Annotated in this window: 54 protein-coding genes (2 of these 54 running past the window's edge); 34 read left to right on the forward strand and 20 right to left on the reverse strand. The window is 64.7% G+C overall.

Going from position 1 to position 55,966, the window contains the following annotated elements:
- From QX034_RS24880 to pcaD, 6 genes are all read right to left on the reverse strand, one after another.
- On the reverse strand, positions 1–734 hold the 5' portion of the coding sequence (locus tag QX034_RS24880; protein ID WP_315706004.1) for a Ni/Fe hydrogenase subunit alpha. Its footprint begins 556 nt before the window's first position; 734 of the gene's 1,290 nt are visible here — the first part of the coding sequence; the start codon lies at positions 732–734; its stop codon lies beyond the left edge, outside the window.
- Positions 724–1,512 carry an oxidoreductase gene (locus tag QX034_RS24885; RefSeq protein WP_315706003.1) on the reverse strand — a complete coding sequence of 263 codons (789 nt, stop codon included), beginning with the start codon at positions 1,510–1,512 and terminating at the stop codon, positions 724–726. The genes QX034_RS24880 and QX034_RS24885 overlap by 11 nt, the downstream gene beginning before the upstream one ends.
- A gap of 1 nt (position 1,513) precedes the next feature.
- Positions 1,514–2,362, reverse strand: a complete 849-nt coding sequence (locus QX034_RS24890; RefSeq protein ID WP_315741418.1) for an FAD/NAD(P)-binding protein — start codon at positions 2,360–2,362, stop codon at positions 1,514–1,516.
- Between the two features lies 1 nt (position 2,363).
- Positions 2,364–2,822, reverse strand: coding sequence for a cyclic nucleotide-binding domain-containing protein (locus QX034_RS24895; RefSeq protein ID WP_315706001.1), 459 nt, complete (start codon positions 2,820–2,822; stop codon positions 2,364–2,366).
- Positions 2,809–4,038, reverse strand: coding sequence for a 4Fe-4S dicluster domain-containing protein (locus QX034_RS24900; protein ID WP_315741417.1), 1,230 nt, complete (start codon positions 4,036–4,038; stop codon positions 2,809–2,811). Before QX034_RS24900 ends, QX034_RS24895 begins: the two co-directional genes overlap by 14 nt.
- Positions 4,039–4,488: 450 nt before the next feature.
- Positions 4,489–5,271, reverse strand: a complete 783-nt coding sequence (gene pcaD / locus QX034_RS24905) for a 3-oxoadipate enol-lactonase (protein ID WP_315741416.1) — start codon at positions 5,269–5,271, stop codon at positions 4,489–4,491.
- A gap of 176 nt (positions 5,272–5,447) precedes the next feature.
- Between pcaD and QX034_RS24910 the strand changes: the two genes are divergently transcribed.
- The 12 genes from QX034_RS24910 (at position 5,448) to QX034_RS24965 (ending at position 15,978) form a co-directional block, all read left to right on the forward strand.
- Positions 5,448–5,894 carry a carbon monoxide dehydrogenase subunit G gene (locus tag QX034_RS24910; protein WP_315705998.1) on the forward strand — a complete coding sequence of 149 codons (447 nt, stop codon included), beginning with the start codon at positions 5,448–5,450 and terminating at the stop codon, positions 5,892–5,894.
- A 138-nt stretch (positions 5,895–6,032) separates the two neighbouring features.
- Positions 6,033–6,518, forward strand: coding sequence for a (2Fe-2S)-binding protein (locus QX034_RS24915; protein ID WP_315705997.1), 486 nt, complete (start codon positions 6,033–6,035; stop codon positions 6,516–6,518).
- Between the two features lie 32 nt (positions 6,519–6,550).
- The gene (locus QX034_RS24920) at positions 6,551–7,390 is read left to right on the forward strand and encodes a xanthine dehydrogenase family protein subunit M (protein WP_315705996.1); all 840 of its coding nucleotides are present in this window, start codon (positions 6,551–6,553) and stop codon (positions 7,388–7,390) included.
- A 34-nt stretch (positions 7,391–7,424) separates the two neighbouring features.
- On the forward strand, positions 7,425–8,333 hold the full coding sequence (locus QX034_RS24925; protein WP_315705995.1) for a MoxR family ATPase: 909 nt from the start codon (positions 7,425–7,427) through the stop codon (positions 8,331–8,333).
- 92 nt (positions 8,334–8,425) lie between these two features.
- Positions 8,426–9,643, forward strand: a complete 1,218-nt coding sequence (locus QX034_RS24930; RefSeq protein WP_315705994.1) for a VWA domain-containing protein — start codon at positions 8,426–8,428, stop codon at positions 9,641–9,643.
- Between the two features lie 18 nt (positions 9,644–9,661).
- Positions 9,662–9,985, forward strand: coding sequence for an XdhC family protein (locus QX034_RS24935; protein WP_315705993.1), 324 nt, complete (start codon positions 9,662–9,664; stop codon positions 9,983–9,985).
- Positions 9,986–9,987: 2 nt separating this feature from the next.
- The gene (locus QX034_RS24940) at positions 9,988–10,689 is read left to right on the forward strand and encodes an XdhC family protein (protein ID WP_315705992.1); all 702 of its coding nucleotides are present in this window, start codon (positions 9,988–9,990) and stop codon (positions 10,687–10,689) included.
- The gene (locus QX034_RS24945) at positions 10,686–12,290 is read left to right on the forward strand and encodes a molybdopterin-binding/glycosyltransferase family 2 protein (RefSeq protein WP_315705991.1); all 1,605 of its coding nucleotides are present in this window, start codon (positions 10,686–10,688) and stop codon (positions 12,288–12,290) included. The genes QX034_RS24940 and QX034_RS24945 overlap by 4 nt, the downstream gene beginning before the upstream one ends.
- A 212-nt stretch (positions 12,291–12,502) precedes the next feature.
- On the forward strand, positions 12,503–12,859 hold the full coding sequence (locus QX034_RS24950; protein ID WP_315706336.1) for a DUF4189 domain-containing protein: 357 nt from the start codon (positions 12,503–12,505) through the stop codon (positions 12,857–12,859).
- Between the two features lie 149 nt (positions 12,860–13,008).
- Positions 13,009–13,422, forward strand: coding sequence for a DUF2000 family protein (locus QX034_RS24955; RefSeq protein WP_315768663.1), 414 nt, complete (start codon positions 13,009–13,011; stop codon positions 13,420–13,422).
- 142 nt (positions 13,423–13,564) lie between these two features.
- Positions 13,565–14,590, forward strand: coding sequence for an alcohol dehydrogenase AdhP (gene adhP, locus QX034_RS24960; protein ID WP_315768662.1), 1,026 nt, complete (start codon positions 13,565–13,567; stop codon positions 14,588–14,590).
- A 107-nt stretch (positions 14,591–14,697) separates the two neighbouring features.
- Complete coding sequence (locus QX034_RS24965; protein ID WP_315806188.1) at positions 14,698–15,978, forward strand: alpha-glucosidase/alpha-galactosidase; 1,281 nt, start codon at positions 14,698–14,700, stop codon at positions 15,976–15,978.
- Positions 15,979–15,993: 15 nt separating this feature from the next.
- On the opposite strand, the gene QX034_RS24970 is transcribed toward QX034_RS24965, so the two are convergent.
- Complete coding sequence (locus QX034_RS24970) at positions 15,994–18,381, reverse strand: HAD-IC family P-type ATPase (protein ID WP_316195900.1); 2,388 nt, start codon at positions 18,379–18,381, stop codon at positions 15,994–15,996.
- A gap of 234 nt (positions 18,382–18,615) precedes the next feature.
- On the opposite strand from QX034_RS24970, the gene QX034_RS24975 reads away from it, so the two are divergent.
- From QX034_RS24975 to QX034_RS24995, 5 genes are read left to right on the forward strand one after another with little or no spacing between them, the layout of a single operon-like run.
- Positions 18,616–19,308, forward strand: coding sequence for a TetR/AcrR family transcriptional regulator (locus QX034_RS24975; RefSeq protein WP_315705987.1), 693 nt, complete (start codon positions 18,616–18,618; stop codon positions 19,306–19,308).
- Positions 19,305–20,084, forward strand: a complete 780-nt coding sequence (locus QX034_RS24980) for an efflux RND transporter periplasmic adaptor subunit (protein ID WP_315806186.1) — start codon at positions 19,305–19,307, stop codon at positions 20,082–20,084. Before QX034_RS24975 ends, QX034_RS24980 begins: the two co-directional genes overlap by 4 nt.
- On the forward strand, positions 20,081–21,019 hold the full coding sequence (locus tag QX034_RS24985; protein ID WP_315705985.1) for an ABC transporter ATP-binding protein: 939 nt from the start codon (positions 20,081–20,083) through the stop codon (positions 21,017–21,019). The genes QX034_RS24980 and QX034_RS24985 overlap by 4 nt, the downstream gene beginning before the upstream one ends.
- The gene (locus QX034_RS24990) at positions 21,016–22,176 is read left to right on the forward strand and encodes an ABC transporter permease (RefSeq protein WP_315705984.1); all 1,161 of its coding nucleotides are present in this window, start codon (positions 21,016–21,018) and stop codon (positions 22,174–22,176) included. Before QX034_RS24985 ends, QX034_RS24990 begins: the two co-directional genes overlap by 4 nt.
- Before the next feature lie 42 nt (positions 22,177–22,218).
- The gene (locus tag QX034_RS24995; protein ID WP_315728594.1) at positions 22,219–23,532 is read left to right on the forward strand and encodes an adenylate/guanylate cyclase domain-containing protein; all 1,314 of its coding nucleotides are present in this window, start codon (positions 22,219–22,221) and stop codon (positions 23,530–23,532) included.
- 9 nt (positions 23,533–23,541) lie between these two features.
- Here QX034_RS24995 and QX034_RS25000 read toward each other — a convergent pair whose 3' ends face one another.
- Positions 23,542–24,003 (reverse strand): DUF488 domain-containing protein, encoded by a 462-nt coding sequence (locus QX034_RS25000; protein ID WP_315705982.1) that lies wholly within the window; start codon positions 24,001–24,003, stop codon positions 23,542–23,544.
- A gap of 11 nt (positions 24,004–24,014) precedes the next feature.
- Positions 24,015–24,839, reverse strand: a complete 825-nt coding sequence (locus QX034_RS25005) for a DUF72 domain-containing protein (RefSeq protein ID WP_315728596.1) — start codon at positions 24,837–24,839, stop codon at positions 24,015–24,017.
- 162 nt (positions 24,840–25,001) lie between these two features.
- Between QX034_RS25005 and QX034_RS25010 the strand changes: the two genes are divergently transcribed.
- The 6 genes from QX034_RS25010 (at position 25,002) to lepB (ending at position 31,390) form a co-directional block, all read left to right on the forward strand.
- Positions 25,002–25,193 (forward strand): hypothetical protein, encoded by a 192-nt coding sequence (locus QX034_RS25010; RefSeq protein WP_315728598.1) that lies wholly within the window; start codon positions 25,002–25,004, stop codon positions 25,191–25,193.
- A 256-nt stretch (positions 25,194–25,449) separates the two neighbouring features.
- Positions 25,450–26,583 (forward strand): glycosyltransferase family 2 protein, encoded by a 1,134-nt coding sequence (locus tag QX034_RS25015; protein WP_315705979.1) that lies wholly within the window; start codon positions 25,450–25,452, stop codon positions 26,581–26,583.
- Positions 26,580–28,097 (forward strand): glycosyltransferase family 39 protein, encoded by a 1,518-nt coding sequence (locus tag QX034_RS25020; protein ID WP_315728600.1) that lies wholly within the window; start codon positions 26,580–26,582, stop codon positions 28,095–28,097. The genes QX034_RS25015 and QX034_RS25020 overlap by 4 nt, the downstream gene beginning before the upstream one ends.
- Positions 28,098–28,398: 301 nt before the next feature.
- Complete coding sequence (locus QX034_RS25025) at positions 28,399–29,565, forward strand: DUF2778 domain-containing protein (RefSeq protein WP_315705977.1); 1,167 nt, start codon at positions 28,399–28,401, stop codon at positions 29,563–29,565.
- 652 nt (positions 29,566–30,217) lie between these two features.
- Positions 30,218–30,535: a hypothetical protein gene (locus QX034_RS25030; protein WP_315705976.1), complete on the forward strand. Its 318-nt coding sequence runs from the start codon at positions 30,218–30,220 to the stop codon at positions 30,533–30,535.
- Between the two features lie 87 nt (positions 30,536–30,622).
- The gene (lepB, locus tag QX034_RS25035) at positions 30,623–31,390 is read left to right on the forward strand and encodes a signal peptidase I (protein WP_315728602.1); all 768 of its coding nucleotides are present in this window, start codon (positions 30,623–30,625) and stop codon (positions 31,388–31,390) included.
- A gap of 362 nt (positions 31,391–31,752) precedes the next feature.
- Here the strand turns inward: lepB and groL are convergent, their stop codons facing one another.
- Positions 31,753–33,393, reverse strand: a complete 1,641-nt coding sequence (gene groL / locus QX034_RS25040) for a chaperonin GroEL (RefSeq protein ID WP_315728604.1) — start codon at positions 33,391–33,393, stop codon at positions 31,753–31,755.
- 89 nt (positions 33,394–33,482) lie between these two features.
- Entirely contained in the window at positions 33,483–33,797 is a 315-nt protein-coding gene (gene groES, locus QX034_RS25045; protein ID WP_011925902.1) for a co-chaperone GroES, read from the reverse strand.
- 382 nt (positions 33,798–34,179) lie between these two features.
- On the opposite strand from groES, the gene QX034_RS25050 reads away from it, so the two are divergent.
- The 3 genes from QX034_RS25050 to QX034_RS25060 all read left to right on the forward strand — a co-directional run bounded on the left by QX034_RS25050 (position 34,180) and on the right by QX034_RS25060 (position 37,291).
- Positions 34,180–34,464, forward strand: coding sequence for an usg protein (locus QX034_RS25050; RefSeq protein ID WP_315705973.1), 285 nt, complete (start codon positions 34,180–34,182; stop codon positions 34,462–34,464).
- 206 nt (positions 34,465–34,670) lie between these two features.
- Positions 34,671–35,231, forward strand: coding sequence for a cupin domain-containing protein (locus QX034_RS25055; protein WP_315705972.1), 561 nt, complete (start codon positions 34,671–34,673; stop codon positions 35,229–35,231).
- Positions 35,232–35,380: 149 nt separating this feature from the next.
- Positions 35,381–37,291 (forward strand): acyltransferase family protein, encoded by a 1,911-nt coding sequence (locus QX034_RS25060; protein WP_316195902.1) that lies wholly within the window; start codon positions 35,381–35,383, stop codon positions 37,289–37,291.
- Between the two features lie 13 nt (positions 37,292–37,304).
- Here QX034_RS25060 and QX034_RS25065 read toward each other — a convergent pair whose 3' ends face one another.
- Entirely contained in the window at positions 37,305–38,555 is a 1,251-nt protein-coding gene (locus QX034_RS25065; protein ID WP_315741405.1) for a NupC/NupG family nucleoside CNT transporter, read from the reverse strand.
- Between the two features lie 113 nt (positions 38,556–38,668).
- Between QX034_RS25065 and QX034_RS25070 the strand changes: the two genes are divergently transcribed.
- Positions 38,669–39,895, forward strand: coding sequence for an MFS transporter (locus QX034_RS25070; protein WP_315741404.1), 1,227 nt, complete (start codon positions 38,669–38,671; stop codon positions 39,893–39,895).
- Here QX034_RS25070 and QX034_RS25075 read toward each other — a convergent pair whose 3' ends face one another.
- Positions 39,896–41,179 (reverse strand): glycosyltransferase family 87 protein, encoded by a 1,284-nt coding sequence (locus QX034_RS25075; protein ID WP_316195904.1) that lies wholly within the window; start codon positions 41,177–41,179, stop codon positions 39,896–39,898.
- 185 nt (positions 41,180–41,364) lie between these two features.
- On the opposite strand from QX034_RS25075, the gene QX034_RS25080 reads away from it, so the two are divergent.
- The gene (locus QX034_RS25080) at positions 41,365–42,408 is read left to right on the forward strand and encodes a glycosyltransferase family 2 protein (RefSeq protein WP_316195906.1); all 1,044 of its coding nucleotides are present in this window, start codon (positions 41,365–41,367) and stop codon (positions 42,406–42,408) included.
- A 21-nt stretch (positions 42,409–42,429) separates the two neighbouring features.
- Here the strand turns inward: QX034_RS25080 and QX034_RS25085 are convergent, their stop codons facing one another.
- The 5 genes from QX034_RS25085 to QX034_RS25105 form a co-directional block, all read right to left on the reverse strand.
- Entirely contained in the window at positions 42,430–43,185 is a 756-nt protein-coding gene (locus QX034_RS25085; RefSeq protein WP_315705966.1) for an SDR family oxidoreductase, read from the reverse strand.
- Between the two features lie 27 nt (positions 43,186–43,212).
- A complete protein-coding gene (locus tag QX034_RS25090) occupies positions 43,213–43,971 on the reverse strand; it encodes a peptidase (RefSeq protein WP_315705965.1) in 759 nt (252 codons plus the stop codon).
- Between the two features lie 409 nt (positions 43,972–44,380).
- On the reverse strand, positions 44,381–45,232 hold the full coding sequence (locus QX034_RS25095; RefSeq protein ID WP_315705964.1) for a transglutaminase family protein: 852 nt from the start codon (positions 45,230–45,232) through the stop codon (positions 44,381–44,383).
- A 157-nt stretch (positions 45,233–45,389) separates the two neighbouring features.
- Positions 45,390–46,334 (reverse strand): alpha-E domain-containing protein, encoded by a 945-nt coding sequence (locus QX034_RS25100; RefSeq protein WP_315705963.1) that lies wholly within the window; start codon positions 46,332–46,334, stop codon positions 45,390–45,392.
- 358 nt (positions 46,335–46,692) lie between these two features.
- Positions 46,693–48,111 (reverse strand): circularly permuted type 2 ATP-grasp protein, encoded by a 1,419-nt coding sequence (locus QX034_RS25105; protein WP_315705962.1) that lies wholly within the window; start codon positions 48,109–48,111, stop codon positions 46,693–46,695.
- Between the two features lie 267 nt (positions 48,112–48,378).
- Here QX034_RS25105 and QX034_RS25110 point away from each other — a divergent pair, with 267 nt between their 5' ends.
- From QX034_RS25110 to QX034_RS25120, 3 genes are all read left to right on the forward strand, one after another.
- A complete protein-coding gene (locus QX034_RS25110) occupies positions 48,379–49,116 on the forward strand; it encodes a competence/damage-inducible protein A (protein ID WP_315705961.1) in 738 nt (245 codons plus the stop codon).
- A gap of 44 nt (positions 49,117–49,160) precedes the next feature.
- A complete protein-coding gene (gene gpt, locus QX034_RS25115; RefSeq protein WP_315705960.1) occupies positions 49,161–49,682 on the forward strand; it encodes a xanthine phosphoribosyltransferase in 522 nt (173 codons plus the stop codon).
- Between the two features lie 135 nt (positions 49,683–49,817).
- On the forward strand, positions 49,818–50,450 hold the full coding sequence (locus tag QX034_RS25120; protein ID WP_315705460.1) for a hypothetical protein: 633 nt from the start codon (positions 49,818–49,820) through the stop codon (positions 50,448–50,450).
- Between the two features lie 139 nt (positions 50,451–50,589).
- On the opposite strand, the gene QX034_RS25125 is transcribed toward QX034_RS25120, so the two are convergent.
- Positions 50,590–51,612 (reverse strand): methionine synthase, encoded by a 1,023-nt coding sequence (locus QX034_RS25125; RefSeq protein WP_315705461.1) that lies wholly within the window; start codon positions 51,610–51,612, stop codon positions 50,590–50,592.
- A gap of 140 nt (positions 51,613–51,752) precedes the next feature.
- Between QX034_RS25125 and QX034_RS25130 the strand changes: the two genes are divergently transcribed.
- The 3 genes from QX034_RS25130 (at position 51,753) to QX034_RS25140 (ending at position 55,473) form a co-directional block, all read left to right on the forward strand.
- The gene (locus tag QX034_RS25130; protein WP_315704980.1) at positions 51,753–52,364 is read left to right on the forward strand and encodes a 2-hydroxychromene-2-carboxylate isomerase; all 612 of its coding nucleotides are present in this window, start codon (positions 51,753–51,755) and stop codon (positions 52,362–52,364) included.
- A complete protein-coding gene (locus QX034_RS25135; protein WP_315704981.1) occupies positions 52,364–53,341 on the forward strand; it encodes an NADPH:quinone oxidoreductase family protein in 978 nt (325 codons plus the stop codon). The genes QX034_RS25130 and QX034_RS25135 overlap by 1 nt, the downstream gene beginning before the upstream one ends.
- A 92-nt stretch (positions 53,342–53,433) precedes the next feature.
- Positions 53,434–55,473: a methyl-accepting chemotaxis protein gene (locus tag QX034_RS25140; protein WP_316195908.1), complete on the forward strand. Its 2,040-nt coding sequence runs from the start codon at positions 53,434–53,436 to the stop codon at positions 55,471–55,473.
- 180 nt (positions 55,474–55,653) lie between these two features.
- Here the strand turns inward: QX034_RS25140 and QX034_RS25145 are convergent, their stop codons facing one another.
- Positions 55,654–55,966: the 3' end of a crotonase/enoyl-CoA hydratase family protein gene (locus tag QX034_RS25145; protein WP_316195910.1), read on the reverse strand. The gene runs 578 nt beyond the window's last position; only the last 313 of its 891 coding nucleotides appear in the window; its start codon lies beyond the right edge, outside the window; the stop codon is at positions 55,654–55,656.

The following is a 55,966-nucleotide window of genomic DNA, read 5'->3' on the forward strand; positions in this document are numbered from 1 at the left end:
TCGAACTCCGATTCGTAATCGGCGATGTCGATATCGATGTCGCGGCTGGAGACGAGCCGCCCTTCGTTGAAGGGATATTCGTCGGAGTGGCGCAGCGCCACGAATTCGTAGTCCTGCTCGTAATCCGGAAAGGGGAAGGTTGCGACCCAGCGCACCAGCTGAACGGCGATGTCGCGCGCATTCTCCAGCCGAGCGGCGAGCGGCTGCAACTCGGCGCGGCTCGGCACGCGATGGAAGCCGCCGGGCTTGACATTGACCGGATGGATCTCGCGTCCGCCGAGCACACGCATGATCTCGTTGCCGGCCTTCTTCAGCGTGAGCGCATTGCGGACTACCTCGCCATGCTGCTGCGCCATCCGGATCGCGTCGGGAAAGCCCAGGAAGTCGGGCGCATGCAGCATCACGACATGCAGGGCATGGCTCTCGATCCATTCTCCGCAATAGATCAGCCGGCGCAAGGCGCGGAGCTGGCCCTCGACCTTGGCCCCAAACGCGTTCTCGATCGCATGGACCACGCTCATCTGATAGGCGATCGGGCAGATGCCGCAGATCCGCGCGACGATGTCGGGCGTCTCGGCGTATCCGCGCCCGCGCAGGAACGCCTCGAAGAAGCGCGGCGGCTCGAAGATGCGTAGCTGCGCCGAGGCGACTTTGCCGTCAACGATCGCGATGTCCAGCGCGCCTTCGCCCTCGACCCGGGCGAGATAGTCGACCTTGATTGACTTAGTCGGCATGGGCCTCGCTTTCCTTTCGGAACGGTTCGGCTGCGGCGTTGAAGGTCTGCAGGGCGCGGCTGACATCGCGTGCGCTGGCGCCCAGCGCGCGCCACTCGCGCGCCAAGGCCGCCATGTTGGGTGTCTCCATCGGGCCGTAGCAGCCGTAGCAGCCGCGCCGGTAGGCCGGACAGATCGCGCCACAGCCCGCATGGGTCACCGGTCCGAGGCACGGCTGGCCTTGAACCATCACGCAGACCGTGCCGCGCTGCTTGCACTCGATGCAGACGCTATGGGAGGGGATCGCGGGCTTACGTCCGGCAAGGAAGGCCGAGATCACCTCGATGAGCTGATGCTTGTTGATCGGGCAGCCATGCAGTTCGTAGTCGACGGTGACATGCGCCGAGATCGGCGTCGAAGTGGCGAGCGTGGAGATGTAGTGCGGGGAGGCATAGACCGCGGCGACGAAATCGTTCACGTCGGCGAAATTGCGCAACGCCTGGATGCCGCCGGCCGTAGCACAGGCGCCGATCGTCACCAGATGCCTGGATTGCTGTCTCACCATCATGATGCGTTCCGCGTCGTGCGCGGTGGTGATCGACCCTTCGACCAGCGAGAGATCGTAAGGGCCGTCGAGAACGGCGCTCGAAGCTTCCGGAAAATTGGCGATCTCGACCGCGCCGGCCAGTGTCAGGAGTTCGTCCTCGCAATCCAGCAGCGACAGCTGGCAACCGTCGCAGGAGGCGAATTTCCAGACCGCGAGCCGCGGGCGCCTGTCTCGGTCGATCACCTGCTCCATCTCAAATCTCCCGGACAGCGAAGATGCGTTCGATCCGGTCGAATCGCATCACGGGACCGTCCTTGCAGATGAAGGCCGGTCCGAACTGGCAGTGGCCGCAAAGGCCGATGGCGCACTTCATGTTGCGCTCCATCGACAGATAGATGCGGTCCGACGCGACGCCGGCATCGCGCAGCGCATTGGCGGTGAACCGCATCATGATCTCCGGGCCGCAGACCAGCGCGACGGCGTTATGCGGGTCGAACGGAATGCGCGGGATCAGGGCAGGCACTACACCGACATGGCCGCGCCAGGTCTTGTCGGCATGATCGACGGTGACCTCGACGCTGATGTCGAGTTGCCGGCGCCATGACGCGAGCTCGTCTCGGAACAGAATATCCGCAGGGTTTCGGCAGCCGACCAGGATCGCGACGCGGCCATAACGAGCGCGATTGGCGAGCACATGGGTGATGGCCGGACGCAGCGGGGCGAGACCAAGGCCGCCGGCCACGATGAGGATGTCGGAGCCTTCCGCCTCGGTGACCGGCCACGCCGTGCCGAACGGGCCACGAACGCCAAGCGTGGCGCCGACCTCGAGCGCAGCGATCGCCTGGCTCACGGCGCCGACATCCCGCACCGTATGCATGAAGCCTGTGGTGTCCGCGCAGTCGCCGCTGATGCTGATCGCGGCTTCGCCGACGGCAAACGCATAGAGCATGTTGAACTGGCCCGGCGCGTAGCTGGGCCGAGACCCTTGGGACGGTGCGATCTGTAGCGTCACGACGTCCGGCAATTCGCGGCGGAGATGCGTGACGCGATAAAGCTGTGGCACGAAGGGATCGCTCCGGGGTGGTGCGATCGGCACGGTCATCTCAGCGCTTTCCATAGACGTTGAGGATCTGCAGCCGCGTGTCGTGGAGGCGTTGCACCAGGATGGGAGCAAAGCGCTTCATCATTTCATAGCCCAGATGATGGTCGGCATCGCATTTGCCGCGCAGGCATTTTGCGTCGATGCCGATTGCACGCACCAGCTCGACAGCGCGGGCATCGAAGGTCCACCGATAGGGCGGTAGCAGCCACGAAGCGCCGACGATCTCGCCTTCGCCGAGCGTCGACATGACGATCGGCGGCTGGCCGGGCGCAGCAATTTCCAGCGCGACCTTGCCGTGTCGGATCAGGAAAAACTCGTCTGCCGCATCGCCTTCGTGGAACAGATATTGGCCAGGGTCGAAGCGATGATTGCGGGCGCAGCCGGACACCAGCGCGATCTGGTCTGCAGGGCATCCGGCGAAGAAGGCATGTTCCTTCAGGATCTGCTCAAGTCCCACCATGCTGTTCTCCGCTGGTCGGGTTGGCGCGGATAGCGGCCGCTTCCTCGGTGATGTCGATGCCGACCGGGCACCAGGTGATGCAGCGTCCGCAGCCGACGCAGCCGGACGTGCCGAACTGGTCGATCCAGCTCGCAAGCTTGTGGGTGATCCATTGCCGATAGCGCGCGCCGCCGCTCCGCCGCACGCTGCCGCCGTGCAGATAGGAGAAATCCAGCGTGAAGCAGGAATCCCATTTGCGGACGCGCTCGGCCGTGTCACCGGTGAGATCGCTATGGTCTTCGACCGTCGTGCAGAAGCAGGTCGGACAAACCATGGTGCAGTTGCCGCAGGTGAGACATCGCTCGGCGACCGTGTCCCAGCGTGGATGGTTCGGGCTGGCTTGCAGCAGATCCTTGATGCCATCGGTGTCGAGCGTCCGGCCCATCTGGCTTCGCGTACGCGCCACCACCGCGGCCGCTGCCGCGAGATCTGCGTCATCCGCAGCGCCATGGGGCAGGCGGCCGAGCAGCGCGGCCCCCTGGTCGCTGCCGGCCTCGACTAGGAAATCGTGACGCAGTTCGTCATGCAACTCGGTCAGCGCGAGATCGAAGCCGCTCTCCACCTGCGGTCCCGTGCCCATCGAGGCGCAGAAGCACGTGCCTCCGGCCTCAGCACAATTCACCGCGACGATGAACGCGTCCTGGCGCCGCGACGTATAGCCGACGTCTGCGTAAGGGCCGGTTGAAAACACCTTGTCCTGGATGGCGATGGCGTGAATTTCGCAGGCCCTGACGCCGACGAAGGCGAATTTGCGCGGAGCCGGAGGAGGCGGTTCGATTGCAAATCCATCCTCGCCGCGGTGTGCGGTCCACAGCGTCGCGACCGGCGGATGGAGGAACCGCTTCCAGGATTGCGGCCCGACGGCAAAGCCGAACAGCGCGTCATCGGTCCGCCGCTCCAGGCGATATTTGCCGGCGTCCTGGCGGTCGGTCCACCCGGCGGGAAGTTGTGAGAGCTTGGCGATCTCGTCATAGGCGATCGCGCCATCACGCACGGTCGGCCCCAGCACGCAGTGATCCGAGGCCAGCGCGTCGATCAGCGCCTGCAGGGCATCGCGCGACATGATCGCCTTTGTTCCTTTGGCCAGCGGTGCGGACGTGGCAGACGGATCGGAGCCCGTCGCCGCCGGTTCGGTGACGCTCTGCGAGATCTCTCGATTCCGGCGATCTTCGGACATGCGGCCTCGATGGCCTTCTCAAACGGCCTTGCTCGGGTCGGCGGAGACTTAACAGTCCCGCCCGCTGTGGCCGTTGACCTTGATCAAGCCCGGCGTGCCGTCGTTGGAGGGGCAGGGCTATCGCATATGGCTGGAAATAGCTTCGAGCAGTCTTCTTTGCGGCCATCCTTCGAGACGCCCGCCGGCGGCGGGCTCCTCAGGATGATGACGTTTTCCACGGCGAAGTCGTAGACCCTCATGGTGAGGGCACGGCAAAGCCGCGCGTCTCGAACCATGAGGCCCCGCGCCTGCTTGACGCCATATGCGATAGCCCTGGTTGGAGGGGCGAATCGAAATCGCATGGAGTCAGGGCACGCGCTGGCACCATGATCGGCGGCGAAGCCGCGAGGCTTTCACGTTGGCTGTGCGCGGCTGCGGCAGACGCGACGAAGATCGATCGGCAAAGATCGATCAGCGTTGCGTCAGGAAACCCAGCACCGCGTCATTGAAGGCGAGCGTCGCCTCGATGTTCGAGATGTGCGCCGCGTCGAGGATGGTCATGCTGGCACCTGGGATCTGGCTGCGGATCGCTTCCGCCATCGTGATCGGCGTCGAGCGGTCGTAGCGGCCCGCAATCACCAGCGTCGGGCTCTTGATCTTCGGCAACGCCTCGCGCAGGTCGAGCGTCCGCAGCGCCTCGCAGGAGGCAAGATAGCCCTCGACCGGGGTGGCCAGCAGCATCGCTTTCATCCGCTGGGCGATTTCGGGATTGCGGCCGCGGAACTCCTCCGTCAGCCAGCCCGCGATCACGGTGTCGGCGACCGCGGCCAGCCCGCCTTCCTTGACGGCCTTGATGCGGGTGTCCCAGATGGTCGGGTCCGGATAATGGCAGGCGGTGTTGGCGAGCACGATCTTGCCGAGCCGCTCCGGCGCGTTGGCGCCGAGCCATTGCCCGACCATGCCGCCCATCGACAACCCGCACCAATGCACCTTCTCGATGTTGAGGTCGTCGAGGATCGCGAGCACGTCGCGGCCGAATCGCTCGACCGAATAGGGGCCTGGCGGGACGCTAGATCGGCCGTGGCCGCGGCGGTCATAGCGGATCACGCGGAATACCTGCGTGAGGGCGCGCATCTGTGGCTCCCACATTTGTAGGGTACAGCCGAGCGAGTTCGACAGCATCAGGGTCGGCCCACCGTCGCGGCCCTCGACCGTGACGTTGAGGAGGCAACCGTCGGCATCGATCATCGGCATGAGGCAAGGTCCTTGTCCTGGTGTTCCGGCGCCCAAATTCGCCCCTCCCGTTCGGAGCCAATTCAGCGCGCTGCATCGGCGATTCTGCATCGCCCGCGTTCATCCGCCACTCTTTCCTTTGTGACGGCCGTGCATTAGGTGAATACCCTAAACCAAACCATCCGGGGAGCTTCCACATGGCGATGACGATGACAGGCGAGGTTCAACTGCCGGCACCGCGCGAGGCCGTGTGGGCCAAGCTCAACGATCCCGAGGTTCTCAAGGCTTGCATCCCCGGCTGCGAGGAATTGGAGAGGACCGAGGACAACGGCTTCCGCGCCACGGCCAAAATGAAGGTCGGACCGGTCTCGGCGCGCTTCAAGGGCAAGGTGACGTTGAGCGATCTCGACCCGCCCAATGGCTACAAGATCACGGGCGAAGGAGAGGGCGGCGTGGCCGGCTTCGCCAAGGGCGGTGCCACGGTCGGGCTGTCCGATAAGGACGGCGGTACGCTGCTCTCCTACAACGTCGAGGCGCAGATCGGCGGCAAGCTCGCCCAGCTCGGCCAGCGCCTGATCAACGGCGCCGCGAAGAAACTCGCCGACGAGTTTTTCGCCAATTTTGCCAAGGCCGTGCAGGGATAAATTCGACCAATCACGTCAGTTGGGCGAGGGGTCGGCGAGGTTGCCCACCGCCGATCCGGCCCATATGATGGTTTTCGACTGATTTTGCCGGGCTGTGCTGCAGTGCAATGCTGTGGCGCCGATAATAGAGAGTCCTGAATGGCCAAAATTTCCCTGATTGTGAACGGTAACCCCGTCACGGCGAATGTCGACCCGCGGACGCTGCTCGTGCAGTTCCTGCGCGAGAATCTGCGCCTGACCGGGACCCATGTCGGCTGCGACACGTCGCAATGCGGCGCCTGCGTCGTGCATCTCGACGGCAAGGCGGTGAAGTCCTGCACGACCCTCGCCGTGATGGCCGACGGCCATGAGGTCAAGACCATCGAGGGGTTGGCGCCGGATGGTGCGCCGCTGCATCCGATGCAGGAGGCATTCCGCGAAAATCACGGCCTGCAATGCGGTTTCTGCACGCCCGGCATGATCATGACCGCCGTCGACATGGTGCATCGCAAGGGCCACGATCTCAGCGAGGAAACCATCCGGGAGGAGCTGGAAGGCAATCTCTGCCGCTGCACCGGCTATCAGAACATCGTGCAATCGATCGCCGCCGGCGCCAAGGCCATGGCGAAATCCGATCTCGCATAATTCCCGCGCATTCGCGCGTCAGGACATTTCCCATGTACGAATTCAAATATCACCGTCCGGGCACCGTGCGGCAGGCGGCCAATCTTCTGGTCAAGAACGAAGACGCCAAGCTGATCGCCGGCGGCCACACGCTGCTTCCCGTGATGAAGCAGCGGCTGGCGAGTCCGCCGCATCTGGTCGACCTCTCGCATATCGAGGGGCTCAACGAGATCGAGATCAAAGGCCGCGCGCTGGTGATCGGCGCCACCGCCCGTCACGCCGAGGTTGCCAATTCCCCGACCGTCGGTGAGGCGATCCCGGCGCTGGCCCATCTCGCCGGCTTGATCGGCGATCCCGCCGTGCGCCACCGCGGCACCATCGGCGGCTCGCTCGCCAACAACGATCCGACGGCGGATTATCCCGCCGCCTGCCTCGCGCTCGGCGCCACCATCGTCACCAACAAGCGCAAGCTGAAGGCGGAAGAGTACTTCCAGGGCCTGTTCACGACCGCGCTGGAGGGCGACGAGATCATCACCAAGGTCAGCTTCCCGCTGCCGAAGAAGGCGGCCTATGTGAAATTTCGCAATCAGGCCTCGCGCTACGCGCTGGTCGGCGTGTTCGTGGCGCGGCGTCCGTCGGATGTGCGGGTGGCGGTCACCGGCGCCGGAGCCGATGGCGTGTTCCGGGTCACCGCGTTCGAGGAAGCCTTGCAGAAGCGGTTCTCGCCCAAGGTGCTGGAAGGGATTCCGGTGTCGCATGAGGGCCTGAACAGCGACATCCATGGCAGTGCCGAATATCGCGCGCATCTGATCGGCGTGTTGGCGCGGCGTGCGGTGGAAGCCGCCAATGCCGAGGCCAAAGCGTCGGCAGAATCGGAGGCTCCGGCTTCGTGAGACCGGCTGTAGCGAGCAAGAGGCGGGCGGGCGCATGAGTGCAGCGGCATTGCCAGGATCTGTCGACGGGATGCTCGAGCTGCTCTCTTCGCGCGGCTATCTCGCCGAGCGCTCGCTGGCGACGGTGACCTATCTGGCGTTGCGCATGGGGCGGCCGCTGTTTCTGGAGGGCGAGGCCGGGGTCGGCAAGACCGAGATCGCCAAGGTCCTGTCGGCCGCGCTCGGGCGCAAGCTGATTCGCCTGCAATGCTATGAGGGGCTCGACGTGGCCTCGGCCGTCTATGAGTGGAATAGCGCCGCGCAGATGATCGCGATCCGGCTGGCGGAAGCCGGTGGCGATGTCGACCGCGAGCAGCTCTCTTCCGACATTTTCGCCGAGCGCTATCTGATCAAGCGCCCATTGCTGCAGGCGCTGGAGCCTGATGTGGCGGGCGCACCGGTGCTCCTGATCGACGAGCTCGATCGCGCCGACGAAGCGTTCGAGGCGTATCTCCTGGAGATACTGTCCGACTTCCAGGTCACGATCCCGGAGTTCGGCACCGTCAAGGCGCCGCATCCGCCCATCGTGATCATCACCTCGAACCGCACCCGCGAGATCCACGACGCGCTGAAGCGCCGCTGCCTCTATCACTGGGTCGAATATCCCTCGGCCGAGCGCGAGCTCGCGATCGTCAAGACGCGGCTGCCCGGCATCTCGCAGCGGCTGTCGCAGCAGATCGTGCGCTTCGTGCAGGCGCTTCGTAACCAGGATTTCTACAAGTCACCGGGGGTGGCCGAGACGCTCGACTGGGCGACCGCACTGACCGAGCTGGATGCCCGCGGGCTGACGGCCGAGGTGGTCGGCGACACGATCGGGGCGCTGTTGAAGTACCAGGACGATATCGCGCGCATGCAGGGCGATGCGCTGCAAAAGGTGATCAAGGACGCGACGAGCGAGAGTTAGTTCTCCGTCATTCCGGGGCGATGCGTCAGCATCGAACCCGGAATCTCGAGGTTCCGGGTTCGCTCGTTTCACTCGCGCCCCGGAACGACGAAATGGATAGAGCTGTGCCCACGCCAATCAACCATCTCGCCCCTCCCACCGGCGCGATCGCCGACAATATCGCGGGCTTTGCCCGGGCCTTGCGCGGCGCGGGCCTGCCGGTCGGGCCGGGCGCGGTGATCGATGCGATGACGGCGCTGGAGGCGATCGACATCGGCAAGCGCGCCGACGTCTTCACCACGCTGGAATCGATCTTCGTCAAGCGCCACGAGCACGCGCTGATCTTCGCCCAGGCCTTTGAGCTGTTCTTCCGCGCCGCCGAAGAGTGGAAGTCGATGCTGGATTCGGTGCCGCTGCCGGATCACGCCAAGAAGAAGCCGAAGCCGGCGTCGCGTCGTGTCCAGGAGGCGATGGCGCAGCCGCAGATGCACGAGGAGCCGCAGACGCTGGAGCAGGACCTGCGGCTGTCGGTATCCGACCGCGAGGTGCTGCAGAAGAAGGATTTCGCGCAGATGAGCGCGGCCGAGATCGCCGAGGTGACGCGCGCGATCGAAAAGATGCGGCTGCCGCAGGCGGAGCTCAGGACGCGCCGCCACAAGCCGGATCCGAAGGGCGCGCGCATCGACATGCGCAAGACCTTGCGCGAGGCGCTGCGCACCGAGGGCGAGATCATCAACATCCAGCGGTTGGGACGGATCGAGAAGCCGGCGCCGATCGTGGCGCTGCTCGATATTTCCGGCTCCATGAGCGAATATACCCGCCTGTTCCTGCATTTCCTGCACGCCATCACCGACGCCCGCAAGCGCGTCTCGGTGTTCCTGTTCGGCACAAGGCTGACCAATGTGAGTCGCGCGCTGCGGCAGCGCGATCCGGACGAGGCGCTCGCGAGCTGCTCGGCCTCGGTCGAGGATTGGGCTGGCGGCACCCGCATTGCGACCTCGCTGCATACGTTCAACAAGCTGTGGGCGCGGCGGGTGCTCGGGCAGGGCGCCATCGTGCTGCTGATTTCCGACGGGCTGGAGCGCGAGGCCGATGACAAGCTCGCCTTCGAGATGGACCGGCTGCACCGCTCCTGCCGACGCCTGATCTGGCTGAACCCGCTGCTCCGCTACTCAGGCTTCGAGGCCAAGGCGCAGGGCATCAAATTGATGCTGCCCCACGTTGACGAATTCCGGCCCGTGCATAACTTGACCTCGATCGGGACGCTGATCTCGGCGCTATCGTCCCCGCTGTCCGCCCATCACCGCAGCGCGATCCGTCCCGCAGCCTGAATTCCGCAAGGAGGCATCATGCTCAACCGCGACGAGGATATTCTGAAGGCTGCCGAGGACTGGCAGAAGGCCGGCCATGGCGTGGCGCTCGCCACCGTGGTCGAGACCTGGGGCTCGGCGCCGCGTCCGGCCGGCTCCAGCCTGGTCATCAATGATGACGGCACGTTCCTGGGGTCGGTGTCCGGCGGCTGCGTCGAGGGCGCGGTCGTGACCGAAGCAATGGACGTGATCGAAAGCGGCCAGCCCAAGATGCTGGAGTTCGGCGTCGCCGACGAGACCGCCTGGAATGTCGGACTGTCCTGCGGTGGTACCATTCGAGTGTTCGTCGAGAAGGTCGGGTAACGATGAAGCTTGCAACCCTCTCCGAGCTGAACGCGGAGCGCGCCGCGCGGCGCCCGGTGATCCTGGTCACCGATGTCGCCACCGGCGAGCAGCGGCTCGTGAAAGCCAAGGACATTGTCGCCGATCCACTACGCGCCGAGCTCGCCGCGCAGTTGCGGATGGGCAAGAGCGGGATGATCGAGACTGGCGGCAAGAGGTTGTTTCTCAATGTCTACGCGCCGACCGCGCGGCTCGTGATCATCGGCGCCGTCCATATCAGCCAGGCGCTGGCGCCGATCGCGCGCTCGCTCGGTTACGACGTGACGGTCGTCGACCCGCGCACGGCGTTTGCCAGCCCCGAGCGCTTCCCCGACGTGCCGCTGATCGCGGAATGGCCCGACGTGGCGCTGCCGCCGCTCAACATCGATCACTACACGGCGTTCGTCGCGCTGACCCACGATCCCAAGATCGACGATCCGGCGCTGCTGCACGCCTTCTCGCGTGACTGCTTCTATATCGGTGCGCTGGGCTCGCGGAAGACGCATGGCAAGCGCGCCGAGCGGCTCCGTGCGCAGGGGGCCAGCGAGGCCGACATCTCCCGCATTCACGCGCCCATTGGACTGGCCATCGGCGCCGTATCGCCATCGGAGATCGCCGTCTCGATCATGGCCCAGATCACCGCGGCGCTGCGGCTGCCGCCCAAGGAAAAAGAAGAAGCGGCATGAAATTCGGCCCGGCCAGTCCGGCGGAGGCAGTCGGCGGGGTGACGGTGCACACCCTGCGCCAGGGCAGACTGGTGCTGAAGAAGGGCACCACGATCGGTCCGGCCGAGGTGGAGGCCCTGACCAGGGAAGGCGTCAAGGAGATCGTCGTCGTCAGGCTGGAGCCGGGCGACGTTTCCGAGGATGAAGCTGCCGCCGGCATCGCCAAGGCGGTCGCGGGCGAGGGCATTCATGTCGATCGCGCCTTCACCGGCCGCGCCAATTTGTTCGCGGCCCAGGCCGGCGTGCTGGTGATCGATCGCGATGCGGTCGACCGCATCAACGCGGTCGACGAAGCCATCACCTTCGCGACCTTGCCGGCGTTCAAGCCGGTGGTCGAAGGCGAGATGGTCGGCACCGTCAAGCTGATCCCGTTTGGGGTCGAAGGACGCTTGCGCGACGCGGCTGTCGCGGCGGCGGGCAAGGGCGCGCTCCGGATCGCGCCCTATGTCATCAAGCGCGTCGGCGTGGTCTCCACCATCCTGCCCGGCCTCTCCTCGAAGGTCATCGACAAGACCTTGCGCGTCACCGCCGAACGGCTGGCGCCTGCAGGCGCCGCCATCATTGCCGAACGCCGCGTGCCGCATGAAGGCGCGCCGCTGTCGGCCGCCATCCAGGAACTGCTCGGGCTCGGCGCCGAGCTAGTCATCGTGTTCGGGGCCTCGGCCATTGCCGACCGGCGCGACGTGATCCCGGCTGCGATCACCGGCATTGGGGGGACGGTCGAGCATTTCGGCATGCCGGTCGATCCCGGCAATCTCCTGCTGATCGGTAACGCGGCCGGCGTGCCGGTGCTCGGTGCGCCTGGCTGTGCCCGTTCGCCGGTCGAGAACGGTTTCGATTGGGTCCTGATGCGGCTGCTCGCCGGCATCAAGGTGACCCGCGCCGAGCTGATGGCGATGGGCGTCGGCGGCCTTCTGATGGAGATCGTCACCAGGCCGCAGCCCCGCGCCAAGCCGGAAACGGAGGGCGAACGCAAGGTTGCGGCCATCGTGCTCGCCGCCGGCCGCTCGACCCGGATGGGCGGGCCCAACAAGCTCCTGGCCGAACTCGAGGGCAAGAAGCTGGTGCGGATCGTGGTCGAGCAGGCGCTGGCCTCCAAGGCTTGCGAGGTGATCGTCGTCATCGGCCATCAGGCCGACCTGGTCGAGCAGGCGCTGGCAGATCTGCGTGTCCGGTTCGTGCGCAATCCCGATTTCGCTGGCGGGCTTGCGAGTTCCGTGAAGGCCGGCATCGCGGCCGTGTCCGAGAACGCCGATGGCGCGGTAGTCTGCCTCGGCGACATGCCGATGGTCTCGAGCGATATGCTCGATCGGCTGATCGGCACGTTCGAGCCGGATCGCGGCAATTTGATCGTGGTGCCGGTCGCCGACGGCCGCCGCGGCAATCCGGTCTTATGGTCGCGGCGTTTCTTCCAGGAGCTGATGACGCTGGATGGCGACGTCGGTGCGCGGCATCTGATCGCCAAGCATGCGGAGGCCGTCGCCGAAGTGCCGGTCGAGGGAGACGGCGCCTTCCTCGACATCGACACGCCGCAGGCGCTGGACGCCGCACGGCGGGGGTGAGACGGCTTTCCATCATGACGCAGGGTTCTTCACTTCGCTCGCAACGGCGGTTGTCCGTCGATGGCCGGCGTTGCATCAGGCGCTATCTTTCAACCTTCTATTCACCAAGTTGAAACATCTTTTCCCCTAGATTTCGCCACATTGGGCCTCGGGGGAGGATCTCGGTGATCGTTTCGACCGCCGCGCGACGCTTCGCGCTATTTGCGTTTGGTATGACCGTTCTGGTGGCGGGCGCACGCCTTGCGACCGATCATTTCATCAGCGTCGCGCACGCAGCCGGTGCGTTCGCCATGGGCCAATGCGCCGCCTATGGCCAAGCCTATGATTACCCGTCCGAGCCTTCGGCAAAAGCGGCCGCGCTCAAGCAGTGCAAGGGCGACTGCACGGCAGTGATCCTGAAGAAGGCGTGTGCGGCCTTCGCGGTCGATTTGACCAATCCCTGCGGTCCGCATGGCTATGCGGTCCGGCCGAAGATATCGACCTCGCTCAACGATGCGACGCGTGAATGCTACAAATATGGCGGCAAGGAATGCGTGATCCGCGCCTGGGTCTGCGACGGCAAGGGTTGATTTCGCAGACAGGGCTTTTCATTGTTCGGGCAGCGGCGAACCCGGACTCCTGCGACGACGACAGCGTCTTGGCGCTGTCAGCGTAGAATTGATCGGGTTTCGGTCAATTTATCGGCGTCCCGAGAATGGCGTCGTTTGCCGGAGGAACGATGCAGTTCGACACCAAGATCGCGCTGGTGATCCGTAACGACCTTGAAGCCTGGCAGAAGCTGAACGTGGCAGCCTTTCTCGCGAGCGGCATTGCCGCTGCGTTTCCCGAATGTGTCGGTGTGCCTTATGAGGACGGTGATGGCACGCCATACCATGCGCTGATCGGCCAGCCGATCTTGATCTACGGTGCAGTCGATCGCGCGGCGTTGTCGCGGGCACTCGAACGGGCCTTGGCTCGCAACGTCAAATGCGCGCTCTATAGCGAAGACATGTTCAAGACCACCCATGACGAGGCCAATCGCGCCGCGGTGAAAGCGGTCGCTCGCGCCGACCTCAATCTGGTCGGCCTGGCCTTCCGCGGAGAACGCAAGGTGGTTGACAAGGTCGTGGACGGCTTGAAGTTTCACCACTGAAGATGGCGCGACAAGCCGGCCAGTTGATGTCACGGAGTTGTCATATGCTCCGCGACGAAGCGACGGCCGTCCATTGACTCCGATCAAGCTCGAGCTTGCCGGCCTCTATTAGTTTGCGCCTCGAAATGAGAGGAGCAGACACATGTCGACAATGAAGGCCGCCGTCGTCAAAGCCTTTGGCAAGCCGCTGGTGATCGAGGACGTGCCGATCCCGGTGCCGGGCCCTGGCGAGATCCTGGTCAAGCTGAAGGCCTGCGGCGTCTGTCATACCGACCTGCACGCCGCCTCGGGCGACTGGCCGGTCAAGCCGGTACCGCCTTTCATTCCGGGCCATGAGGCGGCCGGTTTGGTTGCGGCGCTCGGCCCTGGCGTGACCGATTTCAAGGTCGGCGATGCCGTCGGCGTGGCGTGGCTGCATGATGCCTGTCTGCGCTGCGAATATTGCGAGACAGGCTGGGAGACCCTGTGCGAGCACCAGCACAACACCGGCTACAGCGTCAACGGCGGTTTCGCTGAATACGTCATCGCCTCCGCGGCCTTCGCGGCACGCCTGCCGGCTGACGTCGACTTCGCTGCGATTGCCCCGATCCTCTGCGCGGGCGTGACGACCTACAAGGGCCTGAAGGAAACCGAGACCCGGCCGGGCGAGTGGGTGGTCATCTTCGGCGTCGGCGGCCTCGGCCACGTCGCCATCCAATATGCCAAGGCCATGGGGATGAAGGTGATCGGGATCGACATCACCGAGGACAAGTTGAAGCTCGCGCGCGAAGCCGGCGCCAATCACGCGGTCAATGCGCTCGACAAGGACGCGGTGGACCGGGTCGCCAAGATCACCGGCGGCGGCGCCCACGGCGTACTGGTGACGGCCGTGTCGACGCCAGCCTTCGCCCAGGCGCTGCACATGGTCCGTCGCAAGGGGACGGTCAGCCTGGTCGGGCTGCCACCGGGCGAGTTTCCGACACCGATCTTCGACGTCGTGCTGAAGCGCATTACGGTGCGCGGCTCGATCGTCGGCACGCGGCGAGATCTCGACGAGGCCATCGCCTTCGCCGCAGAGGGCAAGGTCAAGGCCGAGATCACCACGGCGCCGCTGTCGGAGATCAACACCATCTTCGACAAGATGAAGGCAGGCAAGATCGACGGCCGCATCGTGCTCGATTTCACCTGAATGCCTATCGGCGCACATTCTAAAGAAGGCCGCGGCGTCATGGAAATGCGCCGCGGCCTTTTGATATGGATCAGCGTCTCGGTGGATCGGGCTGGCACGATGCGGCCATGACAGCGGTTACCAAAATCGTCTTTCTCGGCGCGAGCAGCGCGTCCTTCGGACTCAGCATGTTCCGGGACCTGTTCTCGACGCATGAGCTCGCAGGCAGCACCTTGGTGCTGGTCGGTCGCAACGCCGAGCGGCTCGGCCGCGCCGAGCGCCTGGCGAAGCTCTTGAACGACAAGTCCGGCGCCGGACTGAAGATCGAGGCGACGACGGACTGGCGCGCTGCGCTGGATGGCGCGGGCTTCGTCGTCCATTCCACCGCGATCGACCGCAACCGGCTCTGGCGGCACGATTTCGAGGTGCCGCGCAAATACGGCATCCGCCATACGCTCGGCGAGAATGGCGGGCCCGGTGCATTGTTCTTCACCTTGCGCACGCTGCCGGTGGTGTTCGACTTCGTCCGCGAAATCGAAAGCCGCTGCCCGCAGGCGCTGTTCATCAACTTCTCGAATCCGGAGAGCCGCATCATCCTGGCGCTCGGGCAGCATAGCCGGATCAAGCACATTGGCCTCTGCCACGGCATCTTCATCGCACGCAGCCAGGTCGCCGCGATCCTCGGCTTGCCCGAAGCGCGGGTGGACGTGTGGGGCGCCGGTCTCAACCACTTCCAATGCTTGAAAGAGATTCGCGATCGCGAGACCGGGGCCGATCTCTATCCGCTCCTGCGCGAGAAGGAGGCAAGCCACGATCCCGAGGTTTCGCCGCTGACCCGCGCGCTGTTCCGCAGCTTCGGCTATTGGCTAGGCTGTGGTGACGGCCATGTCGGCGAATATTTCGCCTATGGCTGGGAGGCGGGGGAGGGCGGTTACAATTTCGATTGGGACGAGGGCGAGCGCGCCAAGGTGAACCGGCTGATCGAGGACGTGCTGGCCGGTCGTACGGAGATGCCGGATTGGTGGCTGAAGCCGTCGGGCGAGCGCGCCGTCTCCGTGATCTCCTCCGTACTGCATGACCGCAAGCAGCTGATCGAATCCGGGGTCGTCTATAACGATCGCGTCATTCCTAACCTGCCGGCGGACGCGGCGGTGGAAGTGCCGGTCGTCGCCGACCGTATCGGCATTCATCCAGTCTCGCTCGGGCCACTGCCGGAGCCGGTCGCGAAGCTCATGACCGTTCAGGTCCAGGTGCAGCAGCTTTCGGTCCAAGCGGCGATGCAGGCCTCCAAGGAGATCGCGCTGCAGGCGCTCCTGATCGACCCCGTGGTGAACTCGGCGACATCAGCGCGGCAGCTCCTGGACGAATTGTGGGAGATCAACCGGCCCTACATTCGTCCTTGTGCGTGAGACGCGCACTACAAATCAATCCATTCGCAGCTGCCGGAAGATCACGGCTTTGGCGCCGTCGAGCAGAAAGGCGAACACGACGGCTACCGCAAGCAGGCCGGCGATGATCGGCAGCGCCAGCGGAGCCATCAGCGATCCGGTGGCGGCGAGCGCCGTGACGATCAGGATGTCCGTAATCGAGGAGACGACGACGGTCCGGCTTGGCCGCGACGACCACAGGCGGCGGCGTTCGCGCACGACGTAATAGATCGATTGGCCGCTGAAGGTCAGGTTGACCAGGGTCATGGTCCGCAGCGTCTCGAGGTCGAGGCGTAGCAGATCCCTGCCGATCAGCAGCACGCCGACGCAGAATGCGAGATCGACCATACCCATGATCACGCCGGCGAGCGTCAGGTCGCCGATGCGCCACGCATTCGGCTCGGCCGAGGGCCGGACGTTGTCGGTCGCCGCCGACATTGCCAGGAAATCGCCCGTGATCATGGAGATCACGATCAGCGTCGGTGTCAGAATGGCATGTCCGACGGTCAGGAAGCCGATGCCGAGATAGGAAACCTGGCGGACCTTGTGCACGATCGAGCGCAGCGCATAGGTGAGGATACGCTGGAATGCGACGCGTCCCTGCGTCACCGCGGTGAGAATGCTGGTGAGGCCGGGCTCGGTGAGCACGAGGCCGGCTGCGGACTTCGCGACGTCGGTCGACGTCGAGACCGCAATGCCAAGCTGCGCCTGACGCAGCGCCGGCGCATCGTTGGCGCCGTCACCGCACATGCCGACGGAATAGCCCGAGCGCTGCAGCGCCTTGACCAAAGCGAATTTGTCTTCCGGCAGCACGCCGGCGAACACCGCGTAATCTGTGGCGTCGATCCTCTCGGGGATCGGTCCGGGCGGAAACACCTTGCCGTCCAGTCCAATCGCTTTGGCCACGGCCGAGGCCGTGGCCGGGGCATCGCCGGTCACCATGACGACGCGCACGCCCATTGCTTGCAATTTCGCGAGGCAATCGGCAGCTTCGGGCCGCGGAGGATCGCTCAGCGCGATCAAGCCGACGATGTGCATCACATCCGAATCCGCGGCGGACACACTGACGCCGAGTACGCGATAACCCTCGGCCTCCAGCCTTGAGGCTTCGGCCCTTGCCTCATTGGGTGCAGTCGACATGGCCAGCACAGCCGCGAACGCGCCTTTCACCACGCGCCGTCGCGTGTCATCTGCGGTGATGACGGTCGCTTCCGCCATCTTGGTGGCGGGATCGAACGGAATGAATGTTTCTCGCCGCAATCCGTCCAATCGGCCATTCCCGGACGCCATCCGCACTGCGCCATCGACCGGATCGAGCCCGCCGTCGGAACTCGACAGACGCGCCCACACCAGGACATCCCGCGCGCTCGCGTTTCCAAATGGGACGGTCGCTGCGACGCGCAGTTCGTTTTGGGTCAGAGTGCCCGTCTTGTCGACGCACAGCACGTTCATGGTGGCGGCCTCGTCGACCGCGGAGAGCCGCGTCGGCAGCACGCCGCGTCGGCCGAGCGCCTGCGCCGCCACGGCAGCGGTGAGCGTGAAGGCTGCCGGAAGCGCGACCGGCACGGAGGCAAGAACAGCAATCAGGCCGAGCGGAACGATTTCCGTCATCGGCAGGTGACGGGAGATCGCATAGGCGATCAGCGCGAGCGCCAATGTCCCATTGATGGTCGCGAGCGCGAGCACCACGCGCAACACCGCCTTCTGCTGCGAACTGGTGACATGTGCCGTCCGAATAAGCTCTGCTGTCCGTCCGAACCGGGTGTGGGCACCAGTTGCGAGCACCTCGGCCATCGCTTCGCCGCGCCGGATCAGGGCTCCGGCGAAGGTCTCGCTGCCGGGACCGACCTCGATCGGTAGCGACTCGCCCGTCAGCATTGATTGGTCGAGCATCACAGCGCCTGAACCGAGCCGCACATCGGCAGGCACCACGGCGCCGAGCGTCAGCTTGATGATATCTCCGGGCACGAGTTCGGCCGCCGGAATGATGGTCCAGATGCCGTCGCGGAGGACGGCGGCGTTGAGCGCGAGCCGCTGCTTCAAGGCCTGCAGCGTGGCCTTGGCGCGGCCTTCCTGGAACGTGCCAAGCAGGGCGTTGAACACCAGCAGCAGGCCGATGATTCCTGCCTCGAAATATTCGCCGAGCGAGAGTTGCAGCAGGATCGCCGCCTCCAGCAGGCAGGGGACCGGCGCAACAAACTTGCCGAGCAGCACGTGCCAGAGCGGACGCTCGGTGCTCGTCGTCGCATTGGAGCCGAATTCCCGCAGGCGCCGGGCCGCTTCGGCGGCTGTCAGGCCGCGATCCCAAACCGATGCTTGATCGGCCGTTGCGGGCGCCGGCGCGTTCGCCGGTAATGGAGCCGCGGGAATTTCGAAATCATCCATCGCGATTGCCGGATGAGTACTGCCCGATGATGAGTCCTAGGGCTGCGCAGTGCCCTGCGAATATTCGGCGGAACGGAACTCAGCATGAGCCTGATCAAGGCGCACGCGGATGTGAAATGGTTGCTTGTAGCGCGCATCCTTCCATCAGACGCCGGTCGTCCGAGGCCAGCGCCGTAGCCGGATCGCAATGGTATTGACACTGACTGACCAGTCAGTCATATTTTAAGAATGGTGATGAGAACACGAAAAGTCGCAAGCAGGGTTACTGGCCGGCCGGCCGCATCGCAGGTCGTTCGCGCAGCGGACAAGGCAGGCGAAGCGTCCGCGAGCCGGGCGGAGCGCGCGGCCGAGCGCCGCGCGGCGATCGTCGAGGCGGCGATGGAGGAGTTCGTCGCGCGCGGCTTCACCGCGACGCGGCTCGACGACATTGCCAAGCGGGCCGGCGTCGCCAAGGGCACGATCTATCTGCATTTCAAGGACAAGGAATCGATGTTTGAGGAATTGATCCGCACCGCGATCGTGCCGTTCGTCAGCCGCATGACTGCACCGCCGTCATTCACGGGATCGGTGCGCGATGCGGTCGAAACACTGGGGCGCCTGTTCATCCACGAGGTCGCGACTACGCGCCGCGGCGACATCGTTCGGCTGATCGTGGCCGAGGGCACGCGCTTTCCGGCGATTGCCGATTTCTACTATCGCGAGGTGGTATCTCGCGGACTCGCCGCGCTGCGCGGCCTGATCGAGCTTGCGATCGAGCGGGGAGAGATCCGCGAGCCCAAGCTCGCGCAATTTCCGCAAATCATGATCGCGCCGGTGCTGATTGCTGTGCTGTGGAAGAGCCTGTTCGAGCGGCATGCGCCGCTCGATGCCGAAGCGATGCTGCGGACGCATCTCGACCTGATCTTTGGCGAACGGAGTGCAACATGACGAGCCTCTTGCATTGCTTCGTCGTTCTGGCCACCGCTTTCACGCTGAACGGATGTCACGATAAGCGCGATCCCGGCTATCAGGGCTGGGTCGAGGCCGATATGATCTTCGTCAGCCCCGATGAGGCGGGGCGCGTAACCAAGCTCAACGTCCGCGAAGGCGACGAGGTCAAGGTCGGCGATCTGCTCTATTCGGTCGACGACGATCTGCAGCAGGCCGATCTCAACCAGAACAAGGCGACGCTCGCCAATGCGCAGCAGACCTATGACCGTGCGGCCGCACTGAGCAAGACCGGCGCAGGCACGCAGGCTACGCTTGATTCGGCGATCTCCGCGTTGCGCGTCGCCGAGGCCCGTGTGGTCACGTCGCAGACGCGGCTGGCCCGCCGCAGGGGCTTTGCCCCGGTCGCCGGCACCGTGCAGCAGATCTACTTCCGCGAGGGTGAGATGGTCGCGGCGCAGCGGCCGGTCCTCTCGATCATGCCGCCCGGCAACATGAAGCTGCGCTTTTACGTTTCCGAGACGGAACTGCCGAAGATCGCCATCGGCGATGAGGTCCGCGTCACCTGCGACAATTGTGCGCCCGATCTCTCCGCGCGGATCTATTTCATCGCGACCACGGCCGAATACACCCCGCCAGTGATCTACAGCCTCGATGAGCGCAACAAGCTCGTCTATCTGATCCAGGCGCGGCCTTCGCGGCCCGACGCGCTGCGCGTCGGCCAGCCGGTCAGCGTCTATCTCAATGCCAAGACGCCGGTGGCCGATCGACGATGACGCGCGCGGCGGACGACGGGATCGCGATCGACGTTCATGGACTGACGAAATCGTTCGGCGGCCGCGAGGTCGTGCACGATCTGTCGATGCGGGTGAAGCGCGGCTCGATCTACGGGTTTCTCGGTCCGAACGGCTCCGGCAAGACTACGACCATCCGAATGTTATGCGGGCTGTTGACGCCCGATAGTGGCGAGGGCCGCTGTCTGGGGTTCGATATCCGCCGCGACGCCGACCGCATCAAGCGGCGGGTTGGCTACATGACTCAGCGCTTCAGCCTGTATCAGGATCTGTCGGTGCGCGAGAATCTCGAATTCGTGGCGCGTCTCTATGGCCTGAGCGATCCGCGCGGTGCTGCGCGCGACATGGTCAGGCGGCTTGGGCTGTCGGGCCGGGAGGGACAGCTCGCCGGCGAGCTGTCGGGCGGCTGGAAGCAGCGGCTGGCGCTTGGCGCCTGCACGCTGCCCAATCCGCAGTTGCTGCTGCTCGACGAGCCGACCGCCGGCGTCGATCCCAAGGCGCGGCGCGATTTCTGGAACGAGATCCATGCGCTCGCGGCCGAGGGGCTGACCGTGCTGGTCTCCACCCACTACATGGACGAGGCCGAGCGCTGTCACGAGATCGCTTATATCGCCTATGGCTATCTGCTGGCGCATGGCACTGTCGAGCAGGTGATCAAGCAATCGGCGCTCACCACCTACACTGTCGGTGGCGATCGCCTGCAGGAGGTGGCGAGCGCTCTGGCAGGGCAGCCCGGTGTCGACATGGTGGCGCCGTTCGGCGCCAGCCTGCACGTGTCCGGCCGCGATGGAGCCGCACTGGAATCTTCGATCGCGCCGTGGCGTGACAAGCCCGGCCTGCGTTGGCAGCAGGCGGCGCCCTCGCTGGAGGACGTCTTCATCGATCTGATGAACCGCTCGAAGGACAATTTCCAATGAGCGCTATAGACATCAACGAACGCAGCCCCGCCGAACCGCGCTTCGGCTTCCTGCACCGGACCTACGCGATGCTGGTCAAGGAGTTCATCCAGCTCCGCCGCGACCGGGTCTCGTTCGCCATGATCGTGATGATCCCGGTGATGCAATTGCTGCTGTTCGGCTATGCCATCAACACCACGCCGCATCATCTGCCGGCCGCGGTGCTGCTGCAGGAAGACAGCGATCTCGGGCGCTCGATCCTGAAGGCGCTGGAGAACACGGCCTATTTCCGCTTCACGCGCGAGGTGCACGACGTCAATGAATTCGACGATCTGCTGCTCTCCGGCAAGGTGCTGTTCGGCGTCGAGATTCCGCGTGGCTTCGAGCGCGCAGTCCGCCGCGGCGACCGTCCGGCGCTGCTGGTCGCGGCGGATGCCACCGATCCGGTGGCTGCCTCCTCAGCGCTGTCATCGCTCGGCATGATTGTGCAGACCGCTCTGGCGCACGACCTGTACACCGGTGATCCGGTCTCGCTGCCGTTCGAGATCCGGGCGCATGCCCGCTACAATCCGGCCGCCGAATCGCGGCTCAACATCGTGCCCGGCCTGGTCGGCACCATCCTGACCATGACCATGCTGATCTTCACCGCGCTGTCGGTGACCCGCGAGATCGAGCGCGGCACGATGGAGAGCCTGTTGTCGATGCCGATCAAGCCGGTGGAAGTGATGCTCGGCAAGATCATCCCTTATGTGCTGGTCGGATTCCTGCAGGCATCGATCATCATCGGCATCGGCGTGCTGCTGTTCGGCGTGCCCGTGTTCGGCAGCCTTTCGTTGCTGGCGTTGCTGTCGACGCTGTTCATCGGCGCCAATCTGTCGATCGGCTACACGTTCTCCACCCTGGCGCAGAACCAGCTGCAGGCGATGCAGCTGTCGATGATGTTCTTCCTGCCCAGCATCCTGCTGTCCGGATTCATGTTTCCGTTCCTGGGCATGCCGCAATGGGCGCAATATGTCGGCGAGTGCCTGCCGCTCACGCATTACCTGCGCATCGTCCGCGCGATCATGCTCAAGGGCTCGACCCTGCAGAACCTGCAATATGACGCCATTGCCCTGTTCGCCTTGATGCTGTTTGCGATGACGGTCGCCGTGCTGCGCTTCCGCCGCACCCTCGATTGAGGCAGGATGTGGCCGGGGCAGGCGAGGAGCTTGGGGCGCGCGATGTTGGCACCATGGTCGGACCGAAATGAAGCACTTGGGGCTGCTGCGTCGGCCGAATTCGGCCAAGCCTTTACGCGTCAAGTCCTGAGCACGGAACTGCTTCGGGTCAAGGTGCTGATCGGCACCGCAGCTCTGTTTTTGGCGATCTCTGCCTTCGTCGATATCTTCGAACCGAAGATCATGCTTTGGATTTGGCACGGCGGATCCAGGGCTCTCTACAGCTATGCGATTCTGATCTTTTTCATTCTGTTCGAGGCCTGGATCCATTCTCGGATCCTGGCGGACATCGGGCGCGGCCGCGACGTTCCGCTCGTCATGCGCTATATCGGCACCGTGATCGAGACTTCGTTGCCGACATTGGTGCTGGTGATGCAGATCGACAGCATCGGCCCGGAGAAGGCGCTCGCCTTCGGCATGCCGCTGACCTACTTCGTCTTCATCATTCTGTCGACGCTGAGGCTCGACTTCTGGCTGTCGAGCTTCACCGGATTCGTCGCTGCTGCCGAGCTGCTGGTCGTCGCGCTCGTCGACCGGCCGGTCCTCGACGTCAGCCAGAATCCAGAGATCTATTTCCATGCGGAGCGAAGCTTTATCATCCTGCTCTGCGGCACGATCGCAGGCGCGGTCGGCCTGCAGCTGAGGCGCCAGTTCGTGGCCAGCATCCTGGCAGCGACGGCGCGCGACCGACTCACCGACCTGTTCGGCCAGCACGTCTCGCCCCAGGTCGTCGAGCGTCTGATGAAGGAGGGCACCACGGAAGCGAGAGACATCCGGCAGGTCGCCGTGATGTTCGTCGACTTCCGCAGCTTCACCGCGGCCGCGCGGTCGCGCACGCCGCAGGAGGTGGTGGACCGTCTCGACGGTGCGTTCGCGGTGCTGGTCGAAATCCTCGAGCGCCACGGCGGCATCGTGAACAAGTTCCTCGGCGACGGCTTCCTGGCGCTGTTCGGCGCGCCGTTCGAGACGCCGGATGCGGCACAGCACGCGGTGGCGGCGGCGCGCGAGATGGTGGCCGCAATGGAGCAGGTCAACGCCGGCTCGGACTGGCCGCTGCGCATCGGCATCGGCATTCATCTCGGCGAGGTGATCGCCGGCAGCATCGGCTCGCCGCGCCGCAAGGAATACACCGTGATCGGCGATACCGTGAATTTCGCCTCGCGGCTGGAGACGCTGAACAAGGAATTCGATTCCCAGCTCTTGATCTCGTCGGAGGTCCGCGCCGCGATCGGCGCGGATGGCGATGGCGCCGTGCCGCATGGGCAAGTGTCGATCCGCGGCTATGACCGGGCCGTCGAGGTCTGGCAGCTGAGCTAGCGTTCACACTCACACCTGCGGCGCGACCAGGTTCTCCACCTTGACGTGGTCGCGCTCCTCGATGATCTCCGCGATCCAGCGCCGGTGGCAATGGGTGTGATCACGCTCGTAGCAGAGCAGGCAGATGGGGCCTGCAGTCTTCACGAGCGCGGATAATTCATCGAGCTGCTCCTTGGCCTGGGGCGTCTTCAGATGCGCGCTATAGACCTTCTGTAATGTATCGTAATGGCCGCTGCGCGCAGCGTCGCGGCCTTCCTTCGGCGTGCCGAGCCCACGCAGATGCACGTAACCGATGCCGCGCTCGTCGAGACCGGCCGCAAGCTGGGTCTTCGACAACCCGGGACGGCGGGATGCGGCGATGGCGCGGACATCGACCAGGAGCTTCACGCCGGCAGACTGCAATTCGTCGAGCACCGCCTTGGCCGGCGTCTGCTCGTAGCCGATCGTGAACAATGTCTTGGCTTTCGCCATCTGACGTAACCTCAGCTCAGCCGCGCGATCAGCTCCATCGCCCCTGCAGGCGCGCGCACCTTGCCCTCATGGATCACATAGGCGAACACGTCGCGCGGGCTCTTCTTGGCAGGCTCGTTGTCAACGCGCGGCAGATCGTCCGGTTCGCCGCCCTCGGCCCAGGTCTTGAGCCGCCCGGCCCAGGCGTCGAGCTGTTTCGGCGGGTAGCAGGTGGCGATCTCGTCATTGCCCTTCTGCAGCCGTGCATAGACGAAATCGCCGGTGACGTCGGCGATTGCCGGATACTTGCCGTGTTCGGCAAAGACCACCGGGGTTTCGAACTCACGCAGAAGCGCCACGAAGCCGGGTGCGCAGAAGCTGTCGTGCCTGACTTCAACGACATGGCGCAGCGCGCGGCCGTCGATCTCGCGCGGCAGGAGCTCCAGGAACTTGCCGAAATCGGCTTCGTCGAACTTCTTGGTCGGCGCGAACTGCCAGAGCACCGGGCCCAAGCGGTCGCCGAGTTCGAGCACGCCGGTGTCGTAGAATCGCTTGACCGAGTCGCCGGCCTCCGCCAGCACGCGCCGGTTGGTCGCAAAGCGCGGGCCCTTGAGCGAGAACACGAAGCCGTCGGGCACCTCGCGCGCCCATTTGCGGAAACTCTCCGGTTTCTGCGAGCCGTAATAGGTGCCGTTGATCTCGATCGAGGTCAGCTTTGAGGCGGCGTATTCCAGCTCCTTCGACTGCGGCAGCTTCTCCGGATAGAACACGCCGCGCCAGGGCGCGAAGGTCCAGCCGCCGATTCCGATATAGATGTGACTCTTTTGCTTTGCAGCGCGCGCGGGGGTCTTGCTCACGGAATGGGGTCCGTCGTTCGGAGGAGGAGCGGGCGGGGATTGGATGCAGAGAGTAATCAATACCGGCAGCCTTGACCAGTTCGGCTCTGTGGCGGCGGTGCTCTTTCGGCCGGCCGAGGTTCCATGATATTCATTCTGCGGGGGCGACAGGGAAGCATTCGCATGACATCCGAATCCATTGGTAGCGTTCTTGGCTTCATTGTCGGGGCAATCGTGCTGGCCGCTGCCTTCTATTATGTCCCGGTCGGACCGCGGTCCATGCCGGCCAAGGTTGAGGCGCCGGCCCAGCCGGTTCCGGCGGCACCGACGGCCCCTGCAGTACGTGGGCCTGTGGTTCGGGAAGTCCCGAACTAGCCCGGTCTTCGGAGGGGTCCTTGCAAAAGGCCTGGGAGATCCCATTTAAGGTATAACGGTGACGTTGAGCCTTGTACGGCTCCTTCATTGGGACGACCACGACAGAGCGGCTGCGCCGGATGTACGCGCGCCCTTTGTTTGTGGTCGTTGGCATTTTGGGGGACGGGATTGAACCGTCACACCCTGCGCTTTTTGCCTCTCCAGGGTGGCGCCGACCTTGGCATGGCAGGATGTGGCGGATATACGCATCCCCGCCATGAACGAAGCCATCCGACCGGCCCCGCCCGTGCCGCTGCAATCCGTCGCCGTTCCGATCGTGACGGTCGTTGTTCCGACCTTTAACGAGCGCGACAATGTCACGACGCTCTACAGGCGGCTGGAGGCGGCCTTCAAGGACGTGCCGTGGGAGGTCGTGTTCGTCGATGACAATTCGCCTGACGGAACCTGGCAGGTGGTGCGTGGGCTGTCTCAGGCCGACAGCCGCGTCCGCTGCATCCGCCGCATCGGCCGTCGTGGCCTTTCCGGCGCTTGCATCGAGGGCATTCTCGCCGCCAGCGCGCCCTATGCCGCGGTGATCGATGCCGATTTGCAGCACGACGAGACCCAGCTGCCGAAGATGCTGTCGCTGCTCGAAAGCGGTGCGGCCGAGCTGGTGGTCGGCAGCCGTTATGTCGAGGGTGGAAGTGCGGCGAGCTTCAACAAGCAGCGGGCAGGGGCCTCCGCTTTTGCCACCGAGATTGCGCGGCGGCTGCTCAAGGTCGAGGTCGCCGATCCGATGAGCGGCTTCTTCATGATCCGCCGTGATCGTTTCGAACAGATCGCACCGAAGCTCTCCACGCAAGGCTTCAAGATCCTGCTCGACATCATCGCCAGCGCCGAAGGCGGCCTTCGCACGGTGGAAATTCCCTACACCTTCGGCTCGCGCCTGCATGGCGAGAGCAAGCTCGACTCGATGGTCGCGCTCGACTTCCTCGGTCTCGTGCTGGCCAAGCTGACCAACGACGCGGTCTCGTTGCGCTTCCTGTTGTTCGCCATGGTCGGGGGTACGGGTCTGTTCGTGCATCTCGGCACGCTCTTCCTCTGCCTTCAGGTATTCGATCTGCCATTCGCCGAATCTCAGGCGATCGGCGCTCTGGTCGCGATGACCTCGAACTTCATTCTCAACAATTTCCTCACCTATCGGGACCAGCGGCTGAAGGGCTTTGCCATCCTGCGCGGCCTTCTCGCGTTCTACCTCGTCTGCTCGGTCGGCCTGCTTGCCAATGTCGGCGTCGCCTTCTCGGTCTATGACCAGGAGCCGATCTGGTGGCTGGCGGGTGCCGCCGGCGCGCTGATGGGCGTGGTCTGGAACTACGCGATCTCCGGACTGTTCGTCTGGCGCAAGCGATGACGCCTGTCGTCGCGGCCGACGACGCTCGGCTCGTCCGCAACACCTGGCTGACCATCGTCGCGCTCGTCGTGCTGCGGCTGGTCGCGGCCGCGATGACGCCGATCACCTTCGACGAAGCTTATTACTGGATGTGGTCGAAGCATCTTGCTTTCGGCTATTACGATCATCCGCCGCTGGTCGCGCTCGTGATCCGGCTCGGCACCATGCTCGCGGGTGACACCGAGCTCGGTGTGCGCATCGTCTCGATCCTGCTCGCATTGCCGATGAGCTACGCGGTCTATCGCACGGCCGAGATCCTGTTCGGCAGCGTGCGGGTGGCCGCCAGCGCCGCGCTGCTGCTCAACGTCACCCTGATGGCCGCGGTCGGCACCATGATCGTGACGCCGGATGCTCCGCTGCTGGTCGCGTCGAGCTTCGTGCTGTTCTGCTGCGCCAAGGTGCTGGAGACGGAGCGCGGCGCGTGGTGGCTCGGCGTCGGCGTCGCGGCCGGTCTCGCCCTCGCGGCAAAGTACACCGCGATGTTCTTCGGCGTGGCGATCCTGATCTGGCTCGTTGCCGTGCCAAAGCTCCGGCACTGGCTGCGTTCGCCCTGGCCCTATCTCGGCGGGCTGGTCGCGCTCGCGATCTTCAGCCCGGTCATCATCTGGAACGCCGAGCATCAATGGGTGTCCTTCATCAAGCAGCTCGGGCGCGCCAGGATCGAGGATTTCCGACCCAGCTATATCGCCGAGCTGATCCCGACCCAGTTTGCCTTTGCGACGCCGCTGATCTTCATTCTCGGCGTCATGGGCCTCTATGCGTTGCTGGCGCGCAAGGTGGGCGAGGCGAGTTCGCGGGTGCTTGTCAGCGCGATGGTCTGGGTGATCGTCGCCTATTTCATCTGGCATTCGCTGCATGCGCGGGTCGAGGCCAACTGGTTCGCGCCGATCTATCCGGCCTTTGCGGTGGCGGCTGCATTCGCCGCGCATTGCGTGCCATGGAAGCCGCGTGCGCAGCGAACGGTAGAGTTCTGCCGGCGCTTCGCCGCGCCTGTCGGCATCGTGATGTTCGCAGCATTGGTCGTACAGGCCGACACCGGATGGCTGTCGGGCTACCTTCGGGATTCCACGGTGCGCAGCGTCGGCATCGGCTGGCGTGCGCTGGCCGATGAAATCGAGGCGGTGCGGGCCCGGGTTGGCGCGCGTTGCGTGCTTGCGATGGACTACGGCACCACCGCCTGGCTCTCGTTCTACCTGCCGCGCGGCACCTGCGTACTGCAGCCGATCGAGCGCATCCGCTGGGTCAATTTTCCCGAGCCCGATCCGGCAGCGCTCCAGGGGACGCTGTTGTTCGTCGACGAGGCGCAGATCGGTCTTCGCTTCTATCCGAGCTTCACCTTTGCCAAGATCGAGAAGGTGGCGGAAGCCCCGCGCAAGCGCGGCCCGCTGGTGATCGAGACCTACGCGCTCTATGCGGTGAGCCAGCCGAAGCAAGAGGTGATCGACCGCTCCCCGGCGCCGGAATTGCAGCGCTGAGGCGGCGTGGGGATTGCCTCGTTGCACGGACCCCGGCAGCGTCTCGCCGCCGCATGCCGGATCTGCTTGGCGCCTCGACTCGGGCGCGTGCCGCATTTGCGCCCTGTTTCCGCCGCGTTCGTCGGCGACACAGGCCGAAATGGTTAACCCGCCTTTAATCTGCCAAAACTTAATCCGCATTTAACTAAAAGTCGCCTTAATGACGCTTCGTGCCTCTGCGAGATGCACAGCGGTTAGGCGAACCGCGACGCATCGACAGAGAGTTTCGAGTCACCGAAGTCTCCGTTCCGGGCGTCAGTAAATGAGTAACAGTCGAGCTGCGTTGGCTGCACGAAACCGCAGGAAATCCTCCCTGAAGGCCTTGTCTCACAAACTGTTCGGCGGCGCGGCGATCGTCTCCCTGGTGGTGGGGTGCGGCGTCCTGGTCTATGCCAAGATCATCGCGGCCGATGCCTATCCGACGCTCGGCACGGACGGTTATGACGAGCCCGTCGTGCGCATGGCGCCGCGTATCGCCACGCGCAATGCATCGGACGCCGTCAGCGAGGCCTTCGCAGCGCTGCCCGACGCGACGCCCATGATCGCCAAGGGGCCCAGCACGCCCGCGATCACGCCGCAGATGTTCAGCGAACGCTTTGCCGCCGCCGTGCCGCAGGGCGTGCCGTCCAACGCCGCCAATGGCGCGCCACCGCTCCCCAAGTTTGCGGAAGCGGCCGACGTCACCGAGAAGGCCGGCGACAAGCCGGTCGATGCGCCCAAGACGGCAGCAAAGCTCGCGGAAGCTCCCAAGAAGGAGCCGCGGCCGCCGATGCGGCTTGCGCTCGCCAATCCGAAACAGCCGACGCAGCCATCGCCATCGCCGGCTGATGGCAGCGAACCCAAGGGCGGCATGGGCACGCTGCGGGCGATGACCGAGCGTGCCAAGGCCGCGGTGCTGTCGATCACCGGGGAGCGTCATTCGATCCAGGAGAAGCTGTGGGGCAAGCCTGACCAGAACGGCGGCCTGATGGCCTACGCCTCGGCCGACGCCAATTTCACCGCGAGCATCAGCCAGGATCCGACCAAGGGCGGCCAGGCGCCATATGACCGCTCGACGGCGGTCTACGACATCTCGGCCAGGGCCGTGTATCTGCCTGACGGCACCAAGCTCGAGGCGCATTCCGGTCTCGGCGAGAATCTCGACAATCCGCGCTCGGAGAACATCCGGATGCGCGGCGTCACCCCGCCGCACATCTATGAGCTCAAGCCGCGTGAGGCGCTGTTCCACGGCGTGCCGGCGCTGCGCCTCAATCCGATCGGCGGCAGCGAGGCGATCCACGGCCGCGACGGTCTGCTCGCGCACACGTTCATGCTCGGTCCGAACGGCGATTCCAACGGCTGCGTGTCGTTCCGCGACTACTACGCCTTCCTCGATGCCTACAAGAACAAGGGCATTCGCAAGCTCGCCGTGGTCGCACGGATCCAGTGAGGCGCGACGCGTAGATCGCGCGGGTTCGACCTCATTGCGAGGAGCAACGCGACGAAGCGATCCAGACTCCGTCCGCGTCGACAGTTCTGGATTGCGTCGCTTCGCTCGCAATGACGAAGTTGACGGTTGAGCCATTAAACGAGACACAATTTTACGATCTCGCAGCACGTCGTGCCCGAGCTTTGCTGCAGCTTTCGTCCTCCAATCAGAAGAGGACGCGGGGAAGGCCGGGTGCCGTCCGCACCCATGGCCCGCCTGCAGAAGAAAATGCAGGCGGCAGTCACCACAGGTACGAGCCGGATCATCCGGCCTTCCCTGCGCGATGGGTGAACGGCTTATACGTAGTCTCCCCGGTGAACGGGCTTTCTTGCCACCGTCACCCGCCTGATGCCCTCGCATCGCAAAGCGATGTCGAGTTGCATCATCACGAATTTAGCGCCAGCGTCGCGGCGCCAGGACCCTACGATTTCGTCGTCCGCAACGACATCAGTCGTCTTGCGCAAAAGCGCCTGACGTCGTCGCGGCCACCGCATCCCGCACTCGACGTTCGTGACGACGCGTACGCCCCTCGGATGAGGCGGGACGACGGCTATATATGCATAATTTCTGAAAAAACGAAAGTGGAATTTTATGCGGGAGCCGGGTGGGTGGCGTGATCCGATTGATCGAGCTGATGGAATTAGTTCTTGCGCGCAGCTCATTTTGGCTACCCGTCGGGCTGTTCGATGCGCGTAAGACGGGTCGGAAGAGACAACTGATTTGCCCGCCAGGCACGGACGAGCTGCGAATGCAGAGTGCGGGCAGGCGATCGCCTTTGCAGCGCGGATCGGCCTCCACTTCGAACGTGATCACGCCGGAGCAAGGCATGGCGCTATTGTTTCATCACCCGATCATGCATCGCGGTGATCCCGTCACCAGGGGGCGCAAATACGTACTGCGCAGCGACGTGATGTATCGCCGCCAGCAGTGAGGGATGGCGCACCATGCGCAAGCACTTCGTGGTTGCGTGTGGTGCCGCCATCGGCCATCCTTGCGGCAGGACAGGCCGGGGAATGTCATGACGAGCGTCGAGGCTGGAGCGATCGGTCCGCAGCGGGAGCCATGGTGGGCGATTGCAGCCATCTTCACCGCGGGCTTCCTGTTGCTGTGCCTGCTGCTGGCCTCGCCGCTGCTGATCCGCACCTTCCTTTTTCAGCCGTTCAACATTCCATCCGCGTCAAACATTCCTACCCTTCTGGTCGGCGACTATCTCTTCGCTTCGAAGTACCCCTATGGATGGGGTCGTTATACGTGGCCGTTCACGCCGCCGTCAGCGGGTCGTATCTGGGGCCGCGATCCGGCGCGCGGTGATGTCGTGGTTTTCCGTCTCAAGGACGGCAAGACCGACTACATCAAGCGTATCGTCGGGCTGCCCGGCGACCGCATCCAGATGAGGCAGGGCCTGCTCTACATCAACGACCAGCCGGTTCAGCGCGAGCGGCTCGACGATCTGGTCGGTGAAGCCGCCTGCGGCGGTAGTGCGGACGAACGGGTCAAGCGTTGGCGGGAGACCTTGCCGAACGGCGTGAGCTATCAGACGCTGGATTGTGTCGACAACGGCTTCTTCGACAACACCAACGTCTATGTCGTGCCGGCTGGCCATCTGTTCATGCTGGGCGACAACCGCGACAATTCTACCGACAGCCGCGTCCTCAGCGCCGTTGGCTATGTTCCCATCGAGAACGTGATCGGCCGCGCCGCGACGATCTACTTCTCGCTCGCCGGATCCGATACGAGCAGGCCAGGCCGGATCCGCTTCGAGCGGATCGGGACGATGGTGAGGTAGTAGCGAGAGACTGCTGTTGCTGCCGTTTCCGAGCGGGCATCGTGCGCACTCACTCCGTCCCGTGGTTATGGATTCCGGGCTCGCGACTGCGTCGCGCCCCGGAATGACGGAGAGGAAGAGCAGGGGCGGTGAGTTGACTATGATAAATGCGCTCATAGATCGATCGCCGTTGTGGTCGACGGAACGTTGCGTCAAACTCAAGCGTCATTCCGGGGCGCGCGTAGCGCGAGCCCGGAATCCATAACACAGGTTTCAATTGTGGATTCGCGCCAGCAGCGATGCATGGCTCAACTGAATTTTCTATCCAAACAGAAAGGGCGCGGTTTGCACCGCGCCCTTCGTATTCGAGAGAGGAACGGACCTTAGAAGTCCATGCCGCCCATGCCGCCGCCCGGAGGCATCGCGGGGCCGCCGGCGTTCTTCTTCGGCAGCTCGGCGACCATCGCTTCGGTCGTGATCAGCAGCGCAGCCACGGAGGCCGCGTTCTGGATCGCGGCGCGAACCACCTTGGTCGGGTCGATGATGCCCTTGGACACCATGTTCACGTACTCGCCGGTCTGGCTGTCGAAGCCATAGGCGTACTGCTCCTTCTCCAGGATCTTGCCGACGATGACCGAGCCGTCCTCGCCCGCGTTGATGGCGATCTGGCGGGCCGGGGCGGAGAGCGCCTTGCGGACGATCTCGATGCCGGTTTTCTGGTCGTCGTTCTTGGTGCGCAGGCCCTTGAGCTGCTCGGAAGCACGGAGCAGGGCGACGCCGCCGCCCGGCAGGATGCCTTCCTCGACAGCCGCGCGGGTCGCATGCATCGCGTCATCCACGCGATCCTTGCGCTCCTTGACCTCGACCTCGGTCGCGCCGCCGACGCGGATCACCGCGACGCCGCCCGCGAGCTTGGCCAGACGCTCCTGCAGCTTCTCACGGTCGTAGTCCGAGGTGGTCTCCTCGATCTGCGCCTTGATCTGCTGAACGCGCGCCTCGATGTCGGCCTTCTTGCCGCCGCCGCTGACGATGGTGGTGTTCTCCTTGTCGATCATCACCTTCTTGGCGCGGCCAAGCATGTTCAGCGTCACGTTTTCGAGCTTGATGCCGAGATCTTCCGAGATCGCCTGGCCGCCGGTCAGGATCGCGATGTCCTGCAGCATGGCCTTGCGGCGATCGCCGAAGCCCGGAGCCTTGACGGCCGCGACCTTCAGGCCGCCGCGGAGGCGGTTGACGACCAGGGTGGCCAGCGCCTCGCCCTCGACGTCCTCAGCCACGATCACGAGCGGCTTGCCGGTCTGCACGACGGCTTCGAGCAGCGGCAGCAGCTCGTTCAGCGACGACAGCTTCTTCTCGTTGATCAGGATGTAGGCGTCGTCCATCTCGACGCGCATCTTGTCGGCGTTGGTGACGAAGTAGGGCGAGATGTAGCCGCGGTCGAACTGCATGCCCTCGACGACGTCGAGCTCGGTCTCCAGCGACTTGGCTTCCTCGACGGTGATGACACCCTCGTTGCCGACCTTCTTCATGGCGTCGGCGAGGAACTTGCCGATCTCGGCGTCGCCGTTGGCGGAGATGGTGCCGACCTGGGCGATCTCGTCGTTCGACGTGACCTTCTTGGAGTTCTTGACGAGGTCGGCAACGACCGCCTCGACCGCGAGGTCGATGCCGCGCTTCAGATCCATCGGGTTCATGCCGGCGGCAACCGCCTTGGCGCCTTCACGCACGATGGCCTGGGCCAGCACGGTCGCGGTGGTGGTGCCGTCGCCGGCCGCATCAGCGGACTTCGAGGCGACTTCGCGCACCATCTGCGCGCCCATGTTCTCGAACTTGTCGTCGAGCTCGATCTCCTTGGCGACGGTGACGCCGTCCTTGGTGATGCGCGGGGCGCCGAACGACTTGTCGAGGACGACGTTGCGGCCCTTCGGACCGAGCGTGACCTTCACGGCATTGGCGAGAATGTCCACGCCGCGCAGCATGCGGTCGCGAGCATCGACGCCGAACTTCACGTCTTTGGCTGACATATTGGATTTCCCTGAGTTGAAATGTCTGTCTCACCCTTTCGCGGGGCGCCCGCGGGGCGCTCCTCAGGGGTGAGCGTGCGAGCGTGGGGTTAGGCGGCCTTCTTCTTGGCGCCGGCGTCGGTCAGCACACCCATGATGTCGCTTTCCTTCATGATCAGCAGCTCCTGGCCGTCGATCTTGACTTCGGTGCCAGACCACTTGCCGAACAGCACGCGGTCACCGACCTGAACGTCGAGCGGGACCAGCTTGCCGCTCTCGTCGCGGGCACCGGGGCCCACAGCGATGACTTCGCCCTGCGAGGGCTTTTCCTTGGCCGAGTCGGGGATGATGATGCCGCCAGCGGTCTTCTCTTCGGCGTCGATGCGCTTGACCACGACGCGGTCGTGAAGCGGACGGAAAGCCATACAGTCCTCCTAAGCTATTGAGGCAATTATCAGTTTCTGGAGATTGGCAGTCGATGCCAGCGAGTGCCAGCCCTGCCGCGCAGGACATAGGCGAGAGTTCTGGGGCCGGCAAGGGCTTGTAGCAGAAAAATTAGCAGTCAACCGCGGCGTCTGCCAGAAGGTCCCGGCATCGTTAACCGGGCCGGAACAGATCGGGAAACCCCGTATTAGCACCTGGGCTAAGTCGCTGCTAATGCAGGAAATTTCAACAACCCGTTAAACATTTAGGCTTGTGATGGATTGAGGTCATGCGTCACATTTCTCTCACGTGAGCGCATTTTCACCCGGGTGGCTCGATCCCGGTGGCCACGCCGGAATGCGCTTCCACAGAATGGAGGTTGGCATGGTGTCGAAGGTTGCCGTTTCCGAGGATTTTCGGAAACAGATCTTGGGTTACGGGCTGACGACGGCGCAGATCCTGTATCGGATGCCGGATCATCCCTCGCTGCTCCAGACCTACGTCTGGCAGAATTACGACCTGTTTCCGAAATTCCCCGCGCTGCAGGATTTCCTCAGCTTCTGGCAGAAGAAGCTCGAAGGGCCGCTGTTCTCCGTCACGGTCGCGCATTCCAAGCTGATCAAGCCGGCCGAGCTGCGCGCCGTCGACGGCGTGTTCCGGCTGCACTGAGCGGTAACCACAACCACGGTGTCATTCCGGGGCGTGCGCAGCACGAGCCCGGAATCTATACTCCCGATCGTGGTTATGGATTCCAGGCTCGGCCCTTCGGGCCGCCCCGGAATGACGACCTATCTTGGAGCGCCACTGGGCCCATCCGACGAACGGCTTGAATTGTGCTACCCTTCGCGACGCGAGGAAACAGAAGGGAGAGCACGATGGCCACCAAGAGCCGCGCGAAGAAGCCCGCATCACGCACCGCCGCGAAAGCGGCGACGCGCAAGACATCGTCCCGCAAGAGCGCCAAGACCAAAGCCAAATCCGCTGCGAGCAAACCCGGCGCACGCCGATCGCTTGCAAGCAAAGGCGCTGTTGCGCCGGTTGCGCGGCGGCCGAAGCAGAAGGTCGCCGTCAGCCATCATCGCGAGGAGGACTTCAAGGCCGACGGTCTGCGCGCTTACGCGCATTATCGCGACCTCGGCATTGCGGATGCGACCCATGGGCTCGCCCGCGCCCATGTCATCCGCCTGCTGCCGCCATGTGATCCCCGGGAAGTCGCCAAGCTGCACACGCACGACGTCGAATTCCAGATGGTCTACGTGCTCAAGGGTTGGGTGAAGAGCTATCTCGAAGGCGTCGGCGAAACGCTGATGAAAGCGGGCAGCGCCTGGACCCAGCCGCCGCGCATTCGCCACATGATCCTCGACTACTCCGATGACGTGGAGCTCTTGGAGGTAATCCTGCCGGCCGATTTCAAAACGGTCGAAATTACGGCGTGACAACACGCTGAAACAATAATTAGACATGAATCGCTGCTTCGCTTAGTCCGTGAGTTTTGAAGCGGGGGAAGCGAACGGCTGTTGTCGTGCAACACACGGGCACGCGCAGTTCTGCGTCCTTTCTTCGCGTCGCGAGGAGGGGCGAAGAGGTGACATCGTATCGCGAGGATATCGATTGGCTGCGCGCGATCGCGGTGCTCTCGGTCATCGCCTTTCATTTCGAGGCGCCGGGAATCTTCGGCGGCTTCGTCGGCGTCGATATCTTCTTCGTCATCTCCGGCTACCTGATTACCGGCATCATCCAGGGCGAGATCGCGCAAGGCCGCTTCTCCCTCGCGCGCTTTTACGAGCGGCGGGTCCGCCGGCTGCTGCCGGCGCTCTACGTCATGGTGGCGCTGAGCGCGATTCCGACGTTCCACTTTCTCCTCAGCTCCGAGCGCATGGAATTCTTCCGCTCGGCCGCGGCGGTGGTCAGCTTCACGGCGAACATCTTCTTCTGGTGGCAATCGGGCTATTTCGACCATGCGGCAGTGGAGAAGCCGCTGTTGCATACGTGGTCGCTGGGCGTGGAGGAGCAGTTCTATCTGGTGCTGCCGCTCGTCGTCTGGGGCGTCGTGCGGCTCGCACAAGGCCGCCGCGTGGTGCTGCCGTTCACCTTGGCCGCGTTGGCCGTCGCTTCCTTTGCGTTCAGTCTGGTGTTGATGCGCGACGGCGCGTCCGCGACCGCCTTCTTCATGAGCCCGCCGCGCGCGTGGGAATTCCTGGCCGGCAGCCTCGTCGCCATGCCCGGCATGCCGGCGCCATGGCCGGGGCTCGCGCAGCGAAGCGCTCGAGGATTGTCGCTGCTCTTGATGGCGATCCCGATCCTGTCGCTACGGCCGGGGCCCGGATTCCCGGGCCTCGATGCCCTGTCGCCCTGCATCGGCGCGGCGCTGTTCATCTGGAGCGGCATCGGAGTCGCGAATGGCAAGCGCAGTGCCCTGTCGCCGCTGACGCTCGCGCAGTTCTTCGGCCGCATCTCCTATTCGCTTTATCTCTGGCACTGGCCGTTGTTCGCGTTTGCGCGCTTCGCCAAGCCGGGCCTTGTGCTCGATGGCCGGGAAAAAGCTGCCCTGTTCGCAGTGACGGTCGCAGTGTCGTATCTGTCCTGGCGCTTGGTCGAGCAGCCGTTTCGCAACCGCGCTTTGGCTCCGACACCGCGGGCGGCCTTCAGCATGGCGGCGCTCGCAAGCCTGCTGCTGCTCGTCGGCACCGTTGCGGGATTGGTGTTCGGCAGCACCAGTTCGGAGGCCGATCGCGCCGCGGCGCGGCTCGACGCCTACAACGACTACGACATGAAGCCGGTCTATCGCTATGGCACCTGCTTCACGACCCCGGATGGACGGCTCGGCGAGGCCTGTCTCGCCGCGGTGTCCGGCAAGACCAACCTGCTGTTGTGGGGCGACAGTCTGGCCGCGCACTACTATCACGGGCTGAACGGGCGTCTCGATCGTCAGGCCGTCAATATCATGCAGGCGACGCAGCCGTCCTGCATGCCGACCCTGAGTGCGGAGACGCAAGCTCTCGCCTCCTGCCGCGCCTTCGCCGCGCAGATGCGGGACTACTTCGGAAGCCACAAGCCCGACCTTGTGGTGATGTCGGCGGACTGGCTGGAATATGCCCGGCCGCCGCGCTTTGCCGGAATGGTCGCCGATCTCAAGCACACCATCGCGCGGCTGAACGATGCCGGCATTCCGATCGTCCTGCTCGGCCCCGCCATCCAGTATCGCACGCGCCTGCCGTCCATGCTGGCGCGGGCGGAGCTGCGTGGGCTGGCCGCACGGCCGGCTGATTTCGTCCGCTCCGATATTTTCGAGCTCGACCGGGCCATGCGTGAGGCGCTGCCGACCGGCGAGGCGCTGTCCTACATCTCGATCCTGGAGTCCGTCTGTCCGGACCGGCAATGTCCGCTCACGGTGGACGGCGTGCCGCTGGCCTTCGATCACGCGCATCTGACGGCGGAAGGGTCGGCCTATGTGATGGCGAGAGTGGCGCCGAGCCTCAAGCTCGCGCAGCCCTGAACCGTCATGAGGATCACGTCAGCAGGCCGACGATCGCGCCCATCAGGCAGGTGGTCAGCGTGCCCGAGACGATCGACTTCAGCCCGAGCGCGTTGATCTCCTCGCGCCGTGAGGGGGCCATGGTGCCGAGGCCGCCGATCATGATGCCGAGACTGCCGAAATTGGCGAAGCCGCACATCGCATAGAGCATGATCAGGCGGGAGCGGGGGTCGAGCGCGCCGGGCGCGAGCTTCGACAGTTCGACATAGGCGATCAGCTCGTTCAGCACCGTCTTGGTGCCCATCAGGCTGCCTGCGGTCACTGCCTCCTGCCAGGGCAGGCCCATCAGCCAGCACACCGGCGCCATCACGAGGCCGAGCAGCCGCTGCAGCGAGATGTCGGCACCGCCGATCGGCGGCAACAGCGACAAGATCGAATTGGCGAGATGCACCAGCGCCACCAGCACGATCAGCATCGCGATGATAGTTAGCAACAGTTCGAGTCCGGCCGAGGTGCCCTTGACGATCGCGTCCATCGTGCTCGACGCGTCCATCTCGGGATCGGTCAGCGCGCCGCCGGTGAGCTCCTTCGATGTTTCCGGCACCATGATCAGGCTGACCAGGATGGCAGCCGGCGCACCGAGCACCGATGCGATGACGAAGTGGGCGGCAGCATCGGGGATCAGCGGCGCCAGCAGCGTTGCGTAGAGCACGAGCACCGTGCCGGCGATGCCGGCCATGCCGCCGGTCATGACCAGGAACAGTTCGGCGCGCGTCATCTGGGCGAGATACGGCCGGATGAACAGCGGCGCCTCGACCATGCCGAGAAAGATGTTGGCGGCGGTCGACAGCCCCACGGCGCCGCCGACGCCCAGCGTGCGCTCCAGGACCCAGGCCATGCCGCGCACGATCGGCGGCAGGATGCGCCAATAGAACAGCAGCGTGGTCAGCACGCTCATCACCAGCACGATCGGCAAGGCCTGGAAGGCGAGGACGAAGTCGGCGCCGGGGGCCTTGAGATCGAAGGGCAGGGCACCGCCGCCGACATAGCCGAACACGAAGGAGGTGCCGGCGCGGGAGGCGGACGCGACGGCGCCGACCGCATCGTTGATGGCGCCGAAAGCGCGCGCGACCATCGGCATTTTGAGCAGCACGACGGCAGTGATCAGCGTGACGGCAAGGCCGAGCGCGGCCTGCCTCGGCGACACCGCGCGGCGGTTCTCGCTGAGTGCCCAGGCGATCAAGAGCAGCGCGACGACACCGAACGCAGATTGCAGCTGTGGCATTGGTCCCCCGAGTTCGACCAGTATGAGCCGCCGACGCAGCAAAGCGCAATGCCATGCGCCGATGTCAGAGCTGAAGTTGACAAGCCCCTGGCGGTGCGTCACGCAGACACGTCATGTCCTCCACCATCCCGATCGGCGCGCGCACGCTGCTCAAACAAGGCTCGTTCCTGTTCTTTCTGGTGTCGCGCAGCCTGTCGCGCTTTTCCAGCCAGATCGCGGCGGTCGCGATTGGCTGGCAGATCTACGATCTCACCGGCCGCGCCTTCGATCTCGGCATGGTCGGGCTGATCCAGTTCCTGCCGACGGCGCTGTTGGTGTTCGTGGCCGGCAGCGCTGCCGATCGCTACCCGCGCAAACGCGTGGTGCAGCTCTGCCAGCTCGCGGAGGCGCTGACCGCCCTCTATCTCTGCTGGGGCGCCTATACGGGCGTGCTGACCGAGCTGCAGCTGTTCGCTGCGACCTTCGTGCTCGGGATTGCCGGCGCGTTCGAGAGCCCGGCGACGGCCGCGCTGCTGCCGCTGATTGCGCCGACCGGGACTTTGCAACGCGCGAGCGCGCTGTCCAGCGGCGCGGCCCAGCTTGCGACGATCGCGGGACCCGCGCTCGGCGGTTTCGCCTATGCGGCGATGCCGGCCCTGGCCTATGCGATCATGGTGTTGTTCTGGCTGGCCGGCATGGTCTTCACCGGCGTCATGGAAGTGCCCGACGACGTGCCCGCGCCGAAGGAGCATGCGGCCAACGCCGACCTGTTCGCCGGCGTCCGCTTCATCTGGCAGAACCCGGCGATCCTCGGCACCATCTCGCTCGACCTGTTCGCGGTGCTGCTGGGCGGCGTCACCGCGTTGTTGCCGATCTACGCCCGCGACATCCTGCAGACCGGCCCGCTGGGGCTCGGCGTCCTGCGCGCTGCGCCAGCGGTGGGCGCGCTCGCGATGACCGCGGTGCTGGCGCGGCACACGATCCGTCGCCACGTGGGCTTGCGCATGTTCCAGGCGGTGATCGTGTTCGGCATCGCGACCGCGGTGTTTGCGGTCTCGCATATCATGTGGCTGTCGATCGTCGCGCTCGCGATCCTGGGGGCGGCCGACACGATCAGTGTCGTGATCCGTTTCTCGCTGGTGCAGCTCGCCACGCCCAACGAGATGCGCGGCCGGGTCGGCGCGGTGAACTTCCTGTTCATCAACGCCTCGAACCAGCTCGGCCAGTTCGAAAGCGGCGTCACGGCTGCGCTGCTCGGCACCATGCCGGCCGCGGTGCTCGGCGGTCTCGGCACGATCGCGATCGCGCTGCTCTGGATGAAGCTGTTTCCGACGCTGCGCGCGGTTGAGCGACTCGAATAGTCAGCTGGGGGCTGCGACCGAAGCAGGGACAGGCGCGGTCTCGTTCACAGGCATGAACAGCTGCCGCAACAAATACGCCGCGAAGGCCGGTGCGATCAGGCCGGGACCGGGCATCTGAATGTTGCCGAACAACAATTGCAGCGCCGGCAGCCAGAACACGAGCTGCGCCAAGCGGCTGCCGAGCGCATCGAGCTTTCCATCGGCGAGCAGCGCCATGGCCGCGCAGGTCAGGGGCAGCACGTCATAGGTGCCCATATAGGGTGAGGCGCAGATCGTGCAGGCCAGCAGCAAAGCCCTGAGCCGTGCCGGATCGGCATGCTTGCGATAACGGAAGGCCGCGAACACGCCGGCCACCGCGCCCACCGCCGCGACCGCCTGGATCGCGTCCGCTATGCGGTCGCCCAATACGCCGCGGAAGCTCATGAAGAGTGTTGCATGGTAAGGCATGGCCATGCCGCTGGGATCGCGCAGCACCTCGCGCATCAGCGGCACCGCCTTGGTCAGATAGTCTTGCCAGCTCTGCACGCCGCCGATGGCGACGCTGGCGGCAAACAGCGCCACTGCGGCGAGCGTCGCGTAGGCGATCACGCGCCAGCGGCCGGAGGCGACGAGCATCACCGGAAGCAGGATGCCAAGCTGCGGCTTGACCGTGAGCAGACCGATCAGCAGGCCGGCGAGCGCCGGCCGGCGGTCCATGAGCGCAAGACTTGCAAACAGCGCCGCCGTGCTCAGGAACGAGCTTTGGCCCGAGATCACGCACATGAGCGCGGCCGGCGAGATGGCGACCACGAGCAGCGCACGGCCGTCGGCAAAGGCGGGCCGGCAGGCCAGATAGAAGGCGAGCAGGCTGACGACAAACCACGACGCCAGCGCGGGGAAGTAGTCCATCAGCCCGAACGGGGCCATCACCACCAGCGCGTTCGGAGGATTGGGCCAGTTCTGCGCGGGATAGCCGGGGCCAAGCAGGGCGGCGAGCGCGTCATTGTAGGTGGCGACATCGTAGAAGCGGGCGGGATCGGCGCCGAATGCGGCCCGGCCATACATCCACAGATTCAGGAAATCGCGTCCGAGCACCAGCGTGACCTTGTCGCGCGGGTAGGGCCAGCTCCAATGCGTGGTCCAGAAATAGGTGGCCAGCATCAGGACGAATAGCGCCCCGCCGAGTACGATGAGGCTGCGTAGCATCTCGCGATCGGCGGCATTGGGGGTATCCGGCGTCGCGAGGTCGAGCAGCCGGCTGACGCCTCTGGTGCCTGTCGTGTCACTGGGCGTGGAAAGCGGCATGAGCTCGGCTCGTTTGGCGAGGCCAGGGCGCTCGCGGAGATCATCGCGGACAATATCGTGCGTCCTCGCACGAACTACAGGTCACGAATTAAGATACTGTTTAGTGGACGGGTGCGAAGCTACTGAAGGCTGCGACCGGCGTTTCGATCCGTTAACTATCAAGGAGCGCGCAGCGGGAGCTCGTCATGGATGCCGTCGTCGCTGTCGTCATTCCCGCGTTTCGTGCGGCGGATACCGTCCTGCCGGTGATTGCCGCGATCGGGCCCGAGGTTGGGCTGATCGTGGTCGTCGATGATTGCTGCCCCCACGGCACTGCCCTTGTCGTCGCCAACCAATGCTCCGATCCGCGCGTCATCGTGCTGCGGCACGACGCCAACCGCGGCGTCGGCGGCGCCTTCCTGACCGGCATGCAGTTCGCGATCCAGCGCGGCGCGGATATCATCGTCAAGATCGATGCAGACGGGCAGATGGACCCCGCGCAGGTGCCGGCGCTGATCCATCCGATTCAGAGCGGGAACGCCGACTACGTGAAGGGCAACCGCTTCTTCTTTCTCACCGACACGGCCGCGATGCCGCAGGTCCGCCGGTTCGGCAATCTCGCGCTGTCCTTCATGGCCAAGCTGTCGAGCGGCTACTGGACCATCATGGACCCGACCAACGGCTTCTTCGCGGTCCATGCGCGCTTGGCTGAACTGCTCGACGCCGATCGCGTCGCCAACCGCTTCTTCTTCGAGACGGACCTGTTGTTTCATCTCGGCCTGTTGCGTGCCAAGGTAGTCGAGTTTCCGATGCGCGCCTTCTACGGCGAGGAGGTGTCCAACTTGCGGGTGTCGCATCAGCTGGTGCCGTTCTTCGCCGGTCACCTGCGCAACACGTTTCGCCGCGTGCTCTATCGCTATTTCTTCCGCGACCTGTCGCTCGCCTCGCTGCAACTCGTCGCGGGCCTCGGCCTGTTCGGTTTCGGCCTGGCGTTCGGGCTCTATCATTGGCTGTCGGCGCCGCCGGAGCAGCTGGTGCCGACGGGCACGATCATGATCGCGGCGCTGACCTTCCTGATGGGCTTCCAGCTGCTGCTGTCGTTTCTCAACTACGACATCAGCGCCAGCCCGAGGGAGCCGCTGCATCCGTCGCTGCAGAAGAGCCGCAGGGCCGTGCAGCCAGCGGCGGAGCAGGGCGCGGTCCTCGTCGAGAATGAAAAGCCGGACGGGCAGACCCGGCGCAGGGCATGAGCCGCCTGCGCCGATTTGAATTCAACCGCGCCCGACGAACGGCATCTTGGTTGCCATCACCGTGATGAACAGGACATTGGCGTCGAGCGGCAGCGAGGCCATGTAGGCCACCGCGTCGCCGACCGCCTTCGAATCCATGCGCGGCTCCGGCATCATCCGGCCGTCAGGCTGCAGCACGCCCGCGACCATGCGTTCGGTCATCGGCGTCTCGGCATTGCCGATGTCGATCTGGCCGACCGCGATGTCGTAGGCGCGGCCGTCGAGGTTGGAGGCCTTGGTGAGGCCGGTGATGGCATGCTTGGTCGAGGTGTAGGCGGCCGAGAACGGCCGCGGCGCATGCGCCGAGATCGAGCCGTTGTTGATGATGCGGCCGCCGCGCGGGGTCTGATCCTTCATGATGCGGAAGGCGTGCTGGGTGCACAGGAAGGGTGCGGTCAAGTTGGTGGCGACGACCGCCTGCCATTGCGCGAGCGAGAGATCCTCGAACGGCACCGGGGGCGCGCCCATCCCGGCATTGTTGAACAACAGATCGAGCCGGCCATAGGTCTCCGTCACCTTGGCGAACAGCGCCGCGATCGAGGCCGGATCGGTCATGTCGGCGGTCACGGGCAGACTCATGCCGGGCACGCCGAGCCTGGCGGTTTCCTCGAGCATCTCCCTGCGGCGCCCGGTGAGCACCACGGTGAAGCCGGCGTTCATGAGCGCCAGCGATGCGGCGCGGCCGACACCCGTGCCGGCGCCCGTCACCAGCGCGATCTTCTTGCCCGCTTCAGCCATGTTTCCTCACTCTTTGCTTTTCTGTTGTCAGTGCTTCGATTCGTTTTGGGTCTTGTAGGGCGGCCGCGGAATGTTGTTATGCGCGGCACGCAGCGCCGCCGACCACCGCGAGCGCAGATCGTGGAAATAGGGCTCGCCCGCTTCGATCCGGTGATTGAGATCGGCCTCGCAGGTTTCGGCGCGCACCACCAGCACGTCGATCGGCAGGCCGACGCCGAGATTGGAGCGCATCGTCGAATCCATCGAGATCAGCCCGGTCTTCAGCGCCTCGTAGATTTCGACGTCGTAATGCATGGCGCGGTCCAGCACCGGCTTGCCGTATTTGTGCTCACCGATCTGCAGGTAGGGCGTGTCGGTGGTGCATTCGATGAAATTGCCGGCCGTGTAGACCATGAACAGCCGCATCCGCGAGCCCTTGATCTGGCCGCCGAACAGGAAGGAGACGTCGAAGGAGATGTCTTCGGCCTTCAGCGCCGGGCCCTCGGTCGCGTGGACCATGCGAATCGCCTTGCCGATCCGTTGCGCGGCCTGGAACATGGTCGGCGCATTCATCAAGGTTTCGACGTCACCCGTCTCCGGGTCTTCGATGCCTTCGGTCAGCGTCGAGAGCACCGACTGGCTGATGGCGAGATTGCCGGCGCTGGCGATGGCCAGGATGCGCTCGCCGGGATTGGAGAAGATGTGCAGCTTGCGGAACGTCGAGACGTTGTCGAGCCCGGCATTGGTCCTGGTGTCCGCGATCATCACGAGCCCGTCGCGCACCAATATTCCGCAGCAATAGGTCATTGCCTCGTCCCCACACATCAGAGCGGAATTACTAGCCAATTTCCGGTGGCCGTCCAACCCTGTTCGGCCTCGTGCGCGTGGACGTCTCGGTGAGGGATGCATGAAGGCCGGACGGCCGATCCTTGACCTCTCCCCGCAAGCGGCAGGCCTGTCGCATCGGAAAAAGCGCGACGGAAGGTTTCTTCCGTGGCCGTCCTTCGAGACGCTCGCCTCCGGCGAGCTCCTCAGGACGAGGGCCTGTTTTGCGGCAAGAGGACCCTCATGGTGAGGAGCGCCGCTTGCGGCGCGTCTCGAACCATGAGGCCCGGTCCAGCTTGGGCCATATGCGATCGCTCTGCCGCAAGCGGGGAGAGGGGCGTGCGCTTGTCTTGCGCGCAGTTCCAGCCCGAGGGTCAACTCCGGTGGATACTTACGACTGCCGCTGTGACTGCGCCTGCGACTGGCCGTTACCGCGGCCGGCTTGTTCCACCCGGACCTGGACGGTCAACGTCTCCGCCCCGCCGCCGTAGCGGGTGCCGCGCACGGGTGCTGCGCCGAGATAATCCAGGCCGAGCGCAACCCGCACATGCGCGTCGGTGGTGCAGAGGCAATTGGCGGCATCGAAACCCACCCAGCCGAGATCAGGTACGAAGGCCTCCGCCCAGGCGTGGCCGGCCGACTGGTGCGTTGCACCATCGGAGCGCAGGAAATGCCCGGAGACGAAGCGGGCCGGGACCAGACCCGCGCGGGCGCAGGCAATGAAGATGTGGGCGTAATCCTGGCAGACGCCGCGCTTCAGTCCAAAGGCCTCGGCCGCCGCCGTGCCGCTATGGGTCGGATCCTCGTCGAACGTCATATGCTCGTTGATCTGTGTCATCAGCACATGCAGGAAGCCGAGCACGTCGTGTTCGGACTCGCTGCGCAGTTCCCGGACGAAGGTTGTCATCGCCGGGCTCGCCGTCGTCAGCGCCGTCTCGCGCAGGAACAGGCTCGGAGGAAAACGCTCATCGGTGCCCCTCAGCACGCCACCGGTGTCGTGGGTCTCGACCAGCCCCTCGGCCGTGATGGTCAGGTCCTCGATCGCGCCATGCGTGATGACATGGGTGACGTTGCCGAACGCGTCCTCGTGCATCTGGAGCCGCGAGTCGGTAGAGAGATCGATCTGCCACTCCGCGACATATTGGCCGTCATGGCTGCCCGGGGTCATCCGGATGATCTGGATGACGCCCGTGGCCGCCGGCTCGTAGCGGTAGGTGGTGGAGTGGGAGATACGCAGGCGCATGGCGGTCCAGTGCGGAGCTCGAGTTGTGCAGGCTCTCGATGTATGCCTCCGTCATGCCCGGCCTTGAGCCGGGCATCCACGGCTTTCCGGAAAGAGAGGCGTGGATGGCCGGGACAAGCCCGGCCATGACGGTGACCGGGAGCTCGATGTGACTCTTCTAGATCAGATACTGCTTGGTGATGATCTCACCAAGCCGCGAATTGTCGGCGAGGAACTCCTGGATGAATTCGTGGACGCCGCGCTGGAAGATATCATCCATGTTGGAATGCTCCAGCCGGTTTCGGATGCCGCGGGCGTGGCGCTGTGCCGGGCCCTGGCGTCCATAGGCGACGCCGATCTGGTCGAGATTGCGGACGAGGTTGCCGTAGCAGCTCGCCAGCGAACGCGGCAGCGAATCGTTGAGGATCAATAGATCGGCAATCAGCCAGGGTTTCAGGGTCTCGCGATACACCCAGTGATAGGCGGTCAGCGCTGAGACCGAGCGCAGGATCGAGCTCCACTGGTAGAAGTCGAGCGGGCCACCGACATGCTCCTCCTCGGGCAGCAGCACGTGATATTTCACGTCGAGGATGCGGGCGGTGTTGTCGGCGCGTTCGAGATGCAGGCCGAGCCGCGAGAACCAATAGGCGTCGTTGCGCAGCATAGTCCGGTAGGCCGAGCCGTCGAAGCGCAGCGACGTCTCCTGCACGAAACGGAGGAAGCTCGCCAGGTCCTCCCGGCTCTTGGTGCCCTTGCTCCAGACCTCCTGCAGCTCGATCCAGGCGCCGTTGATGGTGTCCCACATTTCCGACGTCAGGGCGGTGCGGACCGAGCGGGCGTTTAGCCGGGCGGCTTCGATGCAGTTCTTGATCGAGGAGGGATTGGCCGGGTCGAACGAGAGATATTCGACGACGTTCTGCTCGTTGGCCTCTGCATAGGTCTCGTGGAAACTGACATTGACGCCGGCGGTCATCAGCGCCGATTCCCACTCGTTGGTCTTGCCGATATAGGCTGCGGGAAGGGCGGTGACGCGCAGCGTCGCGTCGATGGTGCGGGCGAGATACTCCGCCCGCTCGACATAGCGGGCCAGCCAGTACAGGTTTTCGGCGGTGCGCGACAGCATGGGCGGTTTCTATCGGCTGCTTGGCGGTGGCATGTGGCGCTGGCTCGGGCCGGGAGGGGCTCCTCTGCACGCCACGGTGGAAGTGAAATCGCGGAGGGAGTGGATGCCCTCTCTGACCCTCTCTCTTCCAGGACTGGTCTGAGCAAATATCTTCGCGGCGTTCTCGGTGCACCCTCTCCCCTTGTGGGAGAGGGTGGCTTCGCGCAGCGAAGCCGGGTGAGGGGTCTCTCTCCGCGCTTGCATATGCGGAGAGAACCCCTCACCCGGCGCCGAGCTGACGCTCGCCGCCACCCTCTCCCACAAGGGGAGAGGGAGCACTGTCGCTGTGGCAAGATGCGCGCCCTCGCTGAAACAGCGTCTATTCATCCAGCACCCATGTGTCCTTGGTGCCGCCGCCCTGGCTGGAATTGACCACCAGCGATCCTTCCTTCAGTGCGACGCGGGTGAGGCCGCCGGGAACGATGGTGACGCGGTCGCTGCCGGTCAGCACGAACGGCCTGAGATCGACGTGACGCGGCGCAAGGCCCGAAGCCGTGCAGGTGGGGCAGGTGGAGAGCGCCAGCGTCGGCTGGGCGATGAAGCCCTCCGGCTCCCGCTTCAGCTTGTCGCGGAAGGCTTCGATGGTGGCCTTGGTTGCGGCAGGGCCGATCAGCATGCCGTAGCCGCCGGAGCCATGGACCTCCTTGACCACGAGCTCACCGAGGTGGTCGAGCACATAGGACAGATCCTGCGGCTCGCGGCAGCGCCAAGTCTGCACGTTCTTCAGGATCGGTTCCTCGTCGAGATAGAACTTCACGACGTCGGGCATGTAGGAATAGATCGCCTTGTCGTCCGCGATCCCGGTCCCCACCGCATTGGCCAGCGTGATGTTGCCGGCCGCATAGGCCGACATCAGCCCGGGGACGCCGAGCGCGGAATCCGGCCGGAAGGTGAGGGGATCGATGAAGTCGTCATCGACCCGGCGGTAGATCACGTCGACCCGCTTCAACCCTTCGGTGGTGCGCATGAACACCTCGTCGTTCTTGACGATGAGGTCGCGGCCTTCCACCAGCTCGATGCCGAGCTTGTCGGCCAGGAACGAGTGCTCGTAATAGGCGGAATTGTAGATGCCGGGGGTCATCAGCGCGACGGTCGGCTCGGCCGATGCGCTCAAGGGCGCGACCGAGCGCAGCGCCGCCAGCAGTTCGTCCGGGTAGCGTTCGACCGGCGCAATGCGGTGCCGTGCGAACAGGTCCGGAAACAGCCGCATCATGATTTCGCGGTTTTCCAGCATGTAGGACACGCCCGAGGGCGTGCGGGCATTGTCCTCCAGCACGATGAAGTCGTTGGCGTCGACCCGGACGATGTCGATGCCGGCGATATGGACGTAGACGTCGTGCGGGACGTCCTGGCCGTTCATCTCCGGGCGGAAGACCGGGTTCTGGAAGATCAGGTCCTCGGGGATCACCCCGGCGCGCAGAATGTCGCGGCCATGATAGATGTCCCGGAGGAACAGGTTCAGCGCCTTGACGCGCTGCTTCAGCCCCTTTTCGAGCCGCGCCCATTCCTTGGCAGAGAGGATGCGCGGGATCACGTCAAACGGGATCAGCCGCTCCTGCGCTTCGGCCTCGCCATAGACGGCGAAGGTGATGCCGATCCGCCGGAACAGCAATTCCGCTTCGTGGCGGCGATATTCCAAGGCTTCCGGCGGCGTTTCCTTCAGCCAGCGCGACAGTTCCTGATAGGCTTGGCGGATGTCGCCGCCCGGCTCGTTCATCTCGTCGAAAGCAACTGCCATCGATGCCCGTATCTCTCAGCCACGCCTTACAGTGCATGACTCTGCCTGATGGTAGCAAGGCCCAGATCTGACCACTTTTTCAGCGTGCCCGCGATCGGGACTTCAAATGCAAAGCCGCGTGCGCATGATAAGTTTGCCGGGGGAGGCGGGCAGCCCTGCCCGAAAAACTGGCTGCGCGATGCTCAAATTCACGGCATAACGCATGACGTTCCGGATGACATCGGCCGCGCCACGGGCCAAAACAGACGACGGTTGCGAGGAGAAAGCATGAGCGAGATCGTCACCGCGGGGTTGCTGATCATCGGCGACGAGATCCTGTCGGGCCGGACCAAGGACAAGAATATCGGCTTCATCGCCGAGTACCTGACCAATCTCGGCATCGACCTCAAGGAAGTGCGGGTCGTCTCCGATGACGAGCCCGACATCATTGCCGCGCTGAACGCGCTGCGGCAGCGCTATACCTATGTGTTCACCACGGGGGGCATCGGGCCGACCCACGACGACATCACGGCGGATGCGGTGGCCAAGGCCTTCGGCGTCGGCATCGATCATCACCCGGACGTGGTGGCGCGCTTCCGCGAGCGCTGGAGCGGGCAGGACCTCAACGAGGCGCGGCTGCGGATGGCCCGCATCCCCGACGGGGCCGAGCTGATCCAGAGCGCCACCATCCTGGCGCCGGGCTTCAAGCTCGGCAACGTCATCGTCATGGCCGGGGTGCCCTCGATCATGCAGGCGATGATGGACATCGTCGCGCCGAAGCTGAAATCGGGCGTGCGCATGCTCTCGGAGACGGTCCGCGCCAACGCCCGCGAGGGCGATATCGGCGGTCCCTTGCGCGAGATCGCCAAGGCCCACCCGGACACCATCATCGGCAGCTATCCGTTCACCGATGAGGACCAGAAGCCGAACACGCATCTGGTGGTGCGCTCGCGTGACCCGGAGAAGTTGTCGGCTGCGATGGCGGCGGTGAAGGAGATGCTCGCCGGGCTGAACGTTTCGCGTTAAGGCAGGATCGGCATCGCACCCAAAGGACCTACGGAAGAGACGACATGATCGACAAGACGTTGAGCGCAGAGGAGCGGGGCGGCCGGGCCTTCCCGGTCTCCTGGGACCAGTTTCACCGCGATTGCCGGGCGCTCACCTGGCGGCTCAACGAGGTCGGGCCGTTTCACGCGGTGATTGCGATCACCCGCGGCGGACTGGTGCCGGCCGCGATCGTCGCTCGTGAGCTCGGTCTGCGCATCATCGATACGGTCTGCATCGCGAGCTACGATCACAACAAGCAGGGCGATCTGACCGTGCTGAAGGGCATTTCCGCGGATACGGCCAAGCTCGGCGGCGGGACCGGCAAAGGCCTGTTGATCGTGGACGATCTGGTCGACACCGGAAAGACGGGGCGCATGGTGCGGCAGATGCTGCCGGATGCCCATTTCGCCACCGTCTATGCCAAGCCGAAGGGACGGCCCCTGGTCGATACCTTCATCACCGAAGTGTCGCAGGATACCTGGATCTTCTTCCCCTGGGACACCGCGCTGTCGTTCCAGCCGCCGATCCGGGATGGGGCGGCGTAAGCCAACCCACATCGTCATTCCGGGGCACGCGCGAAGGGCGGGAGCCCGGAATCCATACTCACGATGGTGGTTATGGATTCCGGGCTTATCGTTTTGCGCCGCCCCGGAATGACGGCGGTGAGGAGCCAAGCCTCGATGCCGCTGCAAAACCGCGTCACCCCCACTGGCGACATCATCGCGACGCCCGAACGCGGCCTGTTCACCGGCAATCGCGGCATCATCCATGATCCCGCGACCAGGACGCTGCTGAGGAGGCGCTGGTCGAGCCCGGCCTGGCTCACCTGCCTGTGTGACTTCCGCGGCCGTCGCCGCGAGGTGATGGCCCGGCGAAGCTGGACCGAACTGTTCTTCCTCGACGAAGCCACCGCGCTCGCCGCCGGGCATCGGCCCTGCTTCTATTGCCGCCGTGAGGACGCCAACCGTTTTCGCGTGGCGTGGGAGGCGGGCAACGGAGCGAGCGGCGTGCACGCCTCGGACATTGATACCGTGCTGCATGGCGAGCGGCTGGAGCGCGGCCGGAAGCGGCTGCATCCGCTGCCGGCGCCACTGGAGCAATTGCCTGATGGCGCGATGGTGCAGGCGGGCGAAGAGAGCTTCTTGATTCTGCAGGGCAGGGCGTTGCCATGGTCGCCGGCCGGCTATGGTGATGCGCGTGCCCCGCCTGATGAAGCGATGCTGCTGACCCCGCCGTCGACCGTTCGGACCCTGCAAGCGCGCTACGAGCCTGTGCTGCATCCGAGCGCGCAGGCACAAAAGACGCGAGGGTAGCTCGGTCTGCTCTCGCCCCCTTGTGGGAGAGAGTTGGAGAGGGGGACGAGCGCAGGCGTGTGGGGCTTACCCCCTCCCTAGCCCAACGGCGGGGAGGGAACACGGTGTACCCGGCTTCGATAGCTCGGGTCCAAGCTGATTACGCCAGCCGCTGCCGCGCCAGCTTCGCGCCGCTGCCCAGCGCCATCAGCTTGGCTTCCGCGATCTCGCGCCGCATCGGCGCCATGCCGCAATTGGTGGTGGCGATGATGTTCTGCTTCGGCACGTATTTCATGACGTCTTCGATCACCTTGCAGACGTCTTCCGCGGTCTCGATCTCGTCGCTGGCGACATCGATCACGCCGGCCTGCACCACCTTGTTCTTCAACAGCCCGAGCAACTCGACCGGCACTTTCGAGTTGCGGCATTCGACCGCGACCTGCTGGATCGCGCAGGCATCGATCGCCGGAAAGGTCTCCTCATATTGCCGCCACTCGCTGCCCAGCGTTTCCTTCCAATCGGTATTGGCCTTGATGCCATAGCCGTAGCAGATGTGGACGGCGGTCGGGCAGGTTAGCCCTTCGGCCGCACGCTCCAGCGCCTTGATGCCCCAGTCGCGCACCTCGTCCATGTAGACGTTGAAGGCGGGCTCGTCGAACTGGATTAGGTCGATGCCGTCGGCATGCAGCGCCTTGGCCTCCTGGTTCAACAGCTCGGCGAAGGCGAAGGCCATCTTGACCCGGTCGCCGTAGTAATTGTCGGCGATGGTGTCGATGATGGTCATCGGTCCAGGCAGCGTGAACTTCAGCGCCCGCGTCGTATGCGTGCGCGCGATCCGCGCCTCGTCGGCATGGACGCGACCCTTCAGCGACAGCGGCGCCACGACCTGCGGCACCATCGCCTTATAGCGATCTTTCCGGATGCCCATCTCGACCTTGTGGACGAAATCGATGCCTTCCACGCGCTCGAGGAAGCCATGCACGAAATGCTGGCGCGACTGCTCTCCCTCGGTGAGGATATCGATGCCGGCATCCTCCTGCAGCTTCAGCGCCAGGATGGTCGCATCGCGCTTGGCGCGGGCAAGCTCGTCGCCCTTCGATTTCCACGGCGCCCAGAGCGCATTCGGCTCGGCCAGCCATTCCGGCTTCGGCAGGGAGCCTGCGATGGTGGATGGAAACAGCACCTTGTCATTCCCCGTCGGTTCCATGGGCGGCGTCCTCATATGCCAGCTTCGGCCGATGTTGTTGAGCGCTTCTCTGCCATGTCTTATGGTCAAGGTATAGCAATGAATACGGCCGCGAAAAGTGGCTGGCAGGAAACGCCATGATCGAATTCTTCTTCGACTGCTCCAGCCCGTGGACCTATCTCGCCTTCCACAACATCCAGCCGATCGCGGCAGAGTTCGGTGCGGAGATCGTTTGGCGGCCGATCCTGGTCGGCGGCATTTTCAATACCGTGAATCCGAGCGTCTACGCGCAACGCGAAACCCCGGTGCCGCTGAAGGCGCAATACATGCTCAAGGACCTCGGCGACTGGGCGCGCTCGGCGGGTCTCAAGATCAAGATGCCGCCGACCGTGTTTCCGGTGAACAGCGTCAAGGCGATGCGCGGCTGCATCTGGCTCGGCAACGAGGACATGGTGCCGTTCGCGCGTGCGGTGTTCGAGGCCTATTGGGGCGAGGACAAGGACATCTCGCAGGATGGCGTGCTGACGGAGATCTGCCGGCGGGTCGGGATCGATTCCGCAAAGTTCTTTGAGGGGATCAGCCAGCAGGCCGTCAAGGATCAGCTCAGGGCGAACACGGAGGAGGTGGTCAAGCGCGGAGGTTTCGGCTCGCCCACGATCTTCCTCAACCAGACCGACATGTATTTCGGCAACGACCGCCTGCCGCTGGTGCGCGAAGCGCTGGCTCGAAGCAAAGAGCGCGCAGCCTGATGTCGCGCGCCGTAGTCTGCCGCGAACTCGGGGCGCCCGAGATGTTGCGGCTGGAAAACATCGAAAGCCGCTCGCTGCAAGAGGGCGAGGTGCGGGTGAGGATCCGCGCCGCCGGGATCAATTTTCCCGACATACTGATGTGCGCCGGCGAATATCAGCTCAAGCCGGAATTGCCGTTCACACCGGGTGTAGAGGCGGCAGGTGACGTCGTCGAGGTGAGTCCGGACGTGACGGGCGCGGCGGTCGGCGACAAAGTCATCGTGCGGATGCGCTTCGGCGCCTATGCCGAGGAAGCGGCGGTCGTAGCCGGCCAGCTGACGCCGCTGCCCTCCACCTTCGACTATGCCGAAGGCGCGACATATCTTGCCGCCTACGGCACAGCCCATCACGCGCTGGTCGACCGCGGCCAACTCAAGGCTGGCGAGGTTCTCCTCGTCCATGGCGCCGGTGGCGGCGTCGGCCTTGCCGCGGTCGAGATGGGCAAGCTGTTAGGGGCGACCGTGATCGCCGCGGCGTCATCCGAGGAGAAGCTCGGGGTCGCGCGATCGCGCGGCGCCGACCATCTCGTGCTCTATTCCCGGGAGCCGTTCCGCGAGGCGGTCAAGCGGATCACGGATGGGCGTGGCGTCGATGTCGTGTTCGATCCGGTCGGCGGCGAGGTGTTCGAGCAGAGCGTGCGAAGCATTGCCTGGGGCGCGCGGCTGCTCGTCGTCGGCTTCACCGGCGGCATCGGGCTCGCCCGCACCAATTTGATCCTGATGAAGGGCGCGAGCGTACTCGGTGTGCGAGCCGGGGAGGCGACGCGCAAGGACCCGGCACTGGCAGCCGCGCGCATGCGGGCGCTGTTGGCCTGGGCGGAAGCGGGCAGGCTGCGGCCGCACGTGTCGCATCGCGTGCCGATCGAGGACTATGCGCGCGCGATGCGATTGCTTATCGAGCGCAAGGCGATCGGCCGTGTCGCGCTGATGATGGATTAGTTTGCAAGCGTCTGCCCAAAATTGCGGCGCGCAAGTCTGTGGGTTTATTTACCACTGGATTTCTAAAATGATCGGACAGGTTGAGGCCGATCATGCTCAAGACGTCGAAAATACTTCACCGGATAGCCCTCTCGGCATTGTTGCCGATCCTCACACTCGGCGCACTGGCCGCCTACGAAATCTCCACAAAGTGGTCGGTCCGTTCCGAGATGGCGCGCCTGCAGCCGGTTGCAGAAGCTGTCGGCCAGCTGAGCCGCTTCGTTCACGAGCTGCAGCGCGAGCGCGGCATGTCGTCGGCCTTCCTCAGCAGCAAGGGCCTGCAGATGGGCCCCGAGCTCGCCCGCCAACGTCAGCAGTCCAATGTGGAGCGTGCAGCCGCGGTCACTGCACTCAACGAGCTGCGTGGCGCCGAAGCCCTGGCTGCGGCCGTGCGCGACTGCGAGCAGCAACTGGCCCAGCTCGATGGCTATCGCGGTGAGATTGACGCGCAATCGGTCACGCCGCCCGTCGCGGTCGGCAATCTCACCGAGATCGTCAGCCGTCTGATCGGACTGATCAACGGCATGTCGAAATTGAGCCACGACGACGAGATTTCCAAAGCCATCATCGCCTATGGCAACCTGATCGAGGGCAAGGAGCGCGCCGGCTTGGAGCGCGCCACCGTGGCCGGCGGCCTTGCTGCGGGCCGCTTCGAACCGGCTGGCTATGCCCGTGCGATGGGGCTTGCTGCAGCTCAGGACAGCTTCTTCAGCGCGTTCAGAATGGTCGCGACCGCGAAGGCGCAGGCGGCATTCCAGGCCGCAATGGCGAGCTCGGCCATCCAAGGTTTCAGCGCGATGCGCAAGACCGTCGAACAAGGCGCGGTCAATGGTGATTTCAAGGGGCTCGACAGCAAGGTGTGGTTCGACGCGGCGACTGTGCGGATCGATCTTCTGAAAAAGGTCGAGGACGCGCTGGCGGCCGAACTGTCGGAGATGATGGCGCGCAAGGAAGCCGACGCTGATAGGAGTCTCGGTGTCGTTGCCGGATTGCTGCTGGTCGCCCTGCTGGTCAGCATCGGTGCCGTGCTTGCGATGGCACGGAGCATCACCGAGCCGGTCAACGCGCTCGCCGATGCGATGACGCGGCTCGCGAAGGGCGATCTTGCGACGGAGGTCGACGCGGTCGACCGGTGCGACGAGATCGGGCTGATGGCGCAGTCGGTGCAGTTCTTCAAGCAGAACATGATCCATACGGCCGAGCTCACCGCCAAGGATGCCGAGGCGGAACGTGCGCGCACTGCCAGAGCGCGGCAGGTCGGCGACCTCGCCGACCGGTTCAGCAACGATATCGCAGGCGTGATCGAGACGGTGATCTCGGCATCGACCCAATTGGAGTCGACCGCCGCCGTGATGGATAAGAGTGCAAGCCGGACCAGCGGCGAGGCGGCGAGAGTGGCGCAGGCGACCGAAGCCGCATCGGGCAATATGCAGACGGTGGCTGCAGCATCGGAGCAACTGTCGACTGCGGTCGCAAGGATCGGTGGCCAGGTGACGCAGTCCACCGAGATCGCGCGTGGAGCGGTGGTCGAGGGACGACGGGCGAACGAGACCGTGCAGGGCCTCTCCAGCGCGGCCGAGAAGATCGGTGATGTGGTCAGGCTGATCAGCGAGATCGCCGGTCAGACCAACCTGCTTGCGCTCAATGCCACGATCGAGGCCGCGCGGGCGGGCGATGCGGGCCGCGGTTTTGCGGTGGTTGCTGGCGAAGTGAAGAGCCTTGCCGAGCAGACCGCCAAGGCTACCGACGAGATCCGCGCGCAGATATCGGCGATGCAGGGCATCTCGACCGAGGCCGTACGGGCCATTCGAGGGATCACGACCACGATCGACGAGCTCAACACGATTGCGGTCTCGATTGCTTCAGCCGTCGAGGAGCAGGACGCCGCGACGCGCGAGATCGTTCGCAACGTGCAACATGCGGCGCAGGGCACCGGCGAGATATCGGACAATATCCTGCAGGTCACCGCTGCGGCCACCGAGTCCGGAACGGCAGCGAGCCAGGTGCTCGGCGCCTCGAAGGAGCTGTTGCGCCAATCGGAGAGCATGCGCCGACAGGTCGATGCCTTCATCAACGGCATCAAGGCGGCCTGAGCGGTCGCGGTGCTGGTTTGTGAACCGGCGCTGAAAGCAACCCGTTCGGTGTCGTCCCGGCCTTTGAGCCGGGACCCAAATCCACAGAACGCCATTTGGCGAAGAACGACGTCCGGATTGCCCCTGATAGATCACGCGGCATGGATCCCGGCTTTCGCCGGGATGACAGCGTGGGCAACTCTACTTGTACTCCCGCTCGTCCCACCACGGGAAATAGTCTGGCATGTCGCTGGAGACCTTGTTCCTGAACTGCGCCGGGCGTTTCTCCAGGAACGCCATCACGCCTTCCTTGACGTCATCGGAGCGCCCGCGTGCATAGATGCCGCGGCTGTCGACCTTGTGCGCCTCCATCGGATCGTCGGCGCCCATCATGCGCCACATCATCTGGCGGATCAGCGCGATCGAAACCGGGGCGGTCTTCTCGGCGATCTCGCGCGCCAGCGCGCGAGCGTTCGGCAGCAGCTCCTCCGGCGGCACCACCTTGCTGACGAGA

The sequence above is a fragment of the Bradyrhizobium sp. SZCCHNR3119 genome (genome assembly GCF_032487775.1).
GTDB lineage: Bacteria > Pseudomonadota > Alphaproteobacteria > Rhizobiales > Xanthobacteraceae > Bradyrhizobium.

What these genes read in the sequence shown, in the direction of transcription:
- QX034_RS24885 (WP_315706003.1), bottom strand. Translation starts at nt 1,512, where the DNA reads ATGGAGCAGGTGATCGACCGAGACAGGCGCCCGCGGCTCGCGGTCTGG.
- QX034_RS24890 (WP_315741418.1), bottom strand. Translation starts at nt 2,362, where the DNA reads ATGACCGTGCCGATCGCACCACCCCGGAGCGATCCCTTCGTGCCACAG.
- QX034_RS24895 (WP_315706001.1), bottom strand. Translation starts at nt 2,822, where the DNA reads ATGGTGGGACTTGAGCAGATCCTGAAGGAACATGCCTTCTTCGCCGGA.
- QX034_RS24900 (WP_315741417.1), bottom strand. Translation starts at nt 4,038, where the DNA reads ATGTCCGAAGATCGCCGGAATCGAGAGATCTCGCAGAGCGTCACCGAA.
- pcaD (WP_315741416.1), bottom strand. Translation starts at nt 5,271, where the DNA reads ATGCCGATGATCGATGCCGACGGTTGCCTCCTCAACGTCACGGTCGAG.
- QX034_RS24910 (WP_315705998.1), top strand. Translation starts at nt 5,448, where the DNA reads ATGGCGATGACGATGACAGGCGAGGTTCAACTGCCGGCACCGCGCGAG.
- QX034_RS24915 (WP_315705997.1), top strand. Translation starts at nt 6,033, where the DNA reads ATGGCCAAAATTTCCCTGATTGTGAACGGTAACCCCGTCACGGCGAAT.
- QX034_RS24920 (WP_315705996.1), top strand. Translation starts at nt 6,551, where the DNA reads ATGTACGAATTCAAATATCACCGTCCGGGCACCGTGCGGCAGGCGGCC.
- QX034_RS24925 (WP_315705995.1), top strand. Translation starts at nt 7,425, where the DNA reads ATGAGTGCAGCGGCATTGCCAGGATCTGTCGACGGGATGCTCGAGCTG.
- QX034_RS24930 (WP_315705994.1), top strand. Translation starts at nt 8,426, where the DNA reads ATGGATAGAGCTGTGCCCACGCCAATCAACCATCTCGCCCCTCCCACC.
- QX034_RS24935 (WP_315705993.1), top strand. Translation starts at nt 9,662, where the DNA reads ATGCTCAACCGCGACGAGGATATTCTGAAGGCTGCCGAGGACTGGCAG.
- QX034_RS24940 (WP_315705992.1), top strand. Translation starts at nt 9,988, where the DNA reads ATGAAGCTTGCAACCCTCTCCGAGCTGAACGCGGAGCGCGCCGCGCGG.
- QX034_RS24945 (WP_315705991.1), top strand. Translation starts at nt 10,686, where the DNA reads ATGAAATTCGGCCCGGCCAGTCCGGCGGAGGCAGTCGGCGGGGTGACG.
- QX034_RS24950 (WP_315706336.1), top strand. Translation starts at nt 12,503, where the DNA reads ATGACCGTTCTGGTGGCGGGCGCACGCCTTGCGACCGATCATTTCATC.
- QX034_RS24955 (WP_315768663.1), top strand. Translation starts at nt 13,009, where the DNA reads ATGCAGTTCGACACCAAGATCGCGCTGGTGATCCGTAACGACCTTGAA.
- adhP (WP_315768662.1), top strand. Translation starts at nt 13,565, where the DNA reads ATGTCGACAATGAAGGCCGCCGTCGTCAAAGCCTTTGGCAAGCCGCTG.
- QX034_RS24965 (WP_315806188.1), top strand. Translation starts at nt 14,698, where the DNA reads ATGACAGCGGTTACCAAAATCGTCTTTCTCGGCGCGAGCAGCGCGTCC.
- QX034_RS24970 (WP_316195900.1), bottom strand. Translation starts at nt 18,381, where the DNA reads ATGGATGATTTCGAAATTCCCGCGGCTCCATTACCGGCGAACGCGCCG.
- QX034_RS24975 (WP_315705987.1), top strand. Translation starts at nt 18,616, where the DNA reads ATGAGAACACGAAAAGTCGCAAGCAGGGTTACTGGCCGGCCGGCCGCA.
- QX034_RS24980 (WP_315806186.1), top strand. Translation starts at nt 19,305, where the DNA reads ATGACGAGCCTCTTGCATTGCTTCGTCGTTCTGGCCACCGCTTTCACG.
- QX034_RS24985 (WP_315705985.1), top strand. Translation starts at nt 20,081, where the DNA reads ATGACGCGCGCGGCGGACGACGGGATCGCGATCGACGTTCATGGACTG.
- QX034_RS24990 (WP_315705984.1), top strand. Translation starts at nt 21,016, where the DNA reads ATGAGCGCTATAGACATCAACGAACGCAGCCCCGCCGAACCGCGCTTC.
- QX034_RS24995 (WP_315728594.1), top strand. Translation starts at nt 22,219, where the DNA reads ATGTTGGCACCATGGTCGGACCGAAATGAAGCACTTGGGGCTGCTGCG.
- QX034_RS25000 (WP_315705982.1), bottom strand. Translation starts at nt 24,003, where the DNA reads ATGGCGAAAGCCAAGACATTGTTCACGATCGGCTACGAGCAGACGCCG.
- QX034_RS25010 (WP_315728598.1), top strand. Translation starts at nt 25,002, where the DNA reads ATGACATCCGAATCCATTGGTAGCGTTCTTGGCTTCATTGTCGGGGCA.
- QX034_RS25015 (WP_315705979.1), top strand. Translation starts at nt 25,450, where the DNA reads ATGAACGAAGCCATCCGACCGGCCCCGCCCGTGCCGCTGCAATCCGTC.
- QX034_RS25020 (WP_315728600.1), top strand. Translation starts at nt 26,580, where the DNA reads ATGACGCCTGTCGTCGCGGCCGACGACGCTCGGCTCGTCCGCAACACC.
- QX034_RS25025 (WP_315705977.1), top strand. Translation starts at nt 28,399, where the DNA reads ATGAGTAACAGTCGAGCTGCGTTGGCTGCACGAAACCGCAGGAAATCC.
- lepB (WP_315728602.1), top strand. Translation starts at nt 30,623, where the DNA reads ATGACGAGCGTCGAGGCTGGAGCGATCGGTCCGCAGCGGGAGCCATGG.
- groL (WP_315728604.1), bottom strand. Translation starts at nt 33,393, where the DNA reads ATGTCAGCCAAAGACGTGAAGTTCGGCGTCGATGCTCGCGACCGCATG.
- groES (WP_011925902.1), bottom strand. Translation starts at nt 33,797, where the DNA reads ATGGCTTTCCGTCCGCTTCACGACCGCGTCGTGGTCAAGCGCATCGAC.
- QX034_RS25050 (WP_315705973.1), top strand. Translation starts at nt 34,180, where the DNA reads ATGGTGTCGAAGGTTGCCGTTTCCGAGGATTTTCGGAAACAGATCTTG.
- QX034_RS25055 (WP_315705972.1), top strand. Translation starts at nt 34,671, where the DNA reads ATGGCCACCAAGAGCCGCGCGAAGAAGCCCGCATCACGCACCGCCGCG.
- QX034_RS25065 (WP_315741405.1), bottom strand. Translation starts at nt 38,555, where the DNA reads ATGCCACAGCTGCAATCTGCGTTCGGTGTCGTCGCGCTGCTCTTGATC.
- QX034_RS25070 (WP_315741404.1), top strand. Translation starts at nt 38,669, where the DNA reads ATGTCCTCCACCATCCCGATCGGCGCGCGCACGCTGCTCAAACAAGGC.
- QX034_RS25075 (WP_316195904.1), bottom strand. Translation starts at nt 41,179, where the DNA reads ATGCCGCTTTCCACGCCCAGTGACACGACAGGCACCAGAGGCGTCAGC.
- QX034_RS25080 (WP_316195906.1), top strand. Translation starts at nt 41,365, where the DNA reads ATGGATGCCGTCGTCGCTGTCGTCATTCCCGCGTTTCGTGCGGCGGAT.
- QX034_RS25085 (WP_315705966.1), bottom strand. Translation starts at nt 43,185, where the DNA reads ATGGCTGAAGCGGGCAAGAAGATCGCGCTGGTGACGGGCGCCGGCACG.
- QX034_RS25090 (WP_315705965.1), bottom strand. Translation starts at nt 43,971, where the DNA reads ATGACCTATTGCTGCGGAATATTGGTGCGCGACGGGCTCGTGATGATC.
- QX034_RS25095 (WP_315705964.1), bottom strand. Translation starts at nt 45,232, where the DNA reads ATGCGCCTGCGTATCTCCCACTCCACCACCTACCGCTACGAGCCGGCG.
- QX034_RS25100 (WP_315705963.1), bottom strand. Translation starts at nt 46,334, where the DNA reads ATGCTGTCGCGCACCGCCGAAAACCTGTACTGGCTGGCCCGCTATGTC.
- QX034_RS25105 (WP_315705962.1), bottom strand. Translation starts at nt 48,111, where the DNA reads ATGGCAGTTGCTTTCGACGAGATGAACGAGCCGGGCGGCGACATCCGC.
- QX034_RS25110 (WP_315705961.1), top strand. Translation starts at nt 48,379, where the DNA reads ATGAGCGAGATCGTCACCGCGGGGTTGCTGATCATCGGCGACGAGATC.
- gpt (WP_315705960.1), top strand. Translation starts at nt 49,161, where the DNA reads ATGATCGACAAGACGTTGAGCGCAGAGGAGCGGGGCGGCCGGGCCTTC.
- QX034_RS25120 (WP_315705460.1), top strand. Translation starts at nt 49,818, where the DNA reads ATGCCGCTGCAAAACCGCGTCACCCCCACTGGCGACATCATCGCGACG.
- QX034_RS25130 (WP_315704980.1), top strand. Translation starts at nt 51,753, where the DNA reads ATGATCGAATTCTTCTTCGACTGCTCCAGCCCGTGGACCTATCTCGCC.
- QX034_RS25135 (WP_315704981.1), top strand. Translation starts at nt 52,364, where the DNA reads ATGTCGCGCGCCGTAGTCTGCCGCGAACTCGGGGCGCCCGAGATGTTG.
- QX034_RS25140 (WP_316195908.1), top strand. Translation starts at nt 53,434, where the DNA reads ATGCTCAAGACGTCGAAAATACTTCACCGGATAGCCCTCTCGGCATTG.